Below are 54,313 nucleotides of genomic sequence, written 5' to 3'. Positions count from 1 at the left end.
TTAGTACAGTATGAATGAAAGCTAAAACAATGCCGATTCCGGCGATTTGAAATATTAATCCAACATCAATGGACATCGCCTTTCTCCCCCCTATAGCAGTAAAATTACAATTAGTAGCCCTGCTAGTACCCCTAAGCTCTTAATCATTTTTTCGTATTGCAGTTGTAAAGCTTTCGCTTCCTCTTCTTCTCTCTCCAAATGTGTAATACATAAGCGAATATGTTTTTGTTGTGATTCACGATCATGTTGCCCGAGCGTTTCACCAAATTGCTGCAGTATTTCATACTCGGTTTGTTGAAAAGCCGTCAACTTCCAATTCTCTTTCAAACTATCTATCCAAGCTTCCCTTACCGTTTGTTCTCCACTTTCTAGTTTTTTAGCGAAACTTTGAAATATCCAATTTAATGGCTTTGGCATTTGTTTAACTAATCGCTCGGCAGCCTCAGATAAAGGTGTGTGTCCATACATAATTTCTGCCTCTAATGATTGAAGTGCTGATTTTAATAACCTAAGTTGCCTCGGCCTCTCACTGTATCTTTTAGCGTACGAAAACCCGAAAAAGGTGCTGACCGCAACGATTAACACTGCACCAAATATTTTCACCATACGCCCTCAGCCTTTCTATTTGATAACACTGGTTTTCCATATTTATCTTTTACCTGCATAACCGTTCCTGGACCCCTCGCTTTTGACAACTCCACAAACCTATCAAATATACCAAGCTCTAGCACTGCCTTGAGCGATGGACGTCTCACAACATCCTCATAGGAAAATCCGTGTGCGCTTATAAAAAGCTGAACACCTGCATGCACTGCCTCCATAATTGCTTCACTATCTTCTTTACGGCCAATTTCATCTACGATCAAAATATCAGGACTCATAGAACGAATCATCATCATCATTCCTTCTGCCTTTGGACATGCGTCTAACACATCGACTCGGGTACCAAAATCATATTGCGGGATTCCTTTCACACAGCCAGCAATTTCTGACCGTTCATCAACGATCCCCACTTTACAGGAAGGAATTTCCGAAGCACTTACCCCTTGACTCATGCAACGTGCTACATCTCTTAAAAGTGTCGTTTTTCCCGTTTGGGGAGGGCCAATTACCATCGTGTTTAACCACCTTTTTTCATACAAATATGGCAAAAGCGGTTCAGCAATCCCTATTTTTTGACGAGCAATACGAATATTAAAGGAAGAGACATCACGAATCATTTTCACTGCGCTTTTTTCTGTAATGACTTTTCCTGCTAACCCGATTCTATGCCCCCCGCGAAGCGTCACATACCCACGTTTTAATTCCTCTTCCATCGTATAAATTGAGAATTGACTTAATTTATTCAATAAGTAAATAGCATCCTCTGCAGTAGTGATATAGTCATAAAAAAACACCTTTCCGTGTGCAATACACTCTAGCGGCCTTCCAATTCGAACACGAATTTCCTCTAAAGCATCGTATTGCTTACATTCTTCAATTAAGTACTTCATCGTTTTTGGTAAAACTTCTAATACCTCTTTCATCGGCTTCTCCCCACTATACTCGACTTACTATTTCAGTAATGCGATAAAAATACAGCAAATCCCAAGCGCTAGAAAAAAGAGCTTCAAGAAAGAAATTTCACTTGCTACACTCGCTATCCCAATTGTCATTGTTAAAATTAATACGGTAGGTCCAACAAACGCCAACATACCATTTATAAACAACGCTTTCTTCGCATCATTCACATAAAGCATAAGCAAAGCAGCAAATATCTCCGCACTACCTGAAAATAATCGAAGTGCCCCCATAACAAGCACGGATGTTTCCATTGCCGCTAGCCACTGTTTCATTCTTCCACCTTCTCCCGTAACAGTTACTAACTTCGTATTCTAAAAAAGAATATATTTGTACAACCATATGCAGAGGTTGTCTATTTCAGAAGTAAAAACATAATTTTTCTCTAAAGTCTGAATTAGAATCTGAATATTCATATTATTTTATGGTATATTATGGTATATTTAGTTTGAAAGGGGTTTAAACCATGCAGCACGTCACTTTATTACCACTAGATTTATGCTATACAAATGTGATTTTCGAGCTATCAAGTGATCCACATATAAAAAATGCATTGGGGATAACGGTAGAAAACATCGAAGACACGAAAACATTTCTTCTTTTCGCAATAGAAGAAGAGCGTCAAAAGAAATCCTTATCGAGAATGATTGTGAATGAAGAAAATGAAATAATTGGCCTCACCACACTTAAACATATTAATAATGAAAAAAAGCAATCTCACATTGGTAGTTGGATTGGCTATCCATACTGGGGAAAAGGCTATAACGAGGCTACTAAAAAAGAAATCTTTAAAATCGCCTTTTTAGACTTACAACTTTCCTACGTATTTGCTGGTGCTAAAACGAATAATATCCGCTCACTAAAAGCACAAGAAAAACTACCCTATATTTCATTGCATGTGGAAAACAAGTTTCCAGACGAACACGCTGCACTAGAGAAAGAAGTAAGGTCACCTTGCTCTCTGCATGTCGTGTCACGTGAAAATTTTTTAAACTGGTTGAAATTACAGAATGAGGAGGAAAAATATGAAGGCATTGAAAATTAGTTTAACCGTTGTAGTAGAATTAGCTCTTATTTATCTTTTTTCATTATTAGTCGGTTGGTCATTTATAGAGACCTTTTTCCTTGGTAGTTTAGCAATATTTGCAATTATGTGGTTAATTATTATGAGTAACCATAGAAATAACATTACAGATCACGCAATAAGTAAAACATTAACTGGCGTTGAGACTGGCGAAATAAAACCATTTCAAATTGTTTTGACTCCATCTATTATGGGTACTCTTTCACTTGTTTTAGTCAGTTTTATAGTAACAGCTATTTACTATCTACCCTATTTCCTATAAAAAAAACACTCGTGAATTATCACGAGTGTTTTTTTACTATGCACGAGAAACGTATTTACCTTCACCAGTGTTGATGATAAGCATTTCGCCTTCGTTAATGAAGATTGGTACTTGTACAACAAGACCAGTTTCTAATGTAGCTGGTTTTGTTACGTTAGAAGCAGTATCACCTTTAATACCAGGCTCTGTTTCTGTAACTTGTAATTCAACTGTGTTTGGAAGTTCAACACCAAGTACTTCGCCTTGGTAAGTCATAATTGCTACTTCCATGTTTTCTTTTAGGAATTTAAGCTCGCGCTCGATTTGTTTTTCACCAAGTTCGATTTGCTCATAAGTTCCGTTATCCATAAATACATGAGCCTCACCGCTTGCGTATAAGTATTGCATACGACGGTTTTCGATGTGTGCTTTTTCTACTTTCTCACCTGCACGGAATGTTTTCTCTTGAACAGAACCTGTGCGAAGATTACGTAGTTTAGAACGAACGAATGCAGCACCTTTACCTGGCTTTACGTGTTGGAAATCAAGTACTTGCCAAAGGGCATTGTCCACTGAAATTGTTAAACCTGTACGAAAATCGTTTACTGAAATCATGTAAAAAAATCCTCCTGTGTATTACAAAATAATAAGTTCTTTTGGTGATTTCGTAATTACTTCATTACCTTCACTTGTCACAATGATATCATCTTCAATACGTACGCCGCCAATACCTGGAATATAAATACCTGGCTCTACTGTTACAGCCATACCTGGTTCAAGTACTGTATCAGAACGGAACGCTAAACCTGGTGCTTCATGGATTTCAAGACCTATTCCATGACCAGTAGAGTGTCCAAAGTATTCACCATATCCTTTTTCCGTTATGTAGTCACGCGTTAGCGCATCAGCCTCGCGACCTGTTAAACCAGCTTTAATACCGTTCACACCACGTAGTTGTGCTTCTAAAACGATATTATAAATTTCTTTTAATTTATCAGATGGTTCACCGACTGCAATCGTACGAGTAATATCAGAACAATATCCTTTGTAATAAGCGCCGAAGTCTAATGTAACGAAATCTCCTGTTTCTATCACTTTTTCAGATGCCACGCCGTGCGGTAATGCCGAACGAAGACCTGAAGCAACGATAATATCAAACGAAGAAGATGTTGCTCCTTGTTTTCTCATGAAAAATTCAAGTTCATTTGACACTTCAATTTCAGATACTCCCGGGCGAATGAATGATAGAATATGCTCAAAGGCAGCATCTGCAATCTGTGCAGCTTCCTTTAATATCTTAATCTCTGAATCAGTCTTTATCAAGCGTAACTTTTCTACAAGTCCAGAAGTCGGGATAAATTCAGCATCAATCGCTTCCTTATGCACTGAATAAGAACTATATGTAAGAGTATCTTGCTCAAAACCAAGTTTTTGAATTCCAAGCTCTTTCACTTGCTTTGCCACTTCATCAATGATCAATCCTGCGTGCTGTACAACCTCATATCCAACCGCTTGTTTACTTGCCTGCTCGACGTAACGGAAATCTGTAATAAATTGAGCACGATCTTTTGAAATAAGAACAACGCCTGCTGTTCCTGTGAAGTTAGCCATATATCTACGACTATGTTCATTTGTTAACAAAATACCGTCAATGCCAGCCTCATCAAATGCACTTCGTAATCTTTCAATTTTCTCCATTACTTTATGCCTCCCTCAATTTCTCCATTAATGCAAATAACGCTAACTTATAGCCATAAAAACCAAATCCTACAATTTGACCTGCACAAACAGCTGCCGTCACAGATTCATGACGGAACGATTCACGCTGATGAATGTTAGAAATATGTACTTCAATAACAGGAATCGAAATGCTCGCAATGGCATCACGAATCGCATAGCTATAATGCGTAAATGCTCCCGGATTTAAAATGATCCCTTCATATATATCTTCCGCTTCATGAATAATGTCGATAATGGCACCTTCATGATTCGATTGGAAACATTCTAACTCCACTCCCATTGTTTCTGCTTCTTGCTTCATATCTGCTTCAAGTGTCGCTAGCGTGCCCTTTCCATATACATTTACCTCACGAACACCGAGGCGATTTAGGTTAGGACCGTTTACGAGGAGTAACTTTTTCATATTCTTAAAACTCCTTAATATTAAATATCTATACAATATTTTAACATAGGAGTTACTTATTTGAATAGTTCGTCTTCTCTTGCCCTTCTTGTTCTGCTTTATTGCTATTTACTGCGTAAGAAACAGAATATGCTATAAACACACCATACAATATAAAAATACATATTGTCGTCACAATTGTCTCTTTTGGTAAATGGAGCGCACTTTTAATAACAGGAGCCATTAAACCCATCCCCAAAAACAGTAGTGCCCACCAAAATAGCCCATAAATAATTCCCGCTATAATCCCTTCAAACTTCGCAAAAAATGCTTTATACAAAAAGGCGATCAAAATTGAAAGAAGTCCCATACACACTATTCCGAACACATTGCCCCATACACCCTCTTTCCAACTTCCAAACGCAAATGGTAAAAGGAAATAATTCGGTCCCGCCTCCGTGAATGAAAATATATGAAGGAAATACCAGATCCCGCCCCAAAAGATTCCACCAAACAAACCAATCTGCACAAAATTCCTTGTTCCTAATTGTTCTTGACTCACATCGACACCTCCGCTCAATAGTATGCCCGAAACTATTTTGAAGCATGTTTAAATCCTGCGAAATTTGTCTATAAAAAGAATAAGAAATGTCCGACTCTCATAACATTTTCCCTTGTCATCTACTTGTATTTGCCGATAAAATAAAGGAAACTCGGTGATTGTCTTATTTCAAAACGACAGAACCCAGTATGACAATTGCCTCTTTTTCTACATAAGAGAGAAACAAATACAGGTTGGTGTTAACATGGCAGAAGAGTCAAAACAAATATATGGCGGGCAAGCGGTCATAGAAGGAGTTATGTTTGGCGGTAGAGAATATACTGTTACAGCGGTTCGTCGTAAAGATAAATCGATTGAATTTTATCGATTACCACGCGTTCGTAATAAAGTACTATCTACCCTAAAAAAAATTCCATTTTTACGAGGGATTGCCGCTATTGTGGATGCAAGTGCGAATGGAGCAAAGCATTTAAACTTCGCTTCAGAACGATTTGACGTCCACCCAGAAGATGATGAACAAATTGCAAATAAAAAAGAAGAACAATCAAAATTAACGATGGTATTAGGAGTTGCAGCTGTTGGCGTTTTATCTTTTATATTCGGTAAAGTCATTTTCACAGCAGTTCCTGCACTATTAGCTGAATTAACGAGACCGATTTTCCCATCTCATACTGGGCAAATCATTGTCGAAAGTGTCATTAAGCTCATGCTATTATTGAGCTATATATACTTTATTTCTTTAACCCCACTTATTAAGCGGGTATTTCAGTATCACGGTGCAGAGCATAAGGTAATCAATGCTTACGAGAATAACCTTCCTCTGACTGTAGAAAACGTTCAAAAGCAAACTCGTCTCCATTATAGATGCGGCAGTAGCTTTATTATATTTACAGTCATTATTGGAATGTTCGTTTATTTCCTAGTCCCTACAGATCCTCTTTGGGCACGAGTTATAAACAGAATTTTATTAATTCCAGTTGTACTTGGTATTTCTTTTGAAGTATTGCAATTTACAAATCGATTACGAGACATTCCCGTATTACGCGTACTTGGATATCCTGGATTATGGCTACAACTATTAACAACGAAAGAACCAACAGATGATCAAGTGGAAGTAGCAATTGCATCGTTTGAAGAATTATTACGTTTAGAGAACAAACAATAATTATTTAAAAATGGTGTTCAACTCCTTTCCTCATCGTTAATATACTAATTTCAATATATGTTTTTAGGAGGTGTCCCTTATGAACGGTCGTTCGTTTACTTTCGCTATATTTGTGCTTATTATCGGATTGGCAATATTCGGCCTTGTTTCATCTGTTATTACAAATCCCATGGGTGTATTAAGAAATATCGGGTACATGTTACTTGTTGTCGGTATCTTTTACTTGCTATACAAGATGTTTACAAATTCCAGTGGTTCCGCAAATTCGCAAAGCTCATATAAGCGTGCGGCAAAACAATCGAACCGCAAACATGGGAAACAAAATGTAGCACCCCTAGGCAATTCTTTCTTTAAGTCAAATACTTCTAATGACAAAAGTAAAAAAGGGAATTCTTCCACTTTGAAACGAAAAAGAAAACAGTCTCATTTAACTGTCATTGAAGGCAAAAAAAGCAAAAAGAAAGACCGTGCTTCCTTTTAGGAAATACGGTCTTTTTTTATACTTTGAAGCACTTCTTTTAAACTTTTCTCTCTCATACTTTCAATTCGAAGATGATGATTTTCAAACGGTAAATTCCGTGTCACATCATTAGGTACCACAACGCACGTTAATCCCGCTGCAACTGCTGCTCTCAATCCATTTAATGAGTCTTCAAATACAACAGCTTCAGATGGCTTAATTCCTAATTCTTCTATTGCAACTCGATAAAGAGCTGGATCTGGTTTTACCTTCTCAACATCTTCTCTCGTTTTAATTACTTCAAAATATTCTCGAATTTGTAGCTCTTCTAAAAAATGAATAACCCATTCTCTAGAAGCTAGTGCGATTTTTAATCCCATTTCTTTCGCTTCTTCTAAATATTCTTTTACCCCGTCACGAGCTTCTGGTATTCTCATTTTCTCTTTATGTAAAGTTGCCACTTTTTCTTTTAATACACTTTTGTTAAACTTCTCTTTTAATTGATCATTTAGATATGTATAAAGTACCTCATCTGTTGTTCCAATGCATTTCGCAAATTCCTCTAAAGGTAGTTCCCCGCCGTATTCACGAACAGCATCTCTGAAAGAGTGAAACCATATCGTTTCTGTGTCCACAATTAATCCATCAAAATCAAAAATAATTGCTTTCATAATTCTCCCATCCTTTTCGAATTGAAATAAAAAAGGAAACGCCATACGTTCCCCTTAATTACTTTTCTCTTCATTTGCTCTTTGAACACCGCGAAGTGTTTCCACTCGGACTGCATCTTGTTCAAAGTATTGCACTAAATCACCAATGCGATCAATCGCTTCCCAACTTAAATGATGTTCAATTCCTTCTACATCATTGTAAATTTTACTTTCATCCACACCGATAATACGCATAAATTGCTCTAGCAAGTCATGACGATATACGAGACGTTCTCCGATTTTTTTACCTTTTGTTGTTAATACAAGCCCTCTATATTTTTCATAAATTAGATATTCATCTTTGTCTAATTTTTGCACCATTTTTGTTACAGAGGATGGATGTACACTAAGCGCTTCAGCAATATCAGATACGCGGGCGTAACCCTTTTCATCAATCAACAAATAAATTTGTTCAATATAATCTTCCATACTAGGGGTAGGCATCGGTTTCCTCCATCCAAGTTCATTTTGCTTATTCCGTACGAAGCAATCAATAAAATGATACACCAGAAAGAATAACGTGACAAGTTGAAAACGAGCCTAAATATATAAAACAAAAAAGAATCTGTATTTGCATACAGACCCCCCTTAAGTAAAATATTGTATTTCTGCATTAGGAAAAAATTCATTTATATAACCTCTTATCGTTTCTTCCAATACTGCTGCATCATCCTTTTTATATACATATTTTCCGATGCCATATCGTCCCCATTTATACTTCCGCTTCTCTTCATCCATTTCAAGCTTCGTATTTGGATAACGCTCTTGAATAACCTTTTTCGCTGGTTTTGTAAAACGATGCTGAATTAATTCAAACGTTAAATTTGGTATCGTCATATCTTTCAGCGCATTGTACAGTCGCTCAAATAGTTCACGATATCCTTCTTCCCATCCTTCATGCATATAAAGTGGCGCGACTATAAAACCAAGTGGATAACCTGCACCTGCTACTTTACGTGCCGCCTCAATTCGCTCCTCAAATGGCGATGTCCCTGGTTCAAAATTTTTAATTACATATCGTGAATTTATACTAAACCTGAAACGAGTTTTCCCATTATGCTTTGCATCTAATAAATGATCAACGTGCGAATATTTCGTGACGAAACGTAAGCGCCCATATTCACTTTCTCCAATGAATTCAATCGCCCGCTTTAATGCATGTGTTAAATGATCAATCCCAACAATGTCTGATGTACACGCTGCTTCAAATCTTGTTATTTCAGGTGCCCTTTCATCCATATATTGCTTTGCCTTCTCAAATATTTCATCAAGATTGACATACACACGAACGTAAGGCTTACTCCCAAGTGTTGTTTGCAAATAGCAATAATGACAATGTCCCATACACCCTGTTGCGAGCGGAATTGCATATTCAGCTGACGGTTTTGACGTATCAAACTTTAGCGTCTTCCTTACTCCAACGACAAGTGTAGCCTTTGCATTACGATACTTTTGCAAATCATTTTCTCCTGGCAAATTTCTAATTTGATTATGTGATGTCGTTTCACGAATTTCTAATCCCATCTTCGTAAACTTCTCATAAAGCTCTTTTCCAAGCGGATATTCAAGTGCCTTTGGTTCAAAGTAAACGAGTTTTGGCATAAATGGTTTCATGTGCTTCCCTCCCTCTCGTTAGTATGGGAAACGTTGAAAAATTAACACGCATTAAAGTTTTCCACTTCAGTAACTTGCGTTGCAAGTTACTGAATGTTATAATTTGGATAACAGCTACCTTGCAACGCAAGTTACCTGAGTAAAAGGTGGTGAAATCATGCACAGCCAAATGTTAAAAGGTGTACTAGAAGGTTGCATCCTATACATCATTTCACAAGAAGAAGTGTACGGATATGAACTGAGCACAAAATTAAATAAACACGGATTTACATTCGTAAGCGAAGGAAGCATATATCCGTTATTGTTACGTATGCAAAAAGAAAAATTGATTGAAGGAACATTAAAAGCCTCCTCACTCGGTCCAAAACGAAAATATTATCACGTAACCGATAAAGGATTAGAGCAGCTTGAAGAATTTAAACAAAGCTGGGTAATGGTTTCAACTACGGTAAATAACTTATTACAGGGGGAGTGATAGGGATGAATGCACAAGACATGATTGAATTGAATAATAAAAAACGTGAGCTTCTAACACCTGAAAATGAAGTTGCTTATAGCGATATGTTAGTTTATCTTCGTTTATCTAACGTGCCAGAGCAACAAATGGAAGAACTGTTACTAGAAATATTAGATCACCTCATCGAAGCACAAGCAGAAAATAAAAACGCTTATGACATCTTTGGAGATAATTTACAATCTTATTGCGATGAACTTATATCAGCTTTACCAACTCAAACAAAGTTAGAAAAAGCCTCTTTAATTGGATTTTCTATTAGCTTACTTCTTGCTATACAGTTTGGCATAAATGCAATTATTTCATTTTTTATGTTTTTCTTTGAAAAAAACAATACATTATCAAGTCCGCCTTTTAGCATCCTTGGAACTACTTTGTCTGTTTCAATAATTATACTAGGTATACTATTTATTTTATATTTATTAAAGCGTTACTCCTTTAATCAGAAAATGAATTGGAAAAGAAGAATTCTATTTGGATTCGCATTTGCTACTCCATTTTGTTCCGCTGTATTCTTAAATATTTATTTCCAAAAGCAACCTTATCTCATTTATCATCTAAACTTTTGGCAAAATGCTTTAATTGCTATCTTATTTTTTATTTTATATAAATTACTATATAAAAAATCAAATTTTTAACAGCCCTTCAAAAGGCTGTTTTTTCTTCTGTCTAATTTTACAAATTGAAAAATTTCATAAAGAAAATAAGAAAAATGCAAAATAATTAAAGTTAATTGTTGACGTGATGCTTTTATTATCGGTATCATAAATCTTCGTGAGCAATTATTTTTCGTTATACGATTTTTTTATTATTACTGAATTTTTGAGAGGAGAAATTAGATGTCAGTTAAGAAGAAAACGCAAGTACGCACCGGCAAAATGGTACGTGAACTAATGTTAGCAGACGAAGATGTAAATGCTTCGCTAATTATGGTATATAGTGAAAACGGTGTAAACGCAGAAATTAAAATCGAGGGCTTAACGCCGAAATGTAACGAAGAATTATTTTTGAGCGGAAACGTGGATTGGAACAAGAGTGTTATTTATAAAATTGTTGATTTCACTGGAAACGCTGAAGTTGGTAAAGTTACATTAACAGCGATGAACAAAAACAATGTTTCTCTAGAAATTGAACGCGTTATGTGGAGTAAAGAAAATAAAGAAGCTGCCGAGCAAGAAGAAACACAGGTAGAAGCAGCACCGAAAAAGGAAGTAGTTGTAGAAGCTCCAAAAGCAATTACGCCTGCTCCTAAGCCTGTTACGCGTGTGGAAACACCTGCTATGGCACCTAAGCCTACTCCGGTACCGACACCGAAGCCAGTAAGCGTAGAAGCAGCTGTAGAACTAGTTACTCCAGCGCCTGTAAAAAAAGCGGTCCCTACTCCAGTTACAAAGCAAGAGACAGCACCGGTTGCTCCTGCAAAACCGAAGCAGCCTGCTTTGACTGAAACAAATTCAAAACTACAAGAAAATTATGTTAAACTCGTGAAAAAGACAATTGAAGTTTGTCAAGATTACGAGCTTGGCATCGACATAGATGATTCTATTGAAAGCTTAAAAGAAGAACTACAAAGCCAAGGTATTAGCGTTACATTTGACAAAGAAATTATGGACGTTGTAAGTCGCCTTCGTTCTTTACAAGATAAAGGAATCAAAGTAGAAAAAGTACTTAATTTACTATAAAAAAATAAGAGATGGCAATTGCCATCTCTTATTTTTTATAATTCCACTCATTACTTTCATACTTTTCTTTCGCTAACGTTTGAACTTCATGTAACTGTTCTTCTGTTAATTCATATGGAACAAGTTCTACATCCAATCCTTTTTCAAAGCCAACTTCAAACGCTTTAATTAACTGTTCTATCGTAAATGTACGGTCTGTTAATTCATTAATTGCTACTGCTTTAGAAGAGAACATACTCTTCATGCGTTCCTTCACACGTTCATTTGGGAATAAAAATAGATCATATAGTTCATCTAAATCAATTTCTAATGGAATCGATCCATGCTGTAGAATAACACCTTTTTGACGCGTTTGAGCACTACCAGCAATTTTTCGTCCTTCCACTACAATTTCATACCAAGATGGTGCATCAAAACATACGCCGGAACGTGGATTTTTTAAATTTTCACGATCTGCTTCTGTTTTTGGAACTGCATAATATGCTTCTAACCCTAATGCCTTAAAACCATCTAATAAACCTTGCGAAATAACACGATACGCTTCTGTAACTGTTTTCGGCATATTCGGATGATCTTCAGACACAATAACACTATACGTTAACTCTTTGTCATGTAGTACACCCCTGCCGCCTGTTTGACGACGAACGAATCCATATTTCTTTTTATTAACTACATCCATATTAATATCTTTTTCAACACGTTGAAAATACCCAACTGTTAATGTTGGTACTTCCCATTCATAAAAACGAATTGTTGGTGGCATTTTCTTTTCACTTTGCCAATTTAATAAACATTCATCTAACGCCATATTAAATGCCGGTGAACATTGACCAGAGTTAATATAACACCATTTTTCTTTTCCCATCCTGCACCTCATATAACCAATTATTTTTCACATTCTCTAGTCTACCAAATTCGACAAAATTTGTGAAAGAATACGAAATTTCTTCTTATATGCAAATGAATCTGTTGCATAAATACATAAGGGCATTATAATATTGAAAGTAGGATAAGAAAAAAGGGAGCGATAGAATCGTGTCAACAACTTGGATTATTTTATTAGCCGTAATCGTAGCATTTATCGGCTACACTGTATGGATGTACTTCTATCAGAAAAAATTAATTAAAACTCTTACAGAAGAAGAATTTCGCGCTGGCTACCGTAAAGCACAGCTTATCGATATTCGTGAAGCAGACGAATATAACGCAGGGCATATTTTAGGTGCACGTAACATTCCGTTATCACAAATTCGCCTTCGCCATAAAGAACTTCGTCAAGATCAACCTGTTTACTTATATTGCCAAAGCGGATTCCGTACAGGTCGTGCAGCGCAATACTTAAAAAAACAAGGCTACAAAGATTTCTACCAATTACAAGGTGGATTTAAATCTTGGACAGGCAAAATTAAAAAGAAATAATAACATACAAAAAACTAGCTGAATAAATCAGCTAGTTTTTTCATTTCATCTTATTCGCAATGTATAATAAATTCTGCTTGATTACCTTTTCATCGTTCTCTTCTACATTCCGATACAGCAGTTGATATTCAATTCCTTTCTCTTTCCATATAAGCGTAGCAAATTCGTCACCACGTTCATAATCATCTTTATTTTTAAAATAAGCAGACGTTCCATTATTCAGTTTCATTTGTTCTTGAAATCGCTTCTCTTCCACAAGATCCGGAAAACTATAAGGAAAGTTCGCGACATTTAACTCAATATACTCATTTCTACCTGGTTCTTTCTGTTTATATTTAATCGTTAAGACAGTGTTCTTTTTCCCAAGCGTTCTTACTTCCCCCTTCACATCACTTGTAATATCGTACGGTAAAAACGTTGGAACTTTAAACTTCACCGGAAAATATTTTGGAAGTTCCTTTAGCGGAATAGGATCCGTAACACGATCCATAGCTCCTCCCGTTGTTCCCACAAAGTGTTTTTCTTCTTGCATCGTTTGCTGAAACGAACACGAACTAAGCACGAAACTAGAAAACACGAAACAAATGATTCTTTTTTTCAATTTGTTTCCGCCCTTTCATATCGCTCTCTTAACGAACGAAGCGTTGATATTCTCTTCATATTCGCTTTGTCACCAAACTCCACCTTTGAAAACTTTCCACGTTATTCTCACACATTTTGACAACACTTTTTGCAAACAAAAAAGACCCCTATCATTCTTACGCCCAAGTGAAAAGGTTACGCGAATAAAAAGAAGTCTTATTAATACCATAGTTTGTGAAAAGCTTTTCAGGTCAAGATTTTTTCTTTCTTATTATTTTCCCTTTATAATAAGGGAAAGAGGTGATACATATGGCCAATATAAAACAAATTGCTAAAACTGCTGGTGTATCGATATCAACTGTTTCTCGTGTCCTGAATAATCACCCTTACGTAAAAGAAGAAAAGCGTAAGCGTGTTCTAGATGCTGTTGAAGAATTAAACTACGCAAAAAATATAAATGCTGTCCATTTAATAAGAGGGAAAACATATACAATTGGCGTTATGCTTCCTTTCATTAACCTCCCCTACTTCAGTACGATTATTGAAGGAATCGGAAACGAAGCGTTATTAGCTGGGTATCATATTAATTTATGTCAAACGAATTACGATAGCATTGAAGAAATTCGTGTTCTTGAAATGATGAAAATGAAACAATTTGATGGGATGATTATTTGCTCCCGAACGAGCTCTTGGGAACAAATCGAACCTTTTGCAAAATTTGCCCCTATTATTTCATGTGAAAAAATGAAGCATCCCCTCATTTCATCCATCTACGTAGATCATTATGAAGGTTTCCGTCTTGGTACTGCCTATTTACTAAGTAGAGGCCATGAAAAAATCGGAATTTGTTTAGCAAGAAAAACAAGTGTAAATTCCATGGAGCGCGAAAAAGCGTTCGCCGATACACTTCGTAACGAAGGGAAAAAGTTGCATCCTGAATGGATTTTCCACCAATGCTATACAATGCAGGACGGAGCACAAATACTCCATCGTATTTTAAATATGAAAAATCGTCCAACTGCTATTTTCACAGCGAACGATCAAGTTGCAGCTGGTTTATTAACAGAGGCTCGAAAACATGGTATTCGAGTACCTGAAGACCTTGCTATCCTTGGATTTGATAATCATGAAATTTCAAAGGCATTAGAAATTTCTACAATTGAACATCCCGGTCTCGCAATGGGCTCACATGCTTTTTCTTTATTCCATAAGCAGATCCAAGGCGAGCAAATTGTCGGCAGTGCAAAAGAACTTTCATTCCATTTAATTGAGCGAGAGACTGTCTAAAAAGAGCGTTACTTATAACGCTCTTTCTCAGCTCTTCACCTATTGACTTTATATTTCCCATCTCATATAATGAACCTAACGAACGGTAGGTAGGGGATGAAAATGACAGCAAACCGCATTAAAGCTGTAGCACTTTCTCATTTCGCACGCTACGGCTATGAAGGAACTTCATTGGCAAATATTGCTCAAGAAGTTGGGATTAAAAAACCATCGATTTACGCACACTTTAAAGGAAAAGAAGAGCTATATTTCATATGCTTAGAATCTGCTCTTCAAAAAGATTTGCAGAGCTTCACAGGCGATATCGAAAGCTTTTCCAATTCGTCCACTGAAGAATTGCTTTTAAAATTATTAAAAGGGTATGCAAAACGATTTGGTGAAAGTGAAGAATCAATGTTTTGGTTACGAACTTCTTATTTTCCGCCTGATGCATTTCGCGAACAAATTATTAATAAAGCAAATGTACACATTGAAAACGTCGGAAAACTTTTATTCCCTGTATTTAAAAGAGCAAGCGAACAAGATGAGCTGCATAACATTGAAGTAAAAGACGCCTTAGAGGCTTTTCTATGCTTACTCGACGGTCTTATGGTTGAACTATTATACGCAGGTTTAAATCGTTTTGAGACACGTTTAGACGCTTCTTGGAAAGTATTTTGGCGCGGACTTTCGAACTGACGGATTGCTCCTTTGCAATGCGTCGTTTTTAAGCCCTTTACCTAACGACTGGTAGGAAGGAGAAATGACATATGGCATGGATTTATGTAATCATCGCTGGTATTATTGAAATATTTTGGGTGATTGGACTAAAAAAAGCAGAGGCACCACTTGAATGGGCTGGTGTTGCTCTATTAATTACAATTAGTTTCGTCTTATTATTTAGAGCTTATAAAGATTTACCTGTCGGCACTGTATACGCAGTCTTTACAGGAATCGGAGCTGGTGGAATCGTTCTTACAGAGATTTTCATCTTCGGAGAACCTTTCTCTATCGTAAAAGTTTTATTAATCGGTTTAATCTTCTTCGGAGTAATTGGTTTAAAACGAGTAACAGAAGAAAAAGAAGCGAAGGAGGCCGCATAAAATGGCTTGGGTATTTTTAATTCTAGCTGGTATTTGTGAAATTATTGGTGTACTCTTTATGAAAGTAGCCACTGAAAAGAAAGGCTGGGCACCAAAAGTTATTTTAATCGCTAACTTCGGCGTAAGCTTCTTCTTCTTATCTCTTGCGATGAACACATTACCGATGGGAACTGCTTACGCAATTTGGACTGGAATCGGAACTGCTGGAAGTGCACTTCTAGGCATTCTCATTTTCCGAGAATCAGCGGATTGGCGTCGTCTTGCTTTCTTAAGCTGTATTCTATGCGGCGCTGTTGGCTTAAAACTATTAAGCTAACGTGAGGTGAATGTCATGTGGAAAGAACAAGGAAAGAAAATATTAGCATGGATCACACTTGGTATCGTCATTCTATTACAAATAAGTTTTCATATAATAGAATCATTGTTTCATAAAGTATTATCCATTCTCACATTCCTTCCTAACATGACAATTGAAATTATATCAATTGTTTGGTCCATTATCGCCTCCATTGCAATCGTCATTATATGGAGTATCGCCAAACTATGGAATAAGTTATTAAAAAAGGACAGTACTTCTGAAAAAGAGTAACTGTCCTTTTTTATATTCATTCAGACTTTCTGTAGAAGTTAGATGTGATAAGACAAAACAGACCAACTATGGCAATACTTATACCAACCCTTTTATGTAAACTTGGAAATAACGGTGGTATATCCGAGTAAACATTTGCTAATATGAGACCGATTGAAAATAAAAATATTCCTATTCTATATAACCATTTTCTTTTGTTCATCATTCTCCCCTCCTAACATTTTTCATACACTCCTTTCTTTTGGACATACTACCTAAAAAAAGGAGTGAATAATATGCAAAATTCTATACATAAGCAAATCCTATTTTTATTTTTCCTATTTCTTATTCTCATCATCGTTTTCAGCTTTATATTACATACTCCGAAAGATGTGCCAAATAGCGTTTCTTTTTATAAACTACTGCTCTCGTATTGTCGTTATTGAAGAAGGTGCCTTTTTTAAGGCACCTTTTAAAATTCTCTTTTTTCATATATTTTTACTGAAACAAAGGTAGATGCTATGAACATGCACATGGAACTAATGAATAACAAGCTGTTGTATAGTTGAATTTGTTCTAAGTTAATTTGAAACAAAGCTTCTAAAACAACTATCGGTGCCATGAATATTACTATTGTAATGAAAATGGTTTTCTTATACCCTAGCCAAAAGGATATTGGTAAAACAAAACTTAAATACAATAAAATAAAGCTAATACTAGCAACCATTGTCGTTTCAATAAATTCAAATAAGTTAACCCCACTCTTCATTCCCATCGTGAAACAACCGACCGTTACACTTATAAAAAGAATAATAATTGCTACTATATATTTCGCATACACAATTTGTTTTCTCAATATTGGTAAACTATTTACTATAACTTCACTCTCATTTTTACTATCTGCTTCAAATGTTTTTACTGTTGCCCCAATTGTAATAATTACTGACATAATTATGAACAGATTTTCCGTATCTGTTAAGGCCATATAAAAGAAAACTGGATACAATGTATACCAAATTAAAAATTTCCATTGAATAATGAAATCTTTTAAAATTAGTTGCTTCACAATCGCTCCCTCCTTATAAATCACGCTCATTGTACAAATGAATTGAGAAAAACATAGACATAACATATAAAAGAAGCAATCCTGCTATAAAACAAATATTTACGACTAGACTCGTGTTCCAAGCATTTTCTACATCTAACCAAACGTTACTTACAATCAATCCACTCAAATATCCCAATGCAAGTCCGGCGAACGGAGCAATTTGTTTGGCACTGCTATATCCTACTGAGAATTCAATCGGAAGTACAATTATGCCACAAACAAACCCACCTGTTATACCTCCGAGAATTTCTCCCCACAGCATAAACCCAGTCATATGCTCATTTTGCAACTGTATTAAACCAATCACTAGTGAGAAACATCCACCTAGAGCAACTAAAATACTTACAAATATGTATTTCCCTATGACAAGATCTTTACGGTCAAACGGTAAACTATTTACTATCAGTTCACTTTTATTTTTCCCCTCATAACTCATTGACAGTATCATGCCAAGAGCAGGTACAAACATACTAAATGTCATCAAAAAACTATCACTACTAAAATCAACAATGAGCAGAAACAAAAAACATATAAGATAAACAAACCCTAACTTTCTTTGCATCATCATATCTTTTAAAACTAATTGCTTGATCATGTATTGCACCTCCTAATATGAAAATGTCCCTTCTATAACTCCGCCTGCTGAAACATTTTCATTGAGAGGAACATTGATATGAATATACTCACTAATACTCCCATACCAAGAACACTCATTGCTTGTGTAGCCTCTTGAGAGTGAAGTACTTTTAACATAATTGTTTTATCACCAAAAATATTGCACATAAGACCAATCATACCTATTAAAGGAAACAGCATAATCAAATTCAAGACTGTAATAACTTTATATCCCCCAATGTAATTAGTCGGTATCGTTACTGCACAATAAATCAAAGTTGCTACTATTGCTGAAAATATTGCATACCCAGGCATAACTATATCTCTGTTCAATAAAATATTTCCTAATATTACGACTATAAAAGTTACACTCAAACCAGCCATAATAAATAATGAACTTGCAATATATTTAGCTATAACTATCTCTGTTCTCGTTATAGGCAAACTCACTAATATTTTTTCTGTTTTACTTTTCTCTTCATAATAAAAAGAAATATATATGATCGTACTGCATGTTATAAATAATCCTATTGCAATCCCCATTGGTTCGACGGAATCCTTAAAAATAGATAAAATGGGTATTAAAAAATAGAAAGGAAACATCTTCTTCTGTAAGAAAAACTCCTTCAAAATCAATTGTTGCATATAAATTCTCCTCTCTATAAATCACGCGTTTCATAAATTTTAATTGTAAGAAACATAGAAGCGATATAGGCACTAGCTAATATCATTCCTCCAACTGTAAATACACCAATATGTACTGGATTCATAATCCACTCACTGAATGAAGATGTTGTTTCATTCAGCCCATCACTAATAAATATCCAAAGAAGTACACCAATCCCCATTGCTGCCGCTGATACTATACTTCTCATGCCCTTTGATTTTGTACCATAATAACTAGGAAAAAATGTCGCCACAAATACTACAGAATAAATCACTCCACTTACCACTACATACCATGGAATTTCAACATGAAAATTAGGATGGTATACACCAATATCATCAATAACAGCAATACCTCTTAAAAGGAATACAATTATCATAGTTGAAACCATGGCACCGACAATAAATATTGCACAGGAAATATATCTAGCAATTATGATATCCTTTCGACTTACTGGTAAACTATTTATAATAATGTCACTTTTATTTCTTTCATCCATAAAGGTTAACGTCATAACGGAGGAGAGGGTTATAAATAGACAACTCATCGGAAATAAAAATTCACCACTTGGCTCTAACATAAAAAACAAAAGAGGCATAACAAAATTCACTAACCACATTACCCGAAAAAAGAACAAATCTTTATATACAAGCTGACGCATAGGCACCTCTCCCTTTCGCAGTGTAAACGATAATGTCATCTAATGTAGGCTTTTCTAGTACAACCTCATTTCCAAACCAATCGATAATTGTTTGTTTATCCTTCGCTAAACCTTCAAAACCAAATTTATTTTTTCGTAATCCAACAAATAGTTCTTTTCCTTCTCGGTCTAATAAATCATTACTTCCTTTTACGATTACGTAGTTCTCCATTAAGTCTTCTTTTTCACCAGTAAATATAATTTCTCCATCATTGATGAACGTAATATAATCTGCAATGCGCTCTAAATCTGTTGTAATGTGCGTTGAGAATAATACGGATACTTCATCTTCCATTACAATTTCTTGCAACATATCAAGTAATTCACTTCGAACAACTGGATCTAACCCTGCTGTCGGTTCGTCCATAATAATAAACTCTGCGTGGTGCGAAAGTGCGATGGCAATCGCAAACTTCATTTTCATCCCTTTAGATAGCTCTTTAATTTTTTTATACTTTGGAACTTGCAATCTATGCATATACGATTGATACTGCTCTTCGTCCCACTTTTTATATAACGGTGCAATAATACGCTTCATTTGTTCACACGTTAAATCTTCGTAATAATGATTTTCATCATATACAAAACCAATATTTTGTTTTATGTCCTTTTCGGCTTTCTTATTGTCTTTGCCAAAAATTTTTATATCGCCGCTATCTTTTCTAATTAAATTCATAATCATTTTGATCGTTGTACTTTTCCCAGCACCATTTGGTCCGACAAACCCCATAATATATCCTCGTGGTAACGTAAAACTTATATTTTTCACTGCGAAACCTTCATAACTTTTACAAACATTTTTTAGCTCTAACATCTCTTATTCCCCCTTATATAAACACGCAACCATCTGCTGCAATTCTTCAAGTGAAAGCTGCAACACTTTACTTTCTTTTACGATTTCTTCAGCTTTACTTTCCAATAGGCGAAGCCTTTGTTCTTTTAATAGTTCATTATTTTTACGTGAAACATAAGTCCCCTTCCCAGCAACAGTTTCTATATATCCTTCTTTTTCAAGCTCCTCGTATGCACGCTTCGTTGTAATTACACTAATTTGCAATTCCTTCGCTAAGCTACGAATAGACGGTAATTGGTCTCCACCCTTTAAACCACCATTTAAAATAAGCTGGCTTAATTGTTTTCTTATTTGCACATAAATAGGGTCTTGGGAAGAATTCGAAATAATAATATTCATGTTTTCCTCCAGTGTGTGTATATACTGTGTATACCTTATATATACAGTATATACACACCATCCTATTTTTGGCAAGAAAAAAAGACCAACATTTTCCTGTTGGTCTTTCGTATATGTATCACTTTTCAAAGCGATCTAACATCTCGTCTCTCATTCCGAAACTTACTACTGCAATTCCTATATACATAAACAGAAGGAATGCCGGATGAACTGTGTTGTACCAGCTGCTGTCAACAATTAAGTAAATCGTTAATGCCACAACAAGAACAAACGCTAAGATAAACATATAAAAGTGTCTTGTACTACCCATGATAAACTCCTCTCTTCTCACTTCACCATTCAACAGTTTATTTTATCGAATAATTCGATATGACTCAAGGTTAACTTTCTGTTATGTAATCAAGTTCTACCTTTACAATGTCCTCACATGCTATTGAAATGATTGTTCCTTGTTTATCAATCGCCGTCACTTCTCTATTATCCATTACACGATTTGCTACTCTTTCTAACACTTTTCCTTGGTCTCGATAGCAAAATTCTTTTACATCTTTAATTGTTTCTCCATTTTCTAAATGGTATACCATTCTATAACATCGATATCCCACACTTTCACCCCCGTCTTGTTCGTTTTTTCACATATACATAAAAATGAGTAATCTTTGCCTCATCACATCTTCTTAATTTCAATAAAATTCTAACAAAAATAAATACTTTTATCAAACCGACTTTTTCAACAAAACTACCTATAAAACTACACCTTTACACCATTAGGAAACAAAAAATATATTTTTTTAACATTTTCTTCACTATTTCTGCATAAAGTGAAACTTTAATCAGTGGGGATTTTTGTTCATCCCCACTGATTATTAGTTGAACCAATCGGGCATTTACGGACAGTTTATCTCCCACCTGACTTCTTTGCACCAGCTAAGTTTTGAGTTGGAAGTTTACTGTCCGTTAATGCGGGACAAATTATCCATACAAAAAAAGAACCCGCCTCAGCGAGTTCTTCTTTTGTTATTCTAATCAAACTTGTACAGGAGCTGGCTTTGCATAACGTAAAACTGGTTTACGTGCAGCCATCGTTTCGTCTAAACGTTTAATGACTGTCGTATGCGGTGCTTCTTGTACAACTTCTGGATTTTCTTCTACTTCTTTAGCGATTTGAATCATCTTATCAATGAAACCATCTAATGTTTCTTTTGATTCTGTTTCTGTCGGCTCAATCATAATACATTCTTCCACATTTAATGGGAAGTAAATTGTTGGTGGATGGTAACCAAAATCAAGCAGACGTTTTGCAATATCTAATGTACGTACACCAAGTTTCTTTTGACGACGACCTGATAATACAAATTCATGCTTACAATGTCTATCGAATGGAAGATCATAGAATGGCGCTAATCTTCTCATCATATAGTTCGCATTTAATACAGCATACTCCGTTACTGCACGCAAACCATCTGGACCCATAGAGCGAATATACGTGTATGCACGAACGTTAATTCCGAAGTTACCATAGAATGGTTTCACACGACCAATTGCTTCTGGGCGGTCGTAGTTAAAGTGATAACCACTTTCCGTTTTCTCTAAAATCGGTTTTGGTAAGTACGGAATTAAATCAGCTTTCACACCTACTGGACCAGAACCTGGGCCACCACCGCCGTGAGGACCTGTAAATGTTTTATGAAGGTTTAAATGCACAACGTCAAATCCCATATCTCCTGGGCGTGCTTGGCTTAATACCGCATTTAAGTTTGCACCATCATAGTATAATTTACCGCCTGCATTATGGACGATTTCTGCCATTTCTAAAATATTTTCTTCGAATAGACCTAATGTATTAGGATTTGTTAACATAAGTGCTGCTGTTTCTTCGTTTACAACACGTTTTAAGTCTTCTAAGTCAACAAGGCCATTTTCATTTGATTTTACTGTAATTGTTTCAAAACCAGCTACAGTTGCAGATGCTGGGTTCGTTCCGTGAGCAGAGTCAGGTACAATTACTTTCGTACGGTTAAAGTCACCATTCGCTTCATGGTATGCACGAATTAACATTAAACCTGTCCATTCTCCGTGTGCACCAGCTGCTGGTTGTAAAGTAACAGTATCCATACCTGTAATTTCAATTAAATGCTCTTGTAAGTCGTACATTAATTCCATTGCACCTTGTACTGTCTTTTCATCTTGCAGTGGATGAATATTTGCAAATCCTGCGAAACGAGCTACACTCTCATTAATTTTCGGATTATATTTCATCGTACAAGATCCAAGTGGATAGAATCCAGAATCAACACCGTGGTTACGGTTTGAAAGTGCTGTATAGTGGCGCATAATATCAAGTTCAGATACTTCTGGTAGCTCTGCATCTTCTACTCGAATATAATCGCTCTCAAACACATCTTCTAGTTTCACTTCTTCTACATCTAATTTGGGTAAGCTATATCCTACGCGTCCTTCTTTACTCACTTCAAAGATAAGTGCTTGGTCTTGGTTCTTCATTGGATAGCCCCCATTTCGTTTACAAGTGTGTCAATTTCCTCTTTTGTACGAAGCTCAGTTACTGCTACAAGCATATGGTTTTCATGCTCTTTATAATCACGGCCTAGATCGTAACCACCGATAATATTCTTTTGTAATAATGCATCGTTTACTTCTTTCACTGGACGTTTGCAATCTACAACAAACTCATTGAAGAATGGTCCAGCAAATGTTACTGTGAAGCCTTTCGCTTCAAATTGACGTTTTGCATACTGTGCTTTAGAAATGTTTTGACGTGCCATTTCTTTCACACCTTGTTTGCCAAGTGCCGTCATTGCAACAGAAGCTGCTAATGCATTTAACGCTTGGTTTGAACAAATGTTAGATGTCGCTTTATCACGACGAATATGCTGTTCACGTGCTTGTAACGTTAATACAAATCCACGTTTACCATCTGAATCTACAGTTTGTCCAACAAGACGTCCTGGAATTTTACGCATAAATGCTTTCGTTGTTGCAAAGTAACCACAGTGCGGTCCACCAAACTGCGTTGGAATACCGAATGGTTGTGCATCACCGATTACAATATCAGCACCAAATTTCCCTGGTGGTGTTAATGCGCCTAATGATAATGGATTTGAAGAAACGATAAATAATGATTTTTGTTGATGAACGATTTTTTCAATATCAGCTAATTTTTCAACTTGTCCGAAGAAGTTTGGATATTGAACGATTACACAAGCAACTGTATCATCTACTTCACTTTGTAATACGTCTAAATCTGTTACACCATCTTTATGATTAATTTCAACAACTTCAAGATTTTGACCTTTTGCATACGTTTCAAGTACTGCTCTTGATTCTGGATGAACCGCGCTAGATACAAGAATTTTCTTTTTGCGAGTATGGCCAGCTGCTAACATTGCCGCTTCAGCTAAAGCTGTACCCCCGTCATACATAGAAGAGTTTGCTACATCCATTCCTGTTAATTCACAAATCATTGTTTGGAATTCAAAGATTGCTTGTAATTCCCCTTGTGAAATTTCCGGTTGGTATGGTGTATAAGCTGTATAAAATTCTGAGCGAGAAATAACATGATCTACAATTACTGGAGCATAATGATCGTATACGCCTGCTCCTAAGAAAGAAGCGTATTCTTTTAAGTTAGCATTTTTATTAGCCATTTGAGATAGCTCTTTTAAAAGCTCTGGCTCTGATTTTGCTTCTTTAATTTTTAAATCCCCTTTAAAACGAACACTCTCTGGAATATCAGAGAATAATTCATCGATCGTTTGAACGCCGATCGTTTGTAACATTTCTTTTTTGTCTTCTTCTGTCATTGGAAGATAACGATGCAACATGAAATCTACCCCTCTCCCCGTTACTTTGAACGTTTGTAAAATGGTGTTGGAACAACTACTGCTTTGACGCGTTTATTACGAATTTCAATTTCTACTTCTGTATCAACTGCTGCGTATTTTACATCAATTAGTGCTAAACCAATGCTTTTCTTTAACGTTGGAGATTGTGTACCACTTGTTACTTCCCCAATTTTTTCTTCACCAATAAATACAGGGTAATGCGTACGAGGAATTCCACGTTCGATTACTTCGATGCCGACTAATTTACGAGGCGCACCGTTTTCTTTTTGCTCTTTTAACGTTGCTTTTCCAAAGAAGTCTGCTTCTTTATTTGTTTTTACCGCAAAGCCAATTCCAGCCTCAATCGGTGTAATATCTTTTGATAATTCTTGTCCATAAAGTGGTAATGTTGCTTCGAATCGAAGTGTATCACGAGCACCTAAACCACATGCTTTTAAGCCCTCTTCTGCTCCAACTTCAAGAAGTTTCTCCCAAAGTTTTGCAGCATCTTCACTCTTACAGTAAATTTCGAATCCATCTTCACCTGTGTAACCTGTACGAGATACAAGTGCTGGAATTCCATCTACAAGAATATCGTTTTTAAATTTAAAGAACTTAATTTCTTTCAAATCTTCTGACACAACTTTTTGTAAAATGCCTTCTGCTTTTGGTCCTTGAATTGCAAGCTGTGCAACTTCACTAGAAACATTGACTACTGTCGCATCGCCAATTACATGACTTGCTAACCATTCGTAATCTTTCTCGATATTTGATGCATTGATTACTAATAAATAGTCTTCTTCACCACGTTTGTAGATTAATAAATCATCTACTGTACCACCATTTTCGTAGCACATAGCTGTATATTGTGCGCCCCCTACCTTTAAGGTAGATACGTCATTTGTAACAACACGTTGTAAAAATGCTAAACTATCTACACCTTTTACTTCAACTTCTCCCATATGAGACACATCGAACAAACCTGCAGCTGTACGTACAGCTTCGTGTTCTTCTTTAATGCTTGAAAATTGAACTGGTAATTCCCAACCACCGAAGTCGATTGTTTTCCCACCATACTTCGCGTATACATCAAATAACGGTGTACGTTGTAATGTAATCATGCTCTCTCCCCCTTATGCTTTGACAAATCAATAAAAGTTGCTTCCCTTTTCTAAACATTTTCATTCTGAAAAGATAGGATATACGGAATCTCATTATATTTTTTTATGAAAGCGTAAATAAAAAATCACTTTCTTGGATAAAATACGAAAGATTCCACACATTTCACACCATTATCCTAACATCATTCGCTATATTTCATCAATATTCTAGCATAAAAAATAATTTAGAATTTTTTATGTTAAAACACAATAAATACAGCTTTTGAGATTTAATACTTTATTATTGTCTATCATATAGCCTTTAATAACGATAATTATGCCTTCTTTTAAGGCAAATCATCATACATTAAAAAATAATTACTTTAGTTTATAAAAGGTGGGAGAGTCGTAATGAATGTCGATATTTCCGTAGATCGGACGTGGCAAAACAATTTTTTAAATAGAATTGATGAAGATGGTCCTTGGACAAACTGGGATTTATATCACTTAGCTTATGAAACAGAAAAATCGTTACTTGTTCCTACTTTTGATGGACTACAAGCACCGAAACATTTATCCCATTTCACACCGCTTCCGCATCAATTAGAAGTCGCTCAAAATGTAATTGAACAAATGAATGGTAAAGCGATTCTAGCAGATGAAGTAGGTCTTGGAAAAACAATCGAAGCTGGACTTATTTTGAAAGAATACATGGTCCGCGGGCTTGTGAAAAAGGTACTTATACTTGTCCCAGCTTCTCTCGTATCACAATGGGCATACGAGCTGAATACAAAGTTTTTCATTCCCGCTGTAGCACAAAAGAAAAGCTACTCGTGGGAACAAGCTGACGTAATCGTATCATCAATTGATACTGCGAAACGTTCACCACATCGCGATATCGTGTTGAACTTAGAATATGACCTTATTATTATCGATGAAGCACATAAACTGAAAAATAATAAAACAAAAAACTATGAATTTGCACAACGATTAAAAAAGAAGTTTTGTTTATTACTAACCGCTACTCCTGTTCAAAATAAGATTGATGAAATTTTTAACCTTGTTTCTTTATTAAAACCAGGACATTTAGGCAATCAATCCAACTTTGAAGAATATTACGCTTCCAAAAATCGCTCAGCCGAATCAGATGAAGACTTAAAAGCTCTCATTAATAAAGTAATGGTGCGAAATAGACGACATAATACCGGTATCGATTGGCCGAAGAGACATGTACGTACAATTTTTGTTGAGTTTAATGAACAAGAACAAGCTCTATATAATGATATCGAAAATTGGCGAGGACAAGACGCCTTCACATCTGCTTTCTCATCGTTAACTTTAAAACGGGAAGCATGTAGTAGTCGTGAGGCTGTTTACTATTCATTGAAAAAGCATGTAGAAAAAAGACAGAAAGAAAACGAACATTATATAAAAGATCCACATATCGATGTGCTAATGGACAAAATTAATCATATTCCTTTCAACTCGAAAGCAACTAAAGCTCTAGAGCTTATAAAAGAAATTGACGATAAAGTCGTCATTTTCACGGAATACCGAGCATCACAGATGTACTTACAATGGTTTTTACAACAACACGGTATTTCTTCTGTCCCATTCCGCGGCGGATTTAAACGCGGGAAGAAAGATTGGATGAAGGAACTTTTCCAAAATCGTGCCCAAGTGTTAATTGCAACGGAAGCTGGCGGAGAAGGCATTAACTTACAGTTTTGTAGCCATATGATCAATTATGATTTGCCATGGAATCCAATGCGTCTTGAGCAAAGAATCGGACGTATTCACCGTCTCGGTCAAAAGAATGATGTTCATATTTATAACTTAGCTACAAAGCATACTGTTGAAGAACATATTCTGAAACTGTTATATGAAAAAATCAACTTATTCGAGCGTGTTATCGGTGAACTCGATGAAATTTTAACGAGAATTAATATGAAAAACATCGACGCGCACATTCAAGAAATTTTCGCGCAATCAAAAAGCGAAGGTGAAATTAGAATTAAGATGGAAAACTTAACATCTATAATCGACTTTGCGAAACGAAATGAAGCTGAGGTGCAAGGCTATGCAGCAACATGAAATTCATAATTACTTATACAATTTCTTTGAGGCGAATAACTGTGAAATTTTAGAACGTTCTCCTCATTTATTAGATGTACAGTTAACAATTGAGATGGATAAATTATTAATGAATCGCCCTTTTTATTGGCACTATCTTGAGAAAACAGGAGGCGTACCGAATCCGATGCGCCTTACTCTTATTACAAATCCAGAAAATGAAGAAAATGATGGTGAGCTTATTCACTACGGTTCACCACGTCTACATCAAATTTTCCAAACGACAAAAGAATTAGGCTCTTACATACGTTTATATGAGGATGTAAGACATAATGGGGCAACACATACACCGCTCCACCCTTGGCTCGGTATTAATATAAAAGTTTCCTATCAATGTGATCGAAAAAAAGACATCCTTCACTCGATTGGTATTCATCTCATTTCTGGAACAATGATGGCAAACTTTCATGAAACATTAACAAACATTAAACTTAAACCAAAAATACCTGATTTTTGTTTTACGCTCTCGCCCATCATTAAACCTCAAAGTGGTTTACAACGCATAGAAGACGCTTTAAAAAATATAATTGCAGAAGATGACCATACGTGGGCAAAAGAAGCAAGAGTGCGTTGGAATCATGATTTAGACCTTTTAAACCGTTTTTATGAAGAAAGTGACGAACTTCCTGAGAGCTATGAAATTGAAAAACAAGCTCTGCAAGAACAGTATGAACCACGTATTACAGTGCAAATTATTAACGGTGGACTCTTTTATGTTACCGCGAATCATTTTCTATCAAAATAAAGCTCCTTCTGCTTTAGAAGGAGCTTTATTTCGAGTTACTCTCTATCCTCATTACGCTCTTGTTGTTTTTGCTTTGCCATGCGTTTTTGATACGCACGATCCTTCGCGCTCACATGATTTGCATCAGTTGGAAGATTTTCTTTCGAACGGCCAATTCCATTGCTCATCTTTCCCACTCCTTTTTACGTTTTTCAGAATACATGTTTATTTTCAGCTAGAGTTACAATCCTTATACAAAAAAATAAGAGCAGCCATTGGCCACTCTTACTCGCTCACATATTTTTGAAACATATCATGGATGCCTTTATTTACTAGGTTCGAGATCTGCTCGTCAGATTTATTCGGATAACGATCACGCAATCTGATAGATGCCTTCACCATTAAATTTTCTAATACAGAACGGCCACCTTCTCCATAAATAATTTCAGCATATTTAACAAGCCTTCCATCCTCTACTGTTGCTGGATTATGATTGAAGAAAAATTTACTCATTGTCTCCACCTCTCTATTTTGATAACGTTTACATTTATATAGATTATTTATGTTATTTATTTCACAATATTGTATGCATGTATATTTAATTAGTTTCATTATAAAGCAACATATCGATAGTAAATATGTGATTTTCCGTCCATTTTGTGAACAAACTAAAAATGAAAGCGTTTCCTTTATTATATACTAAAAAAACTTACTACGCTAGGGGCAATTTTTTTCAATCTACTACCCCCCTCGAAAATTGATATATTTTTTCTTTTTCCATTAAACCTTATACAATTTTCAGAAATTATATTATAAAATATATGTATGACTTAAGGAGGCTTTGTATGAATCAAAATAAAAAAGCTATATTAGATCTTGTCTTTTATCTCGTAATCCCATTCCTCATTTGGAAATTTGCAAAACCTTATATCGATCCTTATTACGCGATGTTACTTTCCTCTGTTCCGGGGATTATTTATACACTGTATACCTTTAAAAAAGAAAAACAGTTTAACGTGACAGGGTTCTTTATTTTAATTACACTCATTTCTAATACAACGGTAGATTTATTATCTGGGTCAGCTGAACGAATGTTGTGGAATGATGCATATTATCACATCGTACTCGGTATTATCGTCATATGTACAATTTTTATAAAAAAACCACTTATGTTATATTTCGCAGCAGATATTGCCGCACTTCAAGGTCATGACCGTGATAAAAGTCGTGAGCTTTATCGTGATAGTCGTATATATCCAGCACTGCAATATTTAACGTTATTTTTCGGGCTACAATTTATATTAAAAAGCTTTTTAAAAATTTATTTCATCTCTGTTTTTGGTGTAGATGGCTACGGTGAAATGAGAGCGATTATGACCGCTGTCGGATGGGGTATTTCTATTTGTATCGGAATAGGGTTCGTATGGGTGAACAATAAAATACATGCCGTTACGGAAGAACAAGAATCCGTGCAGTAAACAAAGATGCCCTAGTGTATTACGACACTAGGGCATCTTTATTTTGCTAGACATATGACTAAAATTTAACTTGATTTTTTTCTTTTACTTTTTACATTTCGATAAAACAAAGCAGCACTCAGCGGCATAACACCAAACCACTTATTCATAAATGGCTCTTTTTCAGCACGGCGTTGTTCTTTCTTTTGTTTTCGATCTTCTTTTGGAGCATCCATATACGACACAAACTGCTGCGTCACAAAGCGAACATAATCATTAGTAGACATATTATCATCACCTCTACTTGATTAGTATGTCCACTTTTTTATACATTAATCTTTTCCCTTAATTCATTCATAATTTGCTTTACAGACTTATTTGTCGTATCGATATGAATGTGAGCCTCTTCATAATAAGCTCGGCGTGATTCAAATTTCGTTACAAATGCATCTATATCTTTCTTTTGAAATAGTGGACGTGTCGTATCTTCACGAAGCCTTTCTGCAATTACATGCGGATCACAATATAAATACACGACAGTTCCGTTCTCTTTCATCCACTTGCGATTTTCCGCTCGTTCAATAATTCCCCCACCAGTTGTAATAATGACATTATGGACTGGTAGCGCACGTAACATTTCGCTTTCATATTCCCGAAAAGCCATTTCGCCTTCTTCGGCAAAAATATTTCGAATTACCTTCTCTTGCTTCTCTTCGATTTTTTGATCAGTATCTACAACATCCATTTGAAGTTCTTTACTTAACGCTTTTCCAATTGTTGTTTTCCCTGCTCCCATATAGCCGGTTATGTATATAGATTTCATTTTCTGTCCTCTCAATCGTCATTTATTAATTGTTATTATAACGAAAGATACTACTTTGTTTAATAAAAAAACGTTTTGTTCTTATACTATGAAGAACAAAACGTAACATTCGCTTTTACTTATAAGTACCTCTTCTCACCCACTGCGTTGCAATCCATTTCTCGCCTTTCGTTACAGGTGCCCCTCCGTGTAACGTAAGCTCGTTTAATGATTGATCTTGATAAAAATACTCAAAGTATACTGCCATTCCCTTTCTAGGGTGTACAGAAAGATTTAATTTTGGGAAGTACGTTTCGCCGCCTTCTTCTACATCATTTAAGTACATTACAAGCGTACTAATACGATTGTTAGCAGCTGATCTACTATGTTCCGCAAAATAATCATAGTGTGCTTTATATTGTTGATCCACTTCATAATTTAAAATGTGCAATCCTTCACCATGCGACGCAGGAACATTCATGATAGATGAAATTCGTTTTTCAATCTTTGAAGTAAATTCATTATCTTCCAAAAATGCACCGCTACTTGTTCGAATATCATTTACATCACGTGATGAACCAATTTTAGAACGCTCCATTTTATTTTTAGACATTTCAATTAATTCATCACATTCTTCATCACTTAGTACATTTGCTAATACGACAATAAGAGGTTCTTCAAATTTTGAAATAATGTGTATTTCTCTATCTTCTGTCATAATCGTATTTCCTTTATGATCAAAAATAGTTTGTTCCTTATTTTCACCTATTTGATTGTTGTTTGTCATTTCCCTATTCTCCCTAAAAATAATGATTGGATAGCATGAATATATCATATTCTTTCTACCTTTCTCTTTTTTGAGAAAATTTAAACTTTTAATCATTATATTTATCCATTTCTTCTAAAAAATCAATTTAATTTACAATAGGAAACCTTGATTTATTTACATATATTTTACATATTATCCTTCTATCCAATCGACTATTTTCCCATCCTTTTTTCTATACCGAAAACCTACCGTATAGAAAGCTTCCTGTTTGAGTGTGCACTGCAACGTAACGAGAATTAAATCATTTTCAAAGACATAATTTCCACTCGCTTCTCCCTTTTCATACTGAAAGAAAAATGTACCTTCTTTTTCTTTTTGCTGTAAATCTTTTTTTATATCTGTAATAGATCGGTTAAGTAGTTCATCCAGTAAAAACTTTTGTTCTATTTCTATATAAAATTTTTTATCTGTAAACAACATATTTGTTTCGTATATAAAAAAAGAAGTTAATAAAATAAGAAAGATAATCGTTCCAGGCATTGTAAATCCATTTTGCTTTCTCATACGTTTATTCCTATTTCGCTATATCGCATAACTACACCTTCATATATTTTCCCACTAGTATCTTTCACATTTATAATGAGTACATGAGGTGTTAGTTTGTAAGAAACCGTTCCAATATTTTGTAAAACAACTTCCCTCCCGCGCCTATTTACCTTTCTTATAAGACGACTATTCTCTTTTTCATACGATACTTCACTCCCATTACGCGATCGGAATCGTAAAATACTTTCTCCATTTTCAAATGCTAGCTGTTCTCCAGATGATACTTCACGAAACTCCAATTGCATTTGCCCTAAATACACATCCCACTCCCAATCATTTAACCCTTTCGACTGTTTATTTTCCATTTCAATGAAATGTAGGCGGGGAAAGAGCAAAAAAAATATTGATAATAGAAACAGACATACAATCATTTCTATTAATGAAAAACCAAATTCTAATTTACTTTTTCTCCTACATAAAAGCATTGTTCCATCATTCTGTCTTTCACATCTCTCCACATAGTACAAACTTCATTGCCTCCCCAATATGTGTAATACACAATTCCATTTATATTCTTTTCTATTATTCGCTTGTCTTCATTTCCATACATATATATAGCTGCTTCTTTTTTTAATAATCCAGTTGCCTTATAACGAATTTGTATATTTTTTCTTTCTTGCATAACTAATACTGTTTGCGGTAGTAGTAACGATACAGCCATCATTAAAACACTTAACGATACAATCATTTCAGCCATTATGGATCCTTTTTGACATTTCACGATACGTAAATCTCCCTCTTCCAAGCTGAAATACAATTTCATATTTATAATTTCGATACGAAATTATAATCGTACCACCTCTATTAATATTTCCACTTGGATTATATGTCATCGGATTTGGAAACGTATGCAAATCAATTTGTATATCTTCTTCATACTCTCGCTTGACGATATAATACTTTGTACCTGACTCTTTTATAGCATACATATTTCTATCTTTATGCCAACGTAATGTATAGTGCTTTTGACGGTTTATCGCTAATTGCTGCATATACAAAATATCATTTGAAAACTGTCTCAAAAATTGTTCAACTTTTTGTCGCTCGTATAAGGAATGAACACTAAAATACGTAACTATACTTAATACAGAAATAGCAAATAAAACGAGTAACATTTCTAAAAAAGTAAACCCCTGTTGTTTCACAATGCCCTAATTGATACTGCGCCATCATCTGAAATATGAATAGATTCGCCATTCGGGCACTTATCAGTTGTAATATACTTTTCATCTGTCAGTTCTTTTAACGATGGAATTTTATTATGTTGTAATTGATATACTTGTATTTGCGCTTCTATAGATTTCACGTAAGCTGCACAACCTTTTCCTTGGACCGATGAGCGCTGTGTAACTACATTCGGAATAATTAATAGTAATAATATAGTTATGACAACCATTACTAATAGCATCTCTAACAGAGTAAACCCTTCCTCATTCTGCATACAAATGCCCCCTAAATAGAATTCATCATTTGAAACATCGGCATAATCATCGCTAAATACATAAGGACAACGATTCCTCCAATACATGTAAATAAAATAGGCTGAATGATAACTAACATATGTTTAATTTTCCGTTCCATCTTTTCCATAATAAGATCGCTATAGTCACCTAATTCAATCCCTAAATTGCCGTTTGCTTGTCCATGCGTAATAACATAAGAAAGTTCTTTCTCGTAATACCCACTTTTAGCAATGATAGATTGTAACTGTTCTCCTCCAATTAATTGTCTTTCAATCCGGCTCGCTTCATATTTAAAGAACGGATGATATCTTTGCTCCATCATTATTGTTAAAGCTTCACATACTGATAGTCCACCATTTAATAAACCACTCAACTGAGTAGCAAAATAATGTGAATGCTTTAAAATAAGAAATGTTTTGATGAGGGGAATACGAAGCATAATTTTTACCTGTCTAATATGTGGAAGTTTCCTAAAATACAACATGTATAAAATACCTCCAATAATAACAGTTAAAATAGCGGTTAAAATAATGTAAGGTAGCAGTTTTATTGCACTTAAAATTTGTTCTGTAAGTAGTGGTGTATTAGAACCGAACGAACTATAAACCATTTCAACCTGAGGTAATAAAATGAGTTTAAAAATAAAGAGCATGATTAGTAGAAAAAACATCAAAAACATAGGATACTGCATTATTTTCATCATGTCTCTCCTATACTTATCTTTCTTATAAAGAAGTGCACTTCCTTGTTGCAAAGCAAAAGAAATATCACCATGTTGCTCGGCATAAAATAAATAACTTAACATGTCCTGATGAAACTTTAACTGATGAAAAGAATCGTGTAGACTTTTCCCATCTTTTAACCCCTCAATCATGCGCTGCAATTGTACTTTCTTTTCTACAGGTAATTGAAACTGTAAAAATTCTAATGCTTGTAAAAGAGAGTAGCCTTTTTCTAATAATTCTCCTAAACGTTTCAACAATACTACTTGATCACTTAAACTCCAAGTTTTCTTAAACATAAACATCTTCTTCTAAAAAACCTAAAGCATATCCTTTTCGTATTGACGATTCTAAAGTCTCATGTTTGTAAGTAACACATTCTCCACCAGCTTCTTTAAGCGCTTGTTTTAACTCATATCCATATAGTAGCTCATATATGCTAGCCTGCCTTACTTGCCTCATTGATTTACATAAAGTTGAGCACTTTCCTCTGCAAAACGGACACTTCAATTCGACAAGTCGCTGTGCAGCTACAGCCAATAAAGACTGTTCAATCTCTTGCCTCGTTATACCATAATCCATGAAGCGAATGATTGCTCCTTTCGCATCATTCGTATGCAGTGTTGTCATTACTAAATGTCCTGTCAAACTTGCTCTTATAGCTATTTTTGCTGTTTCTTCATCACGGATTTCACCGACTAAAATAATATCTGGATCATGACGTAAAATAGCCTTTAATCCTGTTTCATATGTGAGACCCGCTTTTTCATTTATTTGAATTTGTAATACATCGTCACTTCTTTTTTCAACCGGATCTTCAAGTGTAATGATGCGACGTGTTTTCTTTTTTCTAATTACCTCTAATAATGCATACATTGTCGTCGTCTTCCCAGATCCAGTCGGTCCAGTAAACACAAGTAGCCCCTGTGAATAGCGTAAAAACGAGAGTAGTTTTGCTGCCGTACTTGGAAATAACGAAAGATGTGATAAGGGCTGAACAGATGCTTGTAAATGAAGGCGAATAACGAGACTTTCTTGATATACTGTTGGAAGTGTTGAAAGGCGTAAATACACTTCTTGTCCATCAATTTGCAAATACAACGAACCATTCTGTGGCTTCCGTTTCTCGCCTATGTCCATAGATGCTAAAAATTTGAAATGTGAGACAAGTTTTTCTCCAAACTCCTTTTCAATACACTGTCTCGTCATTAAATCTTTTCCTATACGTAGTTGCACCGCTACATCCTTCTGCCGGGGCACAATATGTAAATCTGACGCTTGTACCCTACACGCTTCTTTTAAAATTGCATTCGCAAAAATTTCAATCCCATTCATCACTTTTCCCTCCTCACTATGTATATAGCATGAAAACATGCGCAATAAAAATTTGGACTTTTGTATTTTCAATAGAGGAAAAAGGAAAAATATGTTTGTGAAATTATGAACAATTTCCGAATTATTGTCTGAAATTACCTATACTCATGTTTATCTGTATTATAATGTTATTATCTTGGATAAAGTGATAAAGGTGGAGATCCTCATGGAACAAGCTTTAAAAATTACAGGTGTATTATCTGACCCAACTCGTTATTACATTTATAAATATATTTCGCAAAAACATAGTTACGTAACGGTACAAGAAATTGCAGATGAGTTTGACATTCATCCAAACGTAGCGCGTTTACATTTATCTAAATTAGAAGATGTTCATATGCTAAAATCGGAAACGAAGAAAACTGGAAAAGGCGGACGACCGAGCAGATTGTATGTCTTATCTGAAGATGTTATCCAATTACAATTTCCATTCCGTGATTATCAATTGTTAGCAAGAATCGCATTTAATTCTTTACTTAGTCTTGGTGCTGCTGGTGAGAAAGCGCTATACGAAACAGGAAAACAATTCGGAGCTGAATTAATGCAACAACATATGCAACGTTTAAATGTGAGTGAAGATGCTTTAACAGTGGAACAAAAAGTTCAAATTGCAAAAGAAGCTTTCTCAACAGCTGGCTTATCACCTGCATTTGAATTAAGTACAGATGGAACAAAAATTTTCTATGATGTACACAATTGTCCATTTAAAGAAGTTGCTGTTCATCATCCAACTGAAATTTGTAACATGCACGGAGATATGATGAAAGGGATTTTTGAAATCCTATTCCCTAACATGGAATTAACTCGAAATGATAGTCTATTAGATGGATGTAAATCTTGTAATTATAAACTAACAATTTAATTTTTCATATAAAAAGAAGCCAATAATAATTGGCTTCTTTTTATATGAAAGAATATTTACAATAGTAAGAAAAATAAACTATAATGAGGTGAGGTTTACTTTTTTAGAAAAGGAGGGAGATGGCATGGAGCGCATGTTTCGCGTTCTCGGCTTTTGGACTGGAATTTTCTCGGTTATGTTTTACGTAGGGGATATGCAACCGGCCGCACTACTATTTTTAGGACAAACAGGTTTCTTCGTACTTTTAAGCTATTTAAAATTAACAGAGCGTATGTATATATACGTATTTGGGGCATATTTAACTGTTTTCTTCATAGGATTTACATACTACACGACATTCTTACTTGTGCCTGGGGCTGGACATTAAAAGATGGCATTTTGCCATCTTTTTTTTAATTCCGGAATTTCCTAGTTGACTTATAGGTTTTATTACCTTATATTCTATATAACAGATTGGAATTAGGGGGAATCAACATGAATACACTGCTTGTCGGAATTAACGTTGCAGTTATGCTCATCTTAGTTGGCGTATTATATTATATGCAACGTAAGCATGTATCTTTTAATAAACGTGTATTTACCGCTTTAGGAGTCGGAATTTTATTCGGTCTTATATTACAATTTATTTATGAGCCAACTTCTAAAGTAATTATTGAATCAAATACTTGGTTTGGCTTAATCGGTAACGGTTATGTAAAATTACTTCAAATGATCGTTATGCCACTTATTTTAGTATCTATTATTTCAGCATTTACAAAATTACAGTTAACGAAAAACCTTGGTAAAATTAGTGGCCTTATTATCGGTATTTTAATTCTTACTACAGGAATTGCTGCAGCTGTCGGTATCGCTGCAAGTGCAGGATTTGATGTATCTGCAACCGGCCTACAACAAGGTGATGCAGAATCTGCTCGTCTGAAACTAGTTGAAGAAAGATTTACTTCTATTGAAAAGACAACAATTCCAGATAAATTATTAGAGCTATTACCTACAAATCCGTTTCTTGATTTAACAGGCGCTCGTCCAACATCAACAATTTCTGTCGTAATATTTGCAGCCTTTATCGGCATTGCCTTTATAGGTGTAAAACGAAAATATCCAGAACAAGCAGAGCTATTTAAGAAGATGCTTGATGCTGTATATGCAATCGTAATGCGTATGGTAACATTAATTTTACGCCTTACTCCATACGGCGTATTAGCTCTTATGGCAAAAACAGTTGCTGGTAGCGACATAAATGCTATTTTAAAACTTGGCAACTTCGTGTTAGCGTCTTACGTAGCACTTATCATAATGTTCGTTATCCACTTATTATTAATTGCACTATCTGGTTTAAATCCAATTCAATATTTAAAAAAGGTGTTCCCTGTATTAACATTTGCATTCACATCTCGCTCTAGTGCTGGCGCGATGCCATTAAATATTGAAGCGCAAAAAGAAAAGCTTGGTATTTCCGAAGGAATTGCAAACTTCGCAGCTTCATTTGGGGTATCTATCGGACAAAACGGTTGCGCAGGTATTTATCCAGCAATGCTTGCAATGATGGTCGCTCCAACTGTAGGAATTGATCCATTACAACCACAATTTATTTTAACTTTAATCGCTGTTGTTGCTATTAGCTCATTCGGTGTTGCCGGAGTTGGTGGCGGCGCAACATTCGCAGCTTTAATCGTACTATCTACAATGAACTTACCAATCGGTATTGTTGCTCTAGTTATCTCGGTTGAGCCATTAATCGATATGGGGCGTACAGCTCTTAACGTAAGTGGCTCTATGACAGCAGGTCTTATTTCAAGTAAATGGCTTGGTGAATTAGATCAAGATACGTACAATCAAGATGATACAAAAACTGGTGAAATTGCTTCATAATGAAAAAAGACGCTAACATACAATTGTTAGCGTCTTTTTTATTCCGTCCCCTCTTTATAGATTTTATCTTGAGAATTATCACTCTAAGTATTCTTCTAGTTGCTCTTTTAACTCTTCCTCAATCTCATAACAAGATTCATCAGCGAGTTCCCCTACTTTCTTACTCCCCAAAATGTTTGATTGAATTGGCATTCCTAAAAAGATTCTTTCACATTTCCAAATTGGAATATTATGAAATCCAATCAGCTCTTTTTCTTCATCTAATATAGCTATAGCAACTGATGAATAATAACCCACCTCAAAGGGATTCTCTTTTTCTCTTGCAAATCCCATATCTAATTCCATGTGTTTTTCTATGTATAAATGTGAATACTCTTTATGCAGTTTAAGTGATATTCGCTCTATTTCCTTCTCCATACATTGAATGTTCTCTTTTAACTCCAACGTAAACTCCTGTTCTTTATATTTCATTTTCGCCTCCTTAAACATAGAAAAAGAGAATACAATAACATATCCTCTTTCCTCAAATATATTTCATTATCTCACAGCCCGTCCTTTTCACAAATAACCATTTTGTTCGCACCATTTATGAAATTGTCCTACGTCTACTCCAACTAACACGATATCCTTTAGCTCTACATCAATGACTTGTTCTCCAATTACAATAGCAAACTGCGATGCTAATTTTGTCTCATTTTTCTTTACAATTCCAATTCGGTTCCGATGCGGTCCATCTTTTATATATGCTTTTTGTCCTACAATATCAAAGTTCAAAATTCTCACCTCTTTTACTGCGCTCAAATTGGAAATACGATCTCCACCTCGGAAAATTTCCTTTCATTGCACTATTTCTCTATATATATGACGAAACAATAAAAGAGTCCTTCCTTCTTTACAATTATTTTTTCTTTGTTTCATTTTTGTGATTGAAACGTAAAGTTTATAATAAAATACATTTGGAAGCGCTTTCTATGTAATTTTTTATGTTATAATATATAAGTAGAACTTCGTAAAGAGGGTTAAAAAATGAATACAAAAATGATTAAAAAAGTAATTGAAGCATTAAAAGTATATGGCTTTCAGGATGTATCATTCTGTGACAAAACGAAGCAATTTTTATTTCATAACGAAACCGATATTATGAGCGGCTATGCAGAAATAACATATAGTAGTCAATTTGAAAAATTCAACGTACAAATTCATCCAATTGAAACGCATCACCAAGCAGAGTTACAAGAGATTGAAAGACATATACAAGCTTGTATAAGAAAAGTGGAATATTTAAACGCACTTCTTACCGGGCAGACAAAACTAGATGATAAAATTATTATTATGTAAAAAAAGAACGTGATCCAATCACGTTCTTTTTTCATTATACGTTCATCTTTTCCTTTAGTTGTAATCCTGTAACAGATTCTAATACATCCATCGATTCTCCGAATGTCATATCAAAAATTGTCTTGTCCTCTATGTATGGAAACTGTCTGAAACGCTTTTCTAACACCTTCACAGCATCTGATGTAAAGTTTGCACTATCAATGCCAAATTCTGTTTCAAGAAGAACGATCCAATCTAACACATGAAAACCTAATCCATTGACGAATGAAATCAATTTTTCTTCTGGGTTTGAAGATAAGAATACTTGGCGTTCCATCTCACTAAAAAGTTCTTCTCCTAAGATTTCAGCTAACTCATCATCATGTTCACGTTCAACAAGTTCTTCGTAGCCGTAATCATCCACAAGCTCTTCTACTTCTTCACTATCCTGACAAAGCAATTGACTAAGAAGTGCCTCTTTCTTAAATTCACTATTTTGTACGACTTCTAAAAAGCTCGTTTCCCATCCATTTTCTAATTTCATATTATGTACTCCTTTATATACGTTTCTTATCATCACTGTACCCAAAAGATCACTTTTATAACCTTTTAGGTAGTTACTATTATTTCATATGATTCATAACATAAGATGCAAACTCAGCTACATCTCCTTCAAAAATATTTATTTCTGGCAAGTGATAGAACGTTGTTTGGAGCGGGTTTCCTGCATGATATACATATATCGTTTTCTCTAGTGTAATCGCCATTCCAAACTCTGTATGGCTCCCATTTCCGCCATCTAATATAAGTAAAAATACATCCGCTTCTTTTACAGCATTTTGTTCTGCCTGACCAATTTCTCTTAATTGTTCTTCATTTGCTGCTTTTTCGTTTTTGGTCCAATCATATGTATGGTGCCATCCTGCATGTTTCAGTTCATTTGCTACGGAACGTACACGATGTTTATTTTGGAAACCTGAGGCGATATAAAAATTCATTTATATACACTCCTTCATTATGTATGGGGAAACTCCTTTTTAGCGTTATTTGTTATAGCTACAATAAAGAACAACTTCAAAAAAAATCCCCATCTTTAAAACTTATTTGCGTTTAAATGATGGGATGCTTCATGGTCTTCTTTTATTTTTTGTTTTTTATAACTTTCATCAGCTAACATTTCTAGTTCAGCTGTTATCTCTGACTTTTCAAGCTCTCTTTCTTGCGAAAATTTCCTTGAAATATAAACAATAACACTACCAACGTACAACACAAAGCATATAATAAGTGCAGTATTTTCATAGAGACTTAGCTCCAACACAGTCACTCCTAATCCATTCGTATTTTCACGCCTCATTAATTGGAATTTCCCTATTAACCCATTTGTTATCCCGCTATTTGAGGGCAGTAAGACTCCCTCCTCAAAATTCAGTAACAGTAAAGAAGTTAGATGTGGGATGCACCCAACTGATTAAAGTTTCACTTTATTGTAACATAAAAATATCAATTCTTGGAATCTTTCACCCTACTAAAAGAGGCATGATTATTTCATCATGCCTCTGAAATATTTTGAATGATTGTTTTAATTGCTTCTTTTCCATTATATTTTTTTAGTGCTATTTTATACTTCTCATTATTTTGATTTAATTCTTCGACATACTTTATAAGAGATTTTACATTTACATCTTCTTCATATAATACGGAGGCATATCCTTGTCTTTCAAAGGACTCTGCATTTAATATTTGATCTCCACGGCTTGCAAATTTCGATAATGGAATTAAAACCATCGGCTTTTGTAATGTTAAAAATTCAAAAATTGCGTTGGAGCCCGCGCGTGAAATAACAAAATCTGTTACCGCTAATATATCTGGCAGTTCTCCATGTACATATTCAAATTGTCTATATCCTTCTTTATTTTGTAAACTTTCATCAAGGTTACCTTTTCCGCAAAGGTGAACAATTTGATACTTTTTAAGAAGTTCTGGTAATGCTTCTCGAGCCGTATCATTAATTTTTTTCGCGCCCAAGCTGCCTCCCATAATCGTAATAACTGGCTTTTTACGTGAAAAACCTAAAAACGCTAAACCTTTTTCACGATTTCCCTTCAGCACTTCTTCACGTACAGGAGACCCCGTATATATTACTTTTTCTTTCGGTAAATGTTTCGCTGCTTCTTCAAATGTAACAAATATTTTCGAAGCAAAACGAAGCGCAATTTTATTTGCTAGTCCTGGCGTCATATCAGATTCATGTAATAAAACTGGTACTCTATTTAGCCATCCGCCAATTACGACTGGTACAGATACGAAACCGCCTTTTGAAAAAATCACATCTGGTTTTAGTTTTCGAATTCTTACATACGCATCCATAACACCCTTCATTACAAGAAAAGGATCTTTTATATTTTTTAAATCAAAATAACGACGTAGCTTTCCACTCGAAATACCATAGTAGGGAATGCCTTCCTTTTCTATAATCGTTTTCTCAATACCTTGGTGAGAACCAATATAAGAGATATCCCAGTTGTCTTCCTGTAAATATGGGATAATGGCTAAATTAGGTGTTACATGTCCTGCCGAACCGCCACCTGTAAAGACTATTTTCTTCATACGTCTCCCCCTTCTAGACTATAATACACTAAAATATCTTGCCTCAGGGTGAGAAAATACCATAGCCGTTACGGACGCTTCTGGCTCCATCATGAATCCTTCTGTTAATGAAATACCTATTTCCTCTGGATGAATTAAGCGAAATAGCTTTTCTTGATCTGCAAGTTCTGGACACGCCGGATAACCAAATGACACTCGTATTCCTCTATATTTCGTACGGAAACGTTCTTCCATCGTCAGTTCAGGTGAGTCCGGAATGCCCCAGCGGTCACGAATGAGCATATGTGTTTTTTCAGCAAGTCCTTCCGCTAATTCAAGCGCTAACGATTGAATGGCATGACTACGTAGGTAATCACCTTTCGCCTTCCACTCTTCAGCAATATCCCGAACTCCTTCCCCAACCGTAACAGATAAGAAAGCAACATAGTCCATCTCATCTCCTATTGGGCGCAAATAATCACCTAAAGTACGATAGGGAGCCTTTCCTTGTCTAGGGAATGTGAAACGCTCTATAACACGCGTATGATCTTCTGGATCATATATTACAATGTTTTGTCCGTCGCTTTGCGCTGGGAAAAATTGATACACTGCTTTCGGCTTTAACCAAGATTGTCCTTCCTGCAATAATTCATCTATTAAATCATTTAATTCATGTGCTCTCTTATCTCCCTCTTTCAAAAGCTTCTTCACATTTCCTTTTAATCCAAGGTGATGCCCAAGTAGCATTTGCCTATTCAGAAATGGTGCGAGATGAAGGGCGGGAACATCTCGTAATACAATTCGTTTTGTTGAATCAGGCACCATAACCTCTGATTTTGGTAATGGCTCAATTACTGCTGGAATTTCTACTTTCTTCTCCTCTTTTTTTACGATATGAAGATGACGTTCTTTTTTATCCTGCTTCATCTTCTCACGCTCTTCTTGTTTTTGAAGCTTATTAATAATATCGAGCCCCGTCATCGCATCACTCGCATAACAAACGAGTCCTTTATATGATGGTGAAATCCGATTATCTGTAAACTTTCTCGTTAACGCTGCACCACCTACAACAATGGGCACATCAATATTTGCCGCTTTTAAATCTTCAGCAGTCGTTACCATTTGTTGAGCTGATTTTACTAATAAACCTGAAAGGCCTATAATGTCCGGCTTCTTTTCTTGTACTTCTTGAACAATTCGATCCGAACGTACATTAATTCCTAAATTAATAATCTCATATCCGTTATTCGCTAAAATAATTTCAACGAGATTTTTCCCAATATCATGCACATCACCTTTTACAGTTGCTAACAATACTTTCCCTTTTTTCGCACTATCACTAGATTCCATATGTGGCTCTAAATAGCTTACAGCGGCTTTCATACTTTCGGCACTTTGCAATACTTCAGCAACAATAAGTTCATTATTATTAAATAGTCGTCCTACCTCGTCCATCCCTGTCATAAGCGGACCGTTAATAATATCAAGAGGTTTTCTTCCTTCTTCAAGTGCAAGACTTAAATCCTCGTGTAATCCTTGTTTCGTACCTTCTACAATATAATTTGCTAGTCTTTCATCAAGCGTTAACGTTTCTTGTACAACGACATCTTTCTTTTTAGCAACTCGGTAAAAGTTTGTAAATTCTTCTAACGTCCCTTTCGTCGTTTCAAACAGTAATGCATCTGCAAGGCGTTTTTCTTCCTCTGGAATCGACGCATAGCGTTCTAATTTTTCCGTATTCACAATCGCGTAATCTAATCCTGCTTTCGTAGCATGGTATAAAAAAACTGAATTTAATACTTCACGTCCAGCCGGTGGTAAACCAAATGATATGTTACTTACACCTAAAATCGTTAAACACTCTGGTAACGCTTCTTTAATAAGGCGAATTCCTTCTATAGTCGCTGCCGCTGAGCCAATATATTCTTCATCACCTGTCCCTACTGGAAACACAAGTGCATCAAAAATAATATCTGACGGGCGTATCCCATACTTCTTTGTAAGTAATTCATAGCTTCTTTTCGCAATTTCTATCTTTCGTTCCGCACTAACCGCCATACCGTCTTCATCAATTGTTCCTACAACTATAGCGGCACCATACTTCTGAAGAAGCGGTGTCACTTTTTTAAATCGTTCTTCTCCATCTTCTAAATTAATTGAATTAATAACAGCTTTTCCTTGAATATAAGTAAGAGCTCGCTCCATCACATTTTCATCTGTTGAATCAATCATAATCGGTACTTTTAAAACTTTCGTAACTTCTGCTAAGAAGTTTTCCATATCTTCTATTTCATCGCGATCAGGATCTGCCATACAAATGTCAATAATATGAGCATTTTTCTTCACTTGCGCTCTTGCCACTTCAGCAGCCTCTTCAAATTTCCCTTCTGCTACTAAGCGTTTAAATTTACGTGACCCAATAACATTCGTTCTTTCACCTACAAATAACGGTCTCATAGACTCATCATATTGCAGTGCTTCTAATCCACTAATTCCATGTCCTTCTCTCTCATGATGGTCACGAGGCCTAAGAGATGCTAGCGCGGATTTCATTGCTTTTATATGTTCTGGTGTCGTGCCACAACAACCACCAATAATATTAATCCATCCTTCTTCAGCAAATCGCTTCACCTTTTCAGCAAGAGAAGATGGAGATTCATGGTAATGTCCATCTTCATCAGGAAGACCTGCATTTGGATAACAAGAAATGTAACACTCCGATAAATCAGATAGTGAACGAATATGGTCCCTCATAAACTCCGGACCAGTCGCACAGTTTAACCCAACAGATAATGGTTTCATATGTTCTACTGATAAATAAAAAGCTTCAATTGTTTGCCCAGCCAGAGTCGTTCCCATTGGCTCAATCGTTCCTGAAATCATAATAGGAACCGTTTTTTTCAGTTCTTCAAAAGCGGCTTGAATTCCAATATAAGCTGCTTTCACGTTACGCATATCTTGACTCGTCTCAACGAGTAATACATCAACTTCTCCTTTTAATAATCCTCGTGCCTGCCTTGTATAAGCCTCAATCAATTCTTCAAAAGTCACACCACCTGTAACACTAATTGCTTTCGTTGTTGGTCCCATCGCTCCCGCAACATATACTTCCTTCCCGCTTTCTTTAACAGCTTGCTTCGCCAAAAGTGCTGCCTTTTCATTTAGTTCTTCATCTAAATGAGACAGATCATAATCACTTAGTACAATATTCGTTGCCCCAAATGTATTTGTTTCAATAATATCCGCTCCAGCTTCAATATAAGCTTTATGAATCTTTAAAATAACGTCTGGTCTTGTTTCCACTAAATATTCATTACAGCCCTCGTACTCTTCTCCTCCGAAATCTTCAGCAGTTAAATCCTCTTGCTGAATCATTGTCCCCATTGCACCATCTAATATTAAAATGCTATTTTTTAATTTTTCTTCTATACACTTCATCAATTAATACCTTCTTTCACTTCTTGCTTTTCTCTTACATATTTAACAAGATGTTCTGTAATTTCATACTTTAAAAATGGTGTAATAAGATAAATACCATTAAAATATTTCATCGCTGCGTCGACCAATTCTTGTGAAATGCGGATCCCTTCCTCAATTGCTGCCTCTTTTGTTTCATGTCCATCCATTCTCTCTCTTATTTCTTCAGGAAGAGTAATACCCGGCACCTCAAAATGAAGAAAATCTGCATTCCGCTTACTTACTAACGGCATAATTCCAATAAAAATAGGTTGTTCCAAATGCTTTGTCGCTTCATACACTTCTTCAATTAACTTGATATCGTAAATTGGCTGAGTTAAAAAATACTCCGCTCCAGCATCTATTTTTCGTTCCATTCGCTTAACCGCTGCTTTTAAGTGCCTCACGTGAGGATTAAATGCGCCGCCTACAGAAAACCTTGTCGCCGGTCCAATTGATTTCCCTAAAATTGAACGTCCATCGTTCATTTCTTTAATCATTTTAATAAGCTCAATAGAGGATAAATCATATACAGAAGTGGCACCGGGAAAATCACCAACGCGCGCTGGATCACCAGTTAAAGCTAACACTTCTTCCATCCCTAACGCCGATAAACCTAACAAATGAGATTGTAGTCCAATGACGTTATGATCTCTACACGTTAAATGCGTCAATACTGGGATATCATGCTTCGTTAATAACGCACCCATCGCCATATTAGAAACACGAGGCGATGCTAATGAATTATCTGCTAGAGTAATAGCATCTGCTCCCGCTCTTTTTAACGCTCTTGCTCCTTCAAAAAAACGCTGTGTATCTAACGTTTTCGGTGGATCTAATTCCACTACAACTGTCGTTTGTTTTTTCGCTTTCTCTGCTAGAGTGACGTGAGCCTTCGAACGTTTCTCATGCGTATGAACGACTTTCGGCCTTTGAATCGTGTCTTTTTCTATTACAGGGGTAATATTCGCAACAGCGCGCTTCATACTTTGAATATGTTCTGGAGTCGTACCACAACAACCACCCAATAACCGAATACCTTGCTCAATAAATCTCGGTGTCATCGCTTCAAAATAAGCTGGGCTTCCCTCATATACGTAACGTCCATCCACATAATTCGGGAGGCCTGCATTTGGGTATGCTGATAAATAGCCATTTTGCGGGATCGATATCATTTTGAAAGCTTCCGTCATATGAAGCGGCCCTAGTTGACAATTCAATCCAACAACATTTGCACCGTAATCTATAAGTTGCTTTAATATTTCATTGACATCATTTCCATTTTGAGTCGTACCTGCTTCATGTAACGCTAATTGCGCAACAATTGGAATATTCGTTTGCTTACGCAATACTTTAACGGCATGAAGTAATTCAAATTCATCGTAAAAAGTTTCTAATAGTAATCCATCAACCTGTTCTTCTAGTAAAGCCCCTGCCTGTTCAAGTAACATAAACTCTCTTTCCATATCAGTCGTTGTAACAGCTCCGATATGTTTCATACCACCAATTGTTCCTAAAATTGCATTTTTATCTGTCACAGATGCTTTCGCCAGTTTTACTGCCGCTCTATTAATTTCTGTAACTTGATTTTCTAAACCATACATACGTAATTTCGCCTCATTTGCTCCATACGTATTCGTTTGAATTACATCTGCTCCAGCAGCTACATATTGTTTATGAATCGATATAATTAAGTCTGGATCAGATACATTCAATTCTTCAAAGCTACTTTGCAAACCATGTGAATGCAATAACGTCCCAACCGCACCATCACCTATTACAATTCCTTTTGATAATAAATCTAGTAATTTCACGACTCTCCCTCATTTCTATCAATATAAAAACCCCCTCTTCACTTTGAAGAGGGGGACATAATCGTTCCTCCTCTTATTATGCAAAACATTCGTTTTGCAGGTATTAGCACCGTTTCAAACATTTCGTTTGAAGGTTGCCGGGTTTCACAGGGCCTTTCCCTCCACCGCTCTCAATAAGAGTTATCTTTATTATTTTATTTATGTAGCTAAAAGGAAATGCGTTCCCCTTTTAACAATGTTTGTTAATTTTTTAATAAATTTAGCATGCACAAAAGTAAAAGTCAATGACACTTGCGGAAAAATAAAAATTATTTAAAATAAAGTTGCAATTCAGTTATATTTTATTGTAAAGTTAAAAACATAATAAAAATTTCATACGAACATTCTTATCTAGAGAGGTAGAGGGACTGGCCCTGTGACGCCTCAGCAACCATTAACATTTTGTTAATAAGGTGCTAATTCCAGCAAATTGTGAAAGATTTGACAGATGAGAAGAAGACTCTATTCAAACCGAAAGCCTTCTTCTTAGAAGGCTTTTTTTATTTTATATTCACTTAATGTTTCAATTTAAAAAGGAGGAATTTTCACATGTCAACAATCGAAACAAAACTAGCACAAATCGGAAATCGCAGTGAAACTACAACCGGAACGGTTAATCCACCAGTTTATTTCTCAACCGCTTATCGTCACGAAGGAATTGGTAAATCTACTGGCTTTGACTATTCACGAACTGGCAATCCAACTCGCGGTCTTTTAGAACAGGCGATCGCAGACTTAGAATATGGCGAACAAGGTTATGCCTGTAGTTCAGGGATGGCGGCTGTTCTCCTCGTCCTTTCTCTATTCCGCTCTGGAGACGAACTTATTGTATCTGAAGATTTATACGGGGGAACGTATCGATTATTTTCTGAGCATGAAAAAAAGTGGAATATTCGATGTAGATACGTAAATACACAGTCTATTAAACAAATTGAGCAAGCTATCACAACTGAAACGAAGGCTATTTTCATAGAAACTCCAACTAATCCATTAATGCAAGTTACTGATATCGCTGCTGTCGCAACTGTAGCGAAAAGGAACGGACTACTTCTTATTGTAGACAACACTTTCTACACACCTTATATACAGCAACCATTAACAGAAGGTGCTGACATTGTACTTCATAGCGCAACGAAATATTTAGGGGGACATAACGATGTACTAAGCGGGCTTGTCGTTGCAAAAGGAAAGGAACTTTGCGAGGAAATCGCTCATTATCATAATGCATCAGGTGCAGTTTTAAGCCCATTTGACTCATGGTTATTAATTCGCGGTATGAAAACGTTAGCGCTTCGCATGAGGCAACATGAAGAAAATGCGAAAGCAGTTGTTGCGTATTTAAATGATGAAGACGGGGTGACAGATGTATTTTATCCAGGAAGAGGCGGCATGATCTCATTCCGCCTTAAAGATGAAGCTTGGATTAATCCATTCTTACAATCTTTATCCTTAATTACATTTGCCGAAAGTCTTGGTGGTGTAGAAAGTTTAATGACTTATCCAGCAACGCAAACACATGCTGATATTCCTGAAGAAATTAGAACAGCAAACGGCGTATGCAATCGTCTTCTTCGATTCTCCGTTGGCATTGAAAATAGTAACGATTTAATTCAAGACTTAAAGCAAGCCATTAAACTCGTAAAAGAAGGTGTAAGAATATGAGCTATTCTATAGATACACTCTTACTACACAACCAATATAAACATGACCCGCAAACAGGCGCTGTGAACGTTCCTATTTATAACACATCAACTTTTCACCAGTTTGATGTAGATACGTTCGGAAAATATGACTATAGCAGGTCAGGAAATCCAACTCGTGAAGCTCTTGAAGATATCATTGCTTTATTAGAAGGCGGAACAAAAGGATTCGCCTTTGCATCAGGCATTGCAGCGATTTCCACTGCATTCCTCCTTCTTTCACAAGGTGATCACGTACTCATTTCAGAAGATGTGTACGGAGGCACTTACCGAGTGATAACTGAGGTACTCTCCCGTTACGGTGTTTCACATACATTTGTTGATATGACCAATTTAGAAGAAATAAAACAAAACATTAAACCAAATACAAAGCTCTTTTATGTAGAAACACCTTCTAACCCACTTTTAAAAGTGACAGATATTCGCGAGGTTTCTAAACTCGCAAAATCTATTGGGGCTCTTACTTTTGTTGATAATACATTTTTGACACCACTATTCCAAAAACCACTTGAACTTGGAGCTGATGTCGTTCTTCATAGTGCTACAAAATTTATTGCTGGTCATAGTGATGTTACTGCCGGATTAGCAGTAGTAAAAGATTCAGAACTCGCTCAAAAGCTTGGATTTTTACAAAATGCATTCGGTGCTATTTTAGGACCTCAAGATTGTTCTCTCGTACTTCGCGGTCTAAAAACATTGCATGTACGCCTCGAACATTCAGCTAAAAATGCCAATAAAATCGCACATTATTTACAAGAGCACTCTAAAGTTAAAAATGTCTATTATCCGGGATTACAAACTCATCTCGGATTTGATATTCAACAATCTCAAGCAACATCAGCTGGAGCGGTCTTATCGTTTACTTTGCAGTCAGAAGATGCACTCCGCAAATTTTTATCAAAAGTAAAATTGCCTGTTTTTGCAGTTAGTTTAGGAGCTGTAGAGTCAATTCTTTCTTATCCAGCAAAAATGTCACATGCAGTACTGTCGCAAGAAGCTCGTGATAAAAGAGGAATCTCTAATTCATTACTTCGGTTATCAGTCGGTCTTGAAAATGTTAACGATTTAATATCCGATTTTGAAAATGCCCTTTCTTATGTAGAAGAACCTGTAAATGCATAGAGAAAAAGAAGATATGAGATTAGGTTTTCATATCTTCTTTTTATGCGGTTTAGCTATATTCATTTGAATTTCTTCTTTTCTTATAGTCCATAAAAAATAAAAGTATATCATCTATTTCTAAATAATGGATTAATTGATATATTAAGAAATAAAAAGGGGTGAAAATAATGGATACTTGTGCAGATATTTTAATCGTTATCGATTTACAAAATGGCGTATGTTATAGCGAGGAGCATTTATTTGATTTACAGAACTTACTAAAAAAAGTAAATAAAAGAATTTCTTCATATAGAAAATTAAATAAACCAATCCTTTTTGTTCAACATTGTGATGATGATTTAGTACCCGAGAAAGAACTTTGGGCTATTCATACCGATCTTGATGTTCAAGAACAAGATTTTTTTGTAAGAAAAACACATGCTAATTCATTTTATAAAACAAACTTAAAAGAAATTTTAGATCAATTATCTGTAAATCGCATTGAATTTTGCGGTGCCCAAACAGAGTACTGTATGGATGCTACGATTAAGTTTGCCCACGGACTGGGATACGAAAACTTTATGATACAGAAAACAACCTCTACGTTGAATAATCCTTTTATGTCCGCAAAAGAGACAATTGATTTTTATGAGAACATATGGAATCACAGATTTTTAACGTTGCTAAAAGATGAATTTTAGAATAAATGACTAATGACTTGATCATCCTAAGATTTATCAGCCGTAATCAAATATTTCATTATCACCATAAAGAAGCGAATGACATTCAGCTTCTTTTCTTTTAACCTGTTTTATATTCTATATATATCATTATAATTCCTTTGTCATATTATTTTAAAAATTTCGTATATTCATTTGAAAGAATAAGAAAATCATGATAAAATTGTGTTACAAATATATCTATATCTTTCAATTTTTAAAACGCATCGAAATTTTCACCCAAAAATGTCATTTTACAAAAACATGCTAATTTACCTATTTTATTTACATCCGGGTCTCTTTTCTTACAATTTCTTTACTTTAGGACTTTTTTTCTGCAACAACTATTTTCTTTTCTTTAAATTTTTGGTATGTATAGTATGGTATAATAGCTCACACGGAGGTGGAAAAGAACATGTTAGAAACCTTTCAAAAAGAATTAGAACTATATGAAAGTAATGCAGAATTATTAAAAGTGCTAGCTCATCCTGTTCGTTTATGTATCGTAAAAGGATTAATCGAGCGCGGTCCAAGCAACGTTTCTACAATGTATACTGGCTTAAACATGCCACAATCTACAATTTCACAGCATTTAGCAAAATTAAAAAGCGCTAAAATCGTTTCTAGTGAAAGAAAAGGATTGGAAATTTATTACAAAGTAGAGAATGAAACAATCATTCAACTCGTTCGCGTATTATTAGGTTAGGGACTAATAATCGCAGAAAAAGAACGTATTCTATATTTTTTATCTCATATCTTTAATATAAATATATATCATGAGAGGAAATATATAATACTACATAAGTCGTATTAAAAAACAAGACACAGTATATACTGTGTCTTGTTTTTTATATTGTTACATACCGATCCAAATGTAAATGTTGCATATCTTTTGTATGTATAACAACATCAAACGAACTCCCTACTCCTCCATTTAAAATCATAGAACGAACTGCTCGATTTTGTTTTTGCGTTTCAGAAAAAGGATTCGTATCTTGATGGCTCGTAAGCTGTTCTAATATCCCTGCAGCTAACAAGAACTCAGATTGTTTCTTATGCCATACTGCACTCATTCCTTGCATACTAAACATCTCCTTTAGCTCGTCCCAATGAACATGAGTAGTAAGATCCATTTCACCTGGATGCGCTAGTGGGTTACGCATTAGCTTATGCTGATAATATCCTCGCAAACTTCCTTCGCGGTGTGCTGGATGCATCCATTCTTCTTTTGTGTATCCGTAATCAACTGTAATACATATACCTTTTTGAAACCATTTCGAAATTTCTTTTATATACTCCTCCATAACAATTGGTACTTCAAAACGTTGCCCTTCAGCAATATGAATATTATATTTCAATAAATAGCGACCAATTCTTTTATTTAACGGCCTACATACTTCTGAAAGGTTTCCTTCCTCTGTATATGTAATACGTACTTCATACAATATACCATTTCTTTTCTCAATTACTTCAACAGGAAATGCATCAAACAACTCATTCGAAAAAAGAATTCCCTCGAAAGAATCTCCCATTTCACTATAGGAGGTATAGTACGATACATTAGAAAATGAGCCAAGTTTCTCCTGCTGTAATTTCCTATGAAAAGGGCTCACTTCAATCATTGAATAGTTTAAATTAATAAAGGTGTTTGGAGATAATTGCTTCCATTCTTGTAAAACATCATAGGCAAACTTCCCTGTTCCCCCACCAACCTCACAAATATTCGAAGCAACTTCACCATTTTCAACAAGACGAATAAAAAGTTTAGCAAAAGTTTTTGCAAAAACAGAGGATACATTGCTACTTGTAAAAAAATCCCCTTGTCTTCCAATCTTTTCACGTTCTTTCATATAATATCCATGACCCTCCGTATACAATACAAGGTTCATATACGTACTATATGAAATTGAATAATCCTTTTCTTTCCCCATCCATTCTCTTAAAATGAGCTCCATTCCCATAATGACTCCTTATTGTAAAAACGGATTATTTTCTTTTTCAAAGCCAATGCTTGTTTCTGGACCATGTCCACATAATACCGCTGTTTCATCTGGTAATACAAATAATTTCTCTTCAATACTTCCAATTAATTCAGCAAAACTTCCACCAGGCAAATCTGTTCTTCCAATGCTCATTTGGAACAATACATCTCCTGAGAATACAGCATTCGCTTCTTTACTATAATAAGAAATACTTCCTGGAGAATGTCCTGGTGTCTCAAAAATTTCAAAATTAAATGATCCAATTGTTAATGTACCTTCTGCATCAATAATATGATCCGCTGGTTTTGCTGTAATACTGCGGTTCATCATAAAAATTTGAGAGCCGTTTACAGTTGCATCTCCTAACCAATCTGCTTCTTCTTTATGTACGTACACAGGAATATGAAAAGCGTCTCTTACGGCATCAACAGCACCGATATGATCAAAGTGAGCATGTGTTAATAAAACAGCCAATGGTTTTAATTGTTCTTCTTGTAAATATGTAACGAGCTTTTCACCTTCATGACCAGGGTCAAAGATAATGCACTCTTTTTGATCGTTCATTAAAATATAAGCATTTGTTTGTAATGGGCCTAACGGCATTTGTATCCATTTCATATGAAAATCTCCTCCAGTTGTTAAACTTACTTTTAATGATACAACATTTCTTTCTCTGAGGAAAAGAAAGGATGCTATCTCGACAATCATTTTTAAAACATGTACAATATAAAAGAGTAAATATTCCAAAAACTCATAATAAGAAATGGGTAGACAGAGGAGGATATTGTATGGGCCTTGTTATTATTTTTACACTTGTCACTCTGTTAGCTGTATTTGCTACGCTTAGAACACTTCGTGAAAAAAACTTTTTCGCGAGCGGCTTTGCAATTGCAACTGTACTCGTTTTCGGATGGTTTACGATCATGACTGTTCTATATAACG

Annotated in this window: 73 protein-coding genes and 2 riboswitches (2 of these 75 running past the window's edge); of the genes, 26 read left to right on the top strand and 47 right to left on the bottom strand. The window is 35.4% G+C overall.

The window, feature by feature from the left end:
* The 4 genes in view from spoIIIAC to ACTFO4_RS03440 are tightly spaced (at most 27 nt apart) and all read right to left on the bottom strand, a layout consistent with a single transcriptional unit that may run on beyond the window.
* Positions 1-76, bottom strand: the beginning of a protein-coding gene (gene spoIIIAC / locus ACTFO4_RS03455; RefSeq protein WP_000020914.1) for a stage III sporulation protein AC. It extends 128 nt beyond the left edge of the window; only the first 76 of its 204 coding nucleotides appear in the window; the start codon lies at positions 74-76; the stop codon falls past the left edge of the window.
* 14 nt (positions 77-90) lie between these two features.
* Entirely contained in the window at positions 91-606 is a 516-nt protein-coding gene (gene spoIIIAB / locus ACTFO4_RS03450) for a stage III sporulation protein SpoIIIAB (RefSeq protein ID WP_000238702.1), read from the bottom strand.
* The gene (gene spoIIIAA, locus ACTFO4_RS03445) at positions 600-1,526 is read right to left on the bottom strand and encodes a stage III sporulation protein AA (RefSeq protein WP_000665905.1); all 927 of its coding nucleotides are present in this window, start codon (positions 1,524-1,526) and stop codon (positions 600-602) included. The genes spoIIIAB and spoIIIAA overlap by 7 nt, the downstream gene beginning before the upstream one ends.
* A 27-nt stretch (positions 1,527-1,553) precedes the next feature.
* Positions 1,554-1,835, bottom strand: a complete 282-nt coding sequence (locus tag ACTFO4_RS03440; RefSeq protein ID WP_000816050.1) for a YqhV family protein — start codon at positions 1,833-1,835, stop codon at positions 1,554-1,556.
* A 191-nt stretch (positions 1,836-2,026) separates the two neighbouring features.
* On the opposite strand from ACTFO4_RS03440, the gene ACTFO4_RS03435 reads away from it, so the two are divergent.
* Together ACTFO4_RS03435 and ACTFO4_RS03430 are read left to right on the top strand one after the other, a co-directional pair.
* Positions 2,027-2,605, top strand: a complete 579-nt coding sequence (locus ACTFO4_RS03435; RefSeq protein ID WP_001164987.1) for a GNAT family N-acetyltransferase — start codon at positions 2,027-2,029, stop codon at positions 2,603-2,605.
* On the top strand, positions 2,586-2,906 hold the full coding sequence (locus ACTFO4_RS03430; protein WP_000645572.1) for a hypothetical protein: 321 nt from the start codon (positions 2,586-2,588) through the stop codon (positions 2,904-2,906). Before ACTFO4_RS03435 ends, ACTFO4_RS03430 begins: the two co-directional genes overlap by 20 nt.
* A 36-nt stretch (positions 2,907-2,942) precedes the next feature.
* Here the strand turns inward: ACTFO4_RS03430 and efp are convergent, their stop codons facing one another.
* From efp to ACTFO4_RS03410, 4 genes are read right to left on the bottom strand one after another with little or no spacing between them, the layout of a single operon-like run.
* Positions 2,943-3,500, bottom strand: a complete 558-nt coding sequence (efp, locus tag ACTFO4_RS03425) for an elongation factor P (RefSeq protein WP_000626516.1) — start codon at positions 3,498-3,500, stop codon at positions 2,943-2,945.
* A 21-nt stretch (positions 3,501-3,521) separates the two neighbouring features.
* Entirely contained in the window at positions 3,522-4,583 is a 1,062-nt protein-coding gene (gene pepQ, locus ACTFO4_RS03420) for a Xaa-Pro dipeptidase (protein WP_000411040.1), read from the bottom strand.
* Positions 4,584-4,587: 4 nt separating this feature from the next.
* Complete coding sequence (gene aroQ, locus ACTFO4_RS03415; protein ID WP_000735140.1) at positions 4,588-5,028, bottom strand: type II 3-dehydroquinate dehydratase; 441 nt, start codon at positions 5,026-5,028, stop codon at positions 4,588-4,590.
* Between the two features lie 52 nt (positions 5,029-5,080).
* Positions 5,081-5,569 carry a YqhR family membrane protein gene (locus tag ACTFO4_RS03410; protein ID WP_000076881.1) on the bottom strand — a complete coding sequence of 163 codons (489 nt, stop codon included), beginning with the start codon at positions 5,567-5,569 and terminating at the stop codon, positions 5,081-5,083.
* Between the two features lie 244 nt (positions 5,570-5,813).
* Between ACTFO4_RS03410 and ACTFO4_RS03405 the strand changes: the two genes are divergently transcribed.
* Positions 5,814-6,734 carry a DUF1385 domain-containing protein gene (locus ACTFO4_RS03405; RefSeq protein WP_000807121.1) on the top strand — a complete coding sequence of 307 codons (921 nt, stop codon included), beginning with the start codon at positions 5,814-5,816 and terminating at the stop codon, positions 6,732-6,734.
* Positions 6,735-6,813: 79 nt separating this feature from the next.
* Positions 6,814-7,215 (top strand): SA1362 family protein, encoded by a 402-nt coding sequence (locus tag ACTFO4_RS03400; RefSeq protein ID WP_001014463.1) that lies wholly within the window; start codon positions 6,814-6,816, stop codon positions 7,213-7,215.
* On the opposite strand, the gene ACTFO4_RS03395 is transcribed toward ACTFO4_RS03400, so the two are convergent.
* The 3 genes from ACTFO4_RS03395 to splB all read right to left on the bottom strand — a co-directional run bounded on the left by ACTFO4_RS03395 (position 7,212) and on the right by splB (position 9,518).
* Positions 7,212-7,865 carry an HAD family hydrolase gene (locus ACTFO4_RS03395; protein ID WP_440013131.1) on the bottom strand — a complete coding sequence of 218 codons (654 nt, stop codon included), beginning with the start codon at positions 7,863-7,865 and terminating at the stop codon, positions 7,212-7,214. The genes ACTFO4_RS03400 and ACTFO4_RS03395 overlap by 4 nt on opposite strands.
* A gap of 54 nt (positions 7,866-7,919) precedes the next feature.
* A complete protein-coding gene (gene mntR / locus ACTFO4_RS03390) occupies positions 7,920-8,348 on the bottom strand; it encodes a transcriptional regulator MntR (protein ID WP_001143084.1) in 429 nt (142 codons plus the stop codon).
* A gap of 144 nt (positions 8,349-8,492) precedes the next feature.
* Positions 8,493-9,518 (bottom strand): spore photoproduct lyase, encoded by a 1,026-nt coding sequence (gene splB, locus ACTFO4_RS03385; RefSeq protein WP_000802107.1) that lies wholly within the window; start codon positions 9,516-9,518, stop codon positions 8,493-8,495.
* 157 nt (positions 9,519-9,675) lie between these two features.
* Here splB and ACTFO4_RS03380 point away from each other — a divergent pair, with 157 nt between their 5' ends.
* From ACTFO4_RS03380 to ACTFO4_RS03370, 3 genes are all read left to right on the top strand, one after another.
* Positions 9,676-9,993 carry a PadR family transcriptional regulator gene (locus ACTFO4_RS03380; RefSeq protein WP_416809468.1) on the top strand — a complete coding sequence of 106 codons (318 nt, stop codon included), beginning with the start codon at positions 9,676-9,678 and terminating at the stop codon, positions 9,991-9,993.
* Positions 9,994-9,998: 5 nt separating this feature from the next.
* Positions 9,999-10,670 (top strand): DUF1129 family protein, encoded by a 672-nt coding sequence (locus ACTFO4_RS03375; protein WP_000993581.1) that lies wholly within the window; start codon positions 9,999-10,001, stop codon positions 10,668-10,670.
* A gap of 201 nt (positions 10,671-10,871) precedes the next feature.
* Positions 10,872-11,714 carry a hypothetical protein gene (locus tag ACTFO4_RS03370; protein WP_000111900.1) on the top strand — a complete coding sequence of 281 codons (843 nt, stop codon included), beginning with the start codon at positions 10,872-10,874 and terminating at the stop codon, positions 11,712-11,714.
* A 28-nt stretch (positions 11,715-11,742) separates the two neighbouring features.
* Here the strand turns inward: ACTFO4_RS03370 and ACTFO4_RS03365 are convergent, their stop codons facing one another.
* Entirely contained in the window at positions 11,743-12,579 is an 837-nt protein-coding gene (locus tag ACTFO4_RS03365; RefSeq protein ID WP_113303583.1) for a lipoate--protein ligase family protein, read from the bottom strand.
* Between the two features lie 170 nt (positions 12,580-12,749).
* On the opposite strand from ACTFO4_RS03365, the gene ACTFO4_RS03360 reads away from it, so the two are divergent.
* Positions 12,750-13,133 (top strand): rhodanese-like domain-containing protein, encoded by a 384-nt coding sequence (locus ACTFO4_RS03360; RefSeq protein ID WP_000108653.1) that lies wholly within the window; start codon positions 12,750-12,752, stop codon positions 13,131-13,133.
* Between the two features lie 40 nt (positions 13,134-13,173).
* Here the strand turns inward: ACTFO4_RS03360 and ACTFO4_RS03355 are convergent, their stop codons facing one another.
* Complete coding sequence (locus tag ACTFO4_RS03355; RefSeq protein ID WP_033666640.1) at positions 13,174-13,710, bottom strand: hypothetical protein; 537 nt, start codon at positions 13,708-13,710, stop codon at positions 13,174-13,176.
* A 314-nt stretch (positions 13,711-14,024) separates the two neighbouring features.
* Here ACTFO4_RS03355 and ACTFO4_RS03350 point away from each other — a divergent pair, with 314 nt between their 5' ends.
* The 5 genes from ACTFO4_RS03350 (at position 14,025) to ACTFO4_RS03330 (ending at position 16,673) form a co-directional block, all read left to right on the top strand.
* Positions 14,025-15,002, top strand: coding sequence for a LacI family DNA-binding transcriptional regulator (locus ACTFO4_RS03350; protein ID WP_001273984.1), 978 nt, complete (start codon positions 14,025-14,027; stop codon positions 15,000-15,002).
* Positions 15,003-15,098: 96 nt separating this feature from the next.
* Positions 15,099-15,680, top strand: a complete 582-nt coding sequence (locus tag ACTFO4_RS03345; RefSeq protein WP_002005730.1) for a TetR/AcrR family transcriptional regulator — start codon at positions 15,099-15,101, stop codon at positions 15,678-15,680.
* 71 nt (positions 15,681-15,751) lie between these two features.
* Entirely contained in the window at positions 15,752-16,084 is a 333-nt protein-coding gene (locus tag ACTFO4_RS03340; RefSeq protein WP_000312339.1) for a DMT family transporter, read from the top strand.
* 1 nt (position 16,085) lies between these two features.
* A complete protein-coding gene (locus tag ACTFO4_RS03335) occupies positions 16,086-16,400 on the top strand; it encodes a DMT family transporter (RefSeq protein ID WP_000312623.1) in 315 nt (104 codons plus the stop codon).
* Between the two features lie 15 nt (positions 16,401-16,415).
* Positions 16,416-16,673: a DUF3975 family protein gene (locus tag ACTFO4_RS03330; RefSeq protein WP_326263159.1), complete on the top strand. Its 258-nt coding sequence runs from the start codon at positions 16,416-16,418 to the stop codon at positions 16,671-16,673.
* A 16-nt stretch (positions 16,674-16,689) separates the two neighbouring features.
* On the opposite strand, the gene ACTFO4_RS03325 is transcribed toward ACTFO4_RS03330, so the two are convergent.
* The 12 genes from ACTFO4_RS03325 to gcvT all read right to left on the bottom strand — a co-directional run bounded on the left by ACTFO4_RS03325 (position 16,690) and on the right by gcvT (position 25,897).
* Positions 16,690-16,878 carry a hypothetical protein gene (locus ACTFO4_RS03325; protein ID WP_002164431.1) on the bottom strand — a complete coding sequence of 63 codons (189 nt, stop codon included), beginning with the start codon at positions 16,876-16,878 and terminating at the stop codon, positions 16,690-16,692.
* Positions 16,879-17,124: 246 nt separating this feature from the next.
* Positions 17,125-17,718, bottom strand: a complete 594-nt coding sequence (locus ACTFO4_RS03320) for an ABC-2 transporter permease (protein ID WP_440013137.1) — start codon at positions 17,716-17,718, stop codon at positions 17,125-17,127.
* 13 nt (positions 17,719-17,731) lie between these two features.
* A complete protein-coding gene (locus ACTFO4_RS03315; protein ID WP_000595380.1) occupies positions 17,732-18,355 on the bottom strand; it encodes an ABC-2 transporter permease in 624 nt (207 codons plus the stop codon).
* A gap of 32 nt (positions 18,356-18,387) precedes the next feature.
* Positions 18,388-19,020 (bottom strand): ABC-2 transporter permease, encoded by a 633-nt coding sequence (locus ACTFO4_RS03310; protein WP_440013139.1) that lies wholly within the window; start codon positions 19,018-19,020, stop codon positions 18,388-18,390.
* A 14-nt stretch (positions 19,021-19,034) separates the two neighbouring features.
* Positions 19,035-19,703 carry an ABC-2 transporter permease gene (locus tag ACTFO4_RS03305; protein WP_440013142.1) on the bottom strand — a complete coding sequence of 223 codons (669 nt, stop codon included), beginning with the start codon at positions 19,701-19,703 and terminating at the stop codon, positions 19,035-19,037.
* Positions 19,684-20,556: an ABC transporter ATP-binding protein gene (locus ACTFO4_RS03300; protein ID WP_416809471.1), complete on the bottom strand. Its 873-nt coding sequence runs from the start codon at positions 20,554-20,556 to the stop codon at positions 19,684-19,686. Before ACTFO4_RS03300 ends, ACTFO4_RS03305 begins: the two co-directional genes overlap by 20 nt.
* Positions 20,557-20,559: 3 nt before the next feature.
* Positions 20,560-20,934: a GntR family transcriptional regulator gene (locus ACTFO4_RS03295; protein WP_440013144.1), complete on the bottom strand. Its 375-nt coding sequence runs from the start codon at positions 20,932-20,934 to the stop codon at positions 20,560-20,562.
* Between the two features lie 118 nt (positions 20,935-21,052).
* Entirely contained in the window at positions 21,053-21,244 is a 192-nt protein-coding gene (locus ACTFO4_RS03290; protein ID WP_000535933.1) for a hypothetical protein, read from the bottom strand.
* 70 nt (positions 21,245-21,314) lie between these two features.
* Entirely contained in the window at positions 21,315-21,518 is a 204-nt protein-coding gene (locus ACTFO4_RS03285) for a DUF3929 family protein (RefSeq protein WP_000262496.1), read from the bottom strand.
* A 442-nt stretch (positions 21,519-21,960) separates the two neighbouring features.
* Positions 21,961-23,436, bottom strand: coding sequence for an aminomethyl-transferring glycine dehydrogenase subunit 2 (gcvPB, locus tag ACTFO4_RS03280; protein ID WP_074047462.1), 1,476 nt, complete (start codon positions 23,434-23,436; stop codon positions 21,961-21,963).
* Positions 23,433-24,776 carry an aminomethyl-transferring glycine dehydrogenase subunit 1 gene (gene gcvPA, locus ACTFO4_RS03275; RefSeq protein WP_000903228.1) on the bottom strand — a complete coding sequence of 448 codons (1,344 nt, stop codon included), beginning with the start codon at positions 24,774-24,776 and terminating at the stop codon, positions 23,433-23,435. The genes gcvPB and gcvPA overlap by 4 nt, the downstream gene beginning before the upstream one ends.
* A 20-nt stretch (positions 24,777-24,796) precedes the next feature.
* Entirely contained in the window at positions 24,797-25,897 is a 1,101-nt protein-coding gene (gene gcvT, locus ACTFO4_RS03270; protein ID WP_000631769.1) for a glycine cleavage system aminomethyltransferase GcvT, read from the bottom strand.
* Between the two features lie 390 nt (positions 25,898-26,287).
* Here gcvT and ACTFO4_RS03265 point away from each other — a divergent pair, with 390 nt between their 5' ends.
* Both ACTFO4_RS03265 and ACTFO4_RS03260 read left to right on the top strand, forming a co-directional pair.
* The gene (locus ACTFO4_RS03265; RefSeq protein WP_001100040.1) at positions 26,288-27,970 is read left to right on the top strand and encodes a DEAD/DEAH box helicase; all 1,683 of its coding nucleotides are present in this window, start codon (positions 26,288-26,290) and stop codon (positions 27,968-27,970) included.
* Positions 27,957-28,754, top strand: a complete 798-nt coding sequence (locus ACTFO4_RS03260; RefSeq protein WP_440013146.1) for a YqhG family protein — start codon at positions 27,957-27,959, stop codon at positions 28,752-28,754. The genes ACTFO4_RS03265 and ACTFO4_RS03260 overlap by 14 nt, the downstream gene beginning before the upstream one ends.
* A 35-nt stretch (positions 28,755-28,789) precedes the next feature.
* Here ACTFO4_RS03260 and ACTFO4_RS03255 read toward each other — a convergent pair whose 3' ends face one another.
* Together ACTFO4_RS03255 and ACTFO4_RS03250 are read right to left on the bottom strand one after the other, a co-directional pair.
* Positions 28,790-28,921, bottom strand: coding sequence for a hypothetical protein (locus ACTFO4_RS03255; RefSeq protein ID WP_000064668.1), 132 nt, complete (start codon positions 28,919-28,921; stop codon positions 28,790-28,792).
* A gap of 97 nt (positions 28,922-29,018) precedes the next feature.
* Positions 29,019-29,246, bottom strand: a complete 228-nt coding sequence (locus ACTFO4_RS03250; protein WP_000032702.1) for a hypothetical protein — start codon at positions 29,244-29,246, stop codon at positions 29,019-29,021.
* 73 nt (positions 29,247-29,319) lie between these two features.
* On the opposite strand from ACTFO4_RS03250, the gene ACTFO4_RS03245 reads away from it, so the two are divergent.
* Positions 29,320-29,436, top strand: a complete 117-nt coding sequence (locus ACTFO4_RS03245; protein ID WP_003279814.1) for a hypothetical protein — start codon at positions 29,320-29,322, stop codon at positions 29,434-29,436.
* Between the two features lie 142 nt (positions 29,437-29,578).
* Entirely contained in the window at positions 29,579-30,211 is a 633-nt protein-coding gene (locus ACTFO4_RS03240; protein WP_001073111.1) for a VC0807 family protein, read from the top strand.
* 65 nt (positions 30,212-30,276) lie between these two features.
* Here ACTFO4_RS03240 and ACTFO4_RS03235 read toward each other — a convergent pair whose 3' ends face one another.
* The 10 genes from ACTFO4_RS03235 to comGA all read right to left on the bottom strand — a co-directional run bounded on the left by ACTFO4_RS03235 (position 30,277) and on the right by comGA (position 35,887).
* Complete coding sequence (locus ACTFO4_RS03235) at positions 30,277-30,477, bottom strand: YqzE family protein (RefSeq protein ID WP_000106083.1); 201 nt, start codon at positions 30,475-30,477, stop codon at positions 30,277-30,279.
* A gap of 38 nt (positions 30,478-30,515) precedes the next feature.
* A complete protein-coding gene (aroK, locus tag ACTFO4_RS03230) occupies positions 30,516-31,013 on the bottom strand; it encodes a shikimate kinase AroK (protein WP_440013148.1) in 498 nt (165 codons plus the stop codon).
* 115 nt (positions 31,014-31,128) lie between these two features.
* Positions 31,129-31,779 (bottom strand): 2OG-Fe(II) oxygenase, encoded by a 651-nt coding sequence (locus ACTFO4_RS03225; protein WP_000183856.1) that lies wholly within the window; start codon positions 31,777-31,779, stop codon positions 31,129-31,131.
* 174 nt (positions 31,780-31,953) lie between these two features.
* The gene (gene comGG, locus ACTFO4_RS03220) at positions 31,954-32,325 is read right to left on the bottom strand and encodes a competence type IV pilus minor pilin ComGG (RefSeq protein ID WP_001231316.1); all 372 of its coding nucleotides are present in this window, start codon (positions 32,323-32,325) and stop codon (positions 31,954-31,956) included.
* Positions 32,322-32,792, bottom strand: coding sequence for a competence type IV pilus minor pilin ComGF (comGF, locus tag ACTFO4_RS03215; RefSeq protein ID WP_440013342.1), 471 nt, complete (start codon positions 32,790-32,792; stop codon positions 32,322-32,324). Before comGF ends, comGG begins: the two co-directional genes overlap by 4 nt.
* Positions 32,762-33,064, bottom strand: coding sequence for a competence protein ComG (locus ACTFO4_RS03210; protein WP_103622330.1), 303 nt, complete (start codon positions 33,062-33,064; stop codon positions 32,762-32,764). Before ACTFO4_RS03210 ends, comGF begins: the two co-directional genes overlap by 31 nt.
* Complete coding sequence (comGD, locus tag ACTFO4_RS03205) at positions 33,057-33,512, bottom strand: competence type IV pilus minor pilin ComGD (RefSeq protein WP_000813141.1); 456 nt, start codon at positions 33,510-33,512, stop codon at positions 33,057-33,059. The genes ACTFO4_RS03210 and comGD overlap by 8 nt, the downstream gene beginning before the upstream one ends.
* Entirely contained in the window at positions 33,509-33,808 is a 300-nt protein-coding gene (gene comGC / locus ACTFO4_RS03200) for a competence type IV pilus major pilin ComGC (RefSeq protein ID WP_001178687.1), read from the bottom strand. Before comGC ends, comGD begins: the two co-directional genes overlap by 4 nt.
* 11 nt (positions 33,809-33,819) lie before the next feature.
* On the bottom strand, positions 33,820-34,851 hold the full coding sequence (comGB, locus tag ACTFO4_RS03195; protein ID WP_000475187.1) for a competence type IV pilus assembly protein ComGB: 1,032 nt from the start codon (positions 34,849-34,851) through the stop codon (positions 33,820-33,822).
* Entirely contained in the window at positions 34,844-35,887 is a 1,044-nt protein-coding gene (comGA, locus tag ACTFO4_RS03190) for a competence type IV pilus ATPase ComGA (RefSeq protein WP_001013170.1), read from the bottom strand. Before comGA ends, comGB begins: the two co-directional genes overlap by 8 nt.
* 205 nt (positions 35,888-36,092) lie before the next feature.
* Between comGA and ACTFO4_RS03185 the strand changes: the two genes are divergently transcribed.
* From ACTFO4_RS03185 to ACTFO4_RS03175, 3 genes are all read left to right on the top strand, one after another.
* A complete protein-coding gene (locus ACTFO4_RS03185; RefSeq protein WP_101164810.1) occupies positions 36,093-36,788 on the top strand; it encodes a helix-turn-helix transcriptional regulator in 696 nt (231 codons plus the stop codon).
* 124 nt (positions 36,789-36,912) lie between these two features.
* Positions 36,913-37,155 carry a DUF2626 domain-containing protein gene (locus ACTFO4_RS03180; RefSeq protein WP_000440716.1) on the top strand — a complete coding sequence of 81 codons (243 nt, stop codon included), beginning with the start codon at positions 36,913-36,915 and terminating at the stop codon, positions 37,153-37,155.
* Positions 37,156-37,262: 107 nt separating this feature from the next.
* Positions 37,263-38,657, top strand: a complete 1,395-nt coding sequence (locus ACTFO4_RS03175; protein WP_440013151.1) for an L-cystine transporter — start codon at positions 37,263-37,265, stop codon at positions 38,655-38,657.
* Positions 38,658-38,735: 78 nt separating this feature from the next.
* On the opposite strand, the gene ACTFO4_RS03170 is transcribed toward ACTFO4_RS03175, so the two are convergent.
* Both ACTFO4_RS03170 and ACTFO4_RS03165 read right to left on the bottom strand, forming a co-directional pair.
* Positions 38,736-39,128 carry a hypothetical protein gene (locus ACTFO4_RS03170; RefSeq protein ID WP_000875394.1) on the bottom strand — a complete coding sequence of 131 codons (393 nt, stop codon included), beginning with the start codon at positions 39,126-39,128 and terminating at the stop codon, positions 38,736-38,738.
* Positions 39,129-39,215: 87 nt separating this feature from the next.
* Positions 39,216-39,431 carry a DUF3912 family protein gene (locus ACTFO4_RS03165; protein WP_001008327.1) on the bottom strand — a complete coding sequence of 72 codons (216 nt, stop codon included), beginning with the start codon at positions 39,429-39,431 and terminating at the stop codon, positions 39,216-39,218.
* A gap of 252 nt (positions 39,432-39,683) precedes the next feature.
* Here ACTFO4_RS03165 and ACTFO4_RS03160 point away from each other — a divergent pair, with 252 nt between their 5' ends.
* Positions 39,684-39,995 (top strand): hypothetical protein, encoded by a 312-nt coding sequence (locus tag ACTFO4_RS03160; protein ID WP_001093237.1) that lies wholly within the window; start codon positions 39,684-39,686, stop codon positions 39,993-39,995.
* A 34-nt stretch (positions 39,996-40,029) separates the two neighbouring features.
* On the opposite strand, the gene ACTFO4_RS03155 is transcribed toward ACTFO4_RS03160, so the two are convergent.
* The 6 genes from ACTFO4_RS03155 to ACTFO4_RS03130 form a co-directional block, all read right to left on the bottom strand.
* A complete protein-coding gene (locus ACTFO4_RS03155) occupies positions 40,030-40,518 on the bottom strand; it encodes a hypothetical protein (protein WP_000764267.1) in 489 nt (162 codons plus the stop codon).
* A gap of 79 nt (positions 40,519-40,597) precedes the next feature.
* A complete protein-coding gene (locus tag ACTFO4_RS03150) occupies positions 40,598-40,972 on the bottom strand; it encodes a nucleoside 2-deoxyribosyltransferase (protein ID WP_440013153.1) in 375 nt (124 codons plus the stop codon).
* Between the two features lie 95 nt (positions 40,973-41,067).
* Entirely contained in the window at positions 41,068-41,328 is a 261-nt protein-coding gene (locus tag ACTFO4_RS03145) for a DUF3966 domain-containing protein (protein ID WP_001250699.1), read from the bottom strand.
* A gap of 194 nt (positions 41,329-41,522) precedes the next feature.
* A complete protein-coding gene (locus ACTFO4_RS03140) occupies positions 41,523-42,581 on the bottom strand; it encodes an undecaprenyldiphospho-muramoylpentapeptide beta-N-acetylglucosaminyltransferase (RefSeq protein WP_440013154.1) in 1,059 nt (352 codons plus the stop codon).
* Between the two features lie 18 nt (positions 42,582-42,599).
* The gene (metH, locus tag ACTFO4_RS03135) at positions 42,600-45,998 is read right to left on the bottom strand and encodes a methionine synthase (RefSeq protein ID WP_440013155.1); all 3,399 of its coding nucleotides are present in this window, start codon (positions 45,996-45,998) and stop codon (positions 42,600-42,602) included.
* The gene (locus ACTFO4_RS03130) at positions 45,998-47,830 is read right to left on the bottom strand and encodes a bifunctional homocysteine S-methyltransferase/methylenetetrahydrofolate reductase (RefSeq protein WP_000770352.1); all 1,833 of its coding nucleotides are present in this window, start codon (positions 47,828-47,830) and stop codon (positions 45,998-46,000) included. The genes metH and ACTFO4_RS03130 overlap by 1 nt, the downstream gene beginning before the upstream one ends.
* Before the next feature lie 70 nt (positions 47,831-47,900).
* Positions 47,901-48,010, bottom strand: a riboswitch (SAM riboswitch).
* 203 nt (positions 48,011-48,213) lie between these two features.
* Positions 48,214-48,324: riboswitch (SAM riboswitch) on the top strand.
* A gap of 94 nt (positions 48,325-48,418) precedes the next feature.
* Here ACTFO4_RS03130 and metI point away from each other — a divergent pair.
* The 4 genes from metI to ACTFO4_RS03110 all read left to right on the top strand — a co-directional run bounded on the left by metI (position 48,419) and on the right by ACTFO4_RS03110 (position 52,095).
* Positions 48,419-49,531 carry a cystathionine gamma-synthase/O-acetylhomoserine thiolyase gene (metI, locus tag ACTFO4_RS03125; protein ID WP_017673550.1) on the top strand — a complete coding sequence of 371 codons (1,113 nt, stop codon included), beginning with the start codon at positions 48,419-48,421 and terminating at the stop codon, positions 49,529-49,531.
* Positions 49,528-50,691 carry a cystathionine beta-lyase gene (gene metC, locus ACTFO4_RS03120; protein ID WP_440013158.1) on the top strand — a complete coding sequence of 388 codons (1,164 nt, stop codon included), beginning with the start codon at positions 49,528-49,530 and terminating at the stop codon, positions 50,689-50,691. Before metI ends, metC begins: the two co-directional genes overlap by 4 nt.
* A gap of 167 nt (positions 50,692-50,858) precedes the next feature.
* Positions 50,859-51,371 carry a cysteine hydrolase family protein gene (locus tag ACTFO4_RS03115; protein WP_103622325.1) on the top strand — a complete coding sequence of 171 codons (513 nt, stop codon included), beginning with the start codon at positions 50,859-50,861 and terminating at the stop codon, positions 51,369-51,371.
* A 433-nt stretch (positions 51,372-51,804) separates the two neighbouring features.
* Positions 51,805-52,095 carry an ArsR/SmtB family transcription factor gene (locus ACTFO4_RS03110; protein ID WP_000894377.1) on the top strand — a complete coding sequence of 97 codons (291 nt, stop codon included), beginning with the start codon at positions 51,805-51,807 and terminating at the stop codon, positions 52,093-52,095.
* 142 nt (positions 52,096-52,237) lie between these two features.
* Here the strand turns inward: ACTFO4_RS03110 and ACTFO4_RS03105 are convergent, their stop codons facing one another.
* The gene (locus ACTFO4_RS03105; protein ID WP_000525150.1) at positions 52,238-53,350 is read right to left on the bottom strand and encodes a class I SAM-dependent methyltransferase; all 1,113 of its coding nucleotides are present in this window, start codon (positions 53,348-53,350) and stop codon (positions 52,238-52,240) included.
* A gap of 9 nt (positions 53,351-53,359) precedes the next feature.
* Positions 53,360-53,989 carry an MBL fold metallo-hydrolase gene (locus tag ACTFO4_RS03100; RefSeq protein ID WP_000871225.1) on the bottom strand — a complete coding sequence of 210 codons (630 nt, stop codon included), beginning with the start codon at positions 53,987-53,989 and terminating at the stop codon, positions 53,360-53,362.
* 170 nt (positions 53,990-54,159) lie between these two features.
* On the opposite strand from ACTFO4_RS03100, the gene ACTFO4_RS03095 reads away from it, so the two are divergent.
* A protein-coding gene (locus ACTFO4_RS03095; RefSeq protein ID WP_000524852.1) for a DUF2759 domain-containing protein crosses the window boundary here: on the top strand, positions 54,160-54,313 show its 5' portion. Its footprint extends 20 nt past the window's final position; 154 of the gene's 174 nt are visible here — the first part of the coding sequence; it begins with the start codon at positions 54,160-54,162; its stop codon lies beyond the right edge, outside the window.

The organism is Bacillus cereus group sp. MYBKT14-1, from assembly GCF_051915185.1.
In the GTDB taxonomy this organism is placed as follows: domain Bacteria; phylum Bacillota; class Bacilli; order Bacillales; family Bacillaceae_G; genus Bacillus_A; species Bacillus_A cereus.
The sequence above is the reverse complement of the archived record's forward strand: the minus strand, read 5'-3'. Positions and strand labels throughout refer to the sequence as shown.

Excerpts from the sequence above, each read along its gene's own strand:
- pepQ (WP_000411040.1), bottom strand. The coding sequence starts at position 4,583 with ATGGAGAAAATTGAAAGATTACGAAGTGCATTTGATGAGGCTGGCATT.
- aroK (WP_440013148.1), bottom strand. The coding sequence starts at position 31,013 with ATGAAATCTATATACATAACCGGCTATATGGGAGCAGGGAAAACAACA.
- gcvPA (WP_000903228.1), bottom strand. The coding sequence starts at position 24,776 with ATGTTGCATCGTTATCTTCCAATGACAGAAGAAGACAAAAAAGAAATG.
- ACTFO4_RS03380 (WP_416809468.1), top strand. The coding sequence starts at position 9,676 with ATGCACAGCCAAATGTTAAAAGGTGTACTAGAAGGTTGCATCCTATAC.
- ACTFO4_RS03375 (WP_000993581.1), top strand. The coding sequence starts at position 9,999 with ATGAATGCACAAGACATGATTGAATTGAATAATAAAAAACGTGAGCTT.
- comGG (WP_001231316.1), bottom strand. The coding sequence starts at position 32,325 with ATGAGAAAGCAAAATGGATTTACAATGCCTGGAACGATTATCTTTCTT.
- ACTFO4_RS03160 (WP_001093237.1), top strand. The coding sequence starts at position 39,684 with ATGAATACAAAAATGATTAAAAAAGTAATTGAAGCATTAAAAGTATAT.
- ACTFO4_RS03430 (WP_000645572.1), top strand. The coding sequence starts at position 2,586 with ATGAAGGCATTGAAAATTAGTTTAACCGTTGTAGTAGAATTAGCTCTT.
- ACTFO4_RS03295 (WP_440013144.1), bottom strand. The coding sequence starts at position 20,934 with ATGAATATTATTATTTCGAATTCTTCCCAAGACCCTATTTATGTGCAA.
- comGC (WP_001178687.1), bottom strand. The coding sequence starts at position 33,808 with ATGCAGAATGAGGAAGGGTTTACTCTGTTAGAGATGCTATTAGTAATG.
- ACTFO4_RS03180 (WP_000440716.1), top strand. The coding sequence starts at position 36,913 with ATGGAGCGCATGTTTCGCGTTCTCGGCTTTTGGACTGGAATTTTCTCG.
- comGA (WP_001013170.1), bottom strand. The coding sequence starts at position 35,887 with ATGAATGGGATTGAAATTTTTGCGAATGCAATTTTAAAAGAAGCGTGT.
- ACTFO4_RS03395 (WP_440013131.1), bottom strand. The coding sequence starts at position 7,865 with ATGAAAGCAATTATTTTTGATTTTGATGGATTAATTGTGGACACAGAA.
- efp (WP_000626516.1), bottom strand. The coding sequence starts at position 3,500 with ATGATTTCAGTAAACGATTTTCGTACAGGTTTAACAATTTCAGTGGAC.
- ACTFO4_RS03405 (WP_000807121.1), top strand. The coding sequence starts at position 5,814 with ATGGCAGAAGAGTCAAAACAAATATATGGCGGGCAAGCGGTCATAGAA.
- comGF (WP_440013342.1), bottom strand. The coding sequence starts at position 32,792 with ATGCTTTTATGTAGGAGAAAAAGTAAATTAGAATTTGGTTTTTCATTA.
- ACTFO4_RS03315 (WP_000595380.1), bottom strand. The coding sequence starts at position 18,355 with ATGATCAAGCAATTAGTTTTAAAAGATATGATGATGCAAAGAAAGTTA.
- ACTFO4_RS03115 (WP_103622325.1), top strand. The coding sequence starts at position 50,859 with ATGGATACTTGTGCAGATATTTTAATCGTTATCGATTTACAAAATGGC.
- ACTFO4_RS03105 (WP_000525150.1), bottom strand. The coding sequence starts at position 53,350 with ATGGGAATGGAGCTCATTTTAAGAGAATGGATGGGGAAAGAAAAGGAT.
- ACTFO4_RS03435 (WP_001164987.1), top strand. The coding sequence starts at position 2,027 with ATGCAGCACGTCACTTTATTACCACTAGATTTATGCTATACAAATGTG.
- ACTFO4_RS03110 (WP_000894377.1), top strand. The coding sequence starts at position 51,805 with ATGTTAGAAACCTTTCAAAAAGAATTAGAACTATATGAAAGTAATGCA.
- ACTFO4_RS03150 (WP_440013153.1), bottom strand. The coding sequence starts at position 40,972 with ATGAATTTTTATATCGCCTCAGGTTTCCAAAATAAACATCGTGTACGT.
- ACTFO4_RS03100 (WP_000871225.1), bottom strand. The coding sequence starts at position 53,989 with ATGAAATGGATACAAATGCCGTTAGGCCCATTACAAACAAATGCTTAT.
- ACTFO4_RS03440 (WP_000816050.1), bottom strand. The coding sequence starts at position 1,835 with ATGAAACAGTGGCTAGCGGCAATGGAAACATCCGTGCTTGTTATGGGG.
- ACTFO4_RS03145 (WP_001250699.1), bottom strand. The coding sequence starts at position 41,328 with ATGAGGCGTGAAAATACGAATGGATTAGGAGTGACTGTGTTGGAGCTA.
- ACTFO4_RS03350 (WP_001273984.1), top strand. The coding sequence starts at position 14,025 with ATGGCCAATATAAAACAAATTGCTAAAACTGCTGGTGTATCGATATCA.
- ACTFO4_RS03400 (WP_001014463.1), top strand. The coding sequence starts at position 6,814 with ATGAACGGTCGTTCGTTTACTTTCGCTATATTTGTGCTTATTATCGGA.
- gcvPB (WP_074047462.1), bottom strand. The coding sequence starts at position 23,436 with ATGAAGAACCAAGACCAAGCACTTATCTTTGAAGTGAGTAAAGAAGGA.
- ACTFO4_RS03155 (WP_000764267.1), bottom strand. The coding sequence starts at position 40,518 with ATGAAATTAGAAAATGGATGGGAAACGAGCTTTTTAGAAGTCGTACAA.
- ACTFO4_RS03300 (WP_416809471.1), bottom strand. The coding sequence starts at position 20,556 with ATGTTAGAGCTAAAAAATGTTTGTAAAAGTTATGAAGGTTTCGCAGTG.
- spoIIIAB (WP_000238702.1), bottom strand. The coding sequence starts at position 606 with ATGGTGAAAATATTTGGTGCAGTGTTAATCGTTGCGGTCAGCACCTTT.
- ACTFO4_RS03170 (WP_000875394.1), bottom strand. The coding sequence starts at position 39,128 with ATGAAATATAAAGAACAGGAGTTTACGTTGGAGTTAAAAGAGAACATT.
- ACTFO4_RS03240 (WP_001073111.1), top strand. The coding sequence starts at position 29,579 with ATGAATCAAAATAAAAAAGCTATATTAGATCTTGTCTTTTATCTCGTA.
- ACTFO4_RS03140 (WP_440013154.1), bottom strand. The coding sequence starts at position 42,581 with ATGAAGAAAATAGTCTTTACAGGTGGCGGTTCGGCAGGACATGTAACA.
- ACTFO4_RS03245 (WP_003279814.1), top strand. The coding sequence starts at position 29,320 with ATGCATGTATATTTAATTAGTTTCATTATAAAGCAACATATCGATAGT.
- aroQ (WP_000735140.1), bottom strand. The coding sequence starts at position 5,028 with ATGAAAAAGTTACTCCTCGTAAACGGTCCTAACCTAAATCGCCTCGGT.
- ACTFO4_RS03290 (WP_000535933.1), bottom strand. The coding sequence starts at position 21,244 with ATGGGTAGTACAAGACACTTTTATATGTTTATCTTAGCGTTTGTTCTT.
- comGB (WP_000475187.1), bottom strand. The coding sequence starts at position 34,851 with ATGTTTAAGAAAACTTGGAGTTTAAGTGATCAAGTAGTATTGTTGAAA.
- metC (WP_440013158.1), top strand. The coding sequence starts at position 49,528 with ATGAGCTATTCTATAGATACACTCTTACTACACAACCAATATAAACAT.
- ACTFO4_RS03235 (WP_000106083.1), bottom strand. The coding sequence starts at position 30,477 with ATGTCTACTAATGATTATGTTCGCTTTGTGACGCAGCAGTTTGTGTCG.
- metI (WP_017673550.1), top strand. The coding sequence starts at position 48,419 with ATGTCAACAATCGAAACAAAACTAGCACAAATCGGAAATCGCAGTGAA.
- ACTFO4_RS03250 (WP_000032702.1), bottom strand. The coding sequence starts at position 29,246 with ATGAGTAAATTTTTCTTCAATCATAATCCAGCAACAGTAGAGGATGGA.
- ACTFO4_RS03340 (WP_000312339.1), top strand. The coding sequence starts at position 15,752 with ATGGCATGGATTTATGTAATCATCGCTGGTATTATTGAAATATTTTGG.
- mntR (WP_001143084.1), bottom strand. The coding sequence starts at position 8,348 with ATGCCTACCCCTAGTATGGAAGATTATATTGAACAAATTTATTTGTTG.
- ACTFO4_RS03345 (WP_002005730.1), top strand. The coding sequence starts at position 15,099 with ATGAAAATGACAGCAAACCGCATTAAAGCTGTAGCACTTTCTCATTTC.
- splB (WP_000802107.1), bottom strand. The coding sequence starts at position 9,518 with ATGAAACCATTTATGCCAAAACTCGTTTACTTTGAACCAAAGGCACTT.
- ACTFO4_RS03255 (WP_000064668.1), bottom strand. The coding sequence starts at position 28,921 with ATGAGCAATGGAATTGGCCGTTCGAAAGAAAATCTTCCAACTGATGCA.
- ACTFO4_RS03325 (WP_002164431.1), bottom strand. The coding sequence starts at position 16,878 with ATGATGAACAAAAGAAAATGGTTATATAGAATAGGAATATTTTTATTT.
- ACTFO4_RS03370 (WP_000111900.1), top strand. The coding sequence starts at position 10,872 with ATGTCAGTTAAGAAGAAAACGCAAGTACGCACCGGCAAAATGGTACGT.
- ACTFO4_RS03335 (WP_000312623.1), top strand. The coding sequence starts at position 16,086 with ATGGCTTGGGTATTTTTAATTCTAGCTGGTATTTGTGAAATTATTGGT.
- ACTFO4_RS03185 (WP_101164810.1), top strand. The coding sequence starts at position 36,093 with ATGGAACAAGCTTTAAAAATTACAGGTGTATTATCTGACCCAACTCGT.
- ACTFO4_RS03305 (WP_440013142.1), bottom strand. The coding sequence starts at position 19,703 with ATGCGTCAGCTTGTATATAAAGATTTGTTCTTTTTTCGGGTAATGTGG.
- gcvT (WP_000631769.1), bottom strand. The coding sequence starts at position 25,897 with ATGATTACATTACAACGTACACCGTTATTTGATGTATACGCGAAGTAT.
- ACTFO4_RS03330 (WP_326263159.1), top strand. The coding sequence starts at position 16,416 with ATGTGGAAAGAACAAGGAAAGAAAATATTAGCATGGATCACACTTGGT.
- ACTFO4_RS03210 (WP_103622330.1), bottom strand. The coding sequence starts at position 33,064 with ATGGCTGAAATGATTGTATCGTTAAGTGTTTTAATGATGGCTGTATCG.
- spoIIIAA (WP_000665905.1), bottom strand. The coding sequence starts at position 1,526 with ATGAAAGAGGTATTAGAAGTTTTACCAAAAACGATGAAGTACTTAATT.
- ACTFO4_RS03175 (WP_440013151.1), top strand. The coding sequence starts at position 37,263 with ATGAATACACTGCTTGTCGGAATTAACGTTGCAGTTATGCTCATCTTA.
- ACTFO4_RS03225 (WP_000183856.1), bottom strand. The coding sequence starts at position 31,779 with ATGACAAACAACAATCAAATAGGTGAAAATAAGGAACAAACTATTTTT.
- metH (WP_440013155.1), bottom strand. The coding sequence starts at position 45,998 with ATGAAGTGTATAGAAGAAAAATTAAAAAATAGCATTTTAATATTAGAT.
- ACTFO4_RS03260 (WP_440013146.1), top strand. The coding sequence starts at position 27,957 with ATGCAGCAACATGAAATTCATAATTACTTATACAATTTCTTTGAGGCG.
- ACTFO4_RS03310 (WP_440013139.1), bottom strand. The coding sequence starts at position 19,020 with ATGCAACAATTGATTTTGAAGGAGTTTTTCTTACAGAAGAAGATGTTT.
- ACTFO4_RS03265 (WP_001100040.1), top strand. The coding sequence starts at position 26,288 with ATGAATGTCGATATTTCCGTAGATCGGACGTGGCAAAACAATTTTTTA.
- ACTFO4_RS03285 (WP_000262496.1), bottom strand. The coding sequence starts at position 21,518 with ATGGTATACCATTTAGAAAATGGAGAAACAATTAAAGATGTAAAAGAA.
- ACTFO4_RS03365 (WP_113303583.1), bottom strand. The coding sequence starts at position 12,579 with ATGGGAAAAGAAAAATGGTGTTATATTAACTCTGGTCAATGTTCACCG.